Below are 56,256 nucleotides of genomic sequence, written 5' to 3' on the forward strand. Positions count from 1 at the left end.
AAAACGTGGCCCATACCCGGTTGACCGTGTAGGGAATTGGTGGATACGTGGGAGCATGAGCCTCTGGACTCCGGACCCCACGTTCTATCCTTCGCCCAGGGACGCGGCAGGCGCACCCGCCGAGAAACTGGCCTACGTCGCCGCCTTCGACAGGTCGGCGACCAGGCCGGACGCGCTGGCCGTCCTCGACACCGATGCCACCTCGCCGACCTACGGCGAGGTGGTGGGCTGGACCGACCTGCCCAACACCGGCGACGAGCTGCACCACTTCGGATGGAACGCCTGCAGCAGCGCGCTGTGCCCCTACGCCCCGCATCCGCACGTCGAACGCCGCTACCTCATCGTGCCGGGGCTGCGGTCCTCGCGGATCCACATCTTCGACACCAAGGACCGGATCAGCCCCGAACTGGTCAAGGTCATCGAGGCCGAGGACCTGGCCAAGCGGGCCGGCTACTCGCGGCCCCACACCGTGCACTGCGGGCCGGAAGGGCTCTACCTGTCCGCGCTCGGCGGCGCCGACGGCAACGAGGGGCCCGGCGGGATCGCGATCCTCGACCACACCTCCTTCGAGGTGCTCGGGCGCTGGGAGGTCGACCGGGGGCCGCAGTATCTCGCCTACGACTTCTGGTGGCACCTCAACCATGACGTGCTGATCAGCTCCGAGTGGGGCACACCGTCGATGATCGAGGACGGGGTGGTGGGGGAACTGCTGCTCGGCCGCGCGTACGGGCACAAGCTGCACTTCTGGGACCTGCGCAAGCGCAGGCACGTCCAGGAGATCGACCTCGGCGACGAACACCAGATGACCCTGGAGCTCCGCCCGGCGCACGACCCCACCCATGCCTACGGGTTCGCGGGGGTCGTCACCAGCGTCGCGGACCTGTCGGCCTCCGTCTGGCTCTGGTTCCGCGAGGACGGCCGCTGGAAGGCGGACAAGGTGATCTCCATTCCCGCCGAGCCCGCCGACGCCGCCTTGCTGCCGCCCGTGCTACAGCCCTTCGGCGCGGTGCCGCCGCTGGTCACCGACATCGACCTGTCGGTCGACGATCAGCGGCTGTACGTCTCGTGCTGGGGCACCGGCGAGATCAAGCAGTACGACGTGTCGGACCCGGCCAAGCCCGTGGAGCTGGGCTCGCTCAAGATCGGCGGCATCGTCCGGCAGGCGCCCCACCCGGCCCAGCCGTCGCTGCCCCTGCGGGGCGGCCCCCAGATGGTGGAGGTCAGCCGCGACGGCCGCCGCGTCTACGTCACCAACTCCCTGTACGGCGCCTGGGACGACCAGTTCTACCCCGAGGGCGTCGGCGCCTGGATGGCCAAGATCGACGCCGACTCCTTCACCTTCGACACCCGTTTCTTCCCCCATGGTGAGGCCTTTCGCGGTCTGCGCCCCCACCAGGTGCGGCTTCAGGGCGGCGATGCCTCCTCCGATTCCTACTGCTACCCGTGACGATCGCCACCGTGCTCCTGCTGGGCGCCTTCCACGGCCTGAACCCGGCCATGGGCTGGCTGTTCGCCGTGGCCCGCGGCCTGCAGGAGCGCAGCAGGGACCTGTTGCTGCAGTCGCTGCCGGTCATCGCGCTCGGCCACCTGGCCTCGGTCGCCCTGGTCGCGCTCGTCGTCGGCGCCACCGGCTCGCTGGTCACCGGCAGGGTGCTGTCGATCGGCGGCGGGGTGGTGCTGGTCGGGTTCGGCCTGTGGCGGCTGCTGTCCACCCGGCACTTCCGCTGGGTGGGGATGCGGCTGTCGCTGTGGCAACTGGCCTGCTGGTCGTTCCTGATGTCCTCGGCCCACGGCGCGGGGCTGATGCTGCTGCCGGTCTTCACCAGCCTGCACGCTCCCGGCCACCCGGGCCACGCCCTCACGGGCGGCCTGGCGGTGGCCGCTCTGCACACACTGGCGATGTTCGTGGTGGCGGGCGTCATCGCCCTGGTCGTGTACGAGGTGGTGGGCCTGACGGTGCTGCGGCGCGCCTGGTTCAACCTGGATCGCATGTGGGCGATCGCCCTGGTGAGCGCGGGCGTCATCACCCTGGTCCAGGCGTGAAGGCCATCCGCAGTGCCGTACCGGCGAGCTGGAGCAACTCCTGCCTGCTCGAACCCCCGGCGGCCGCGACCGCGATGCCGTCGGTGAGGGCGGTGACCAGCCGCGCCAGGTCGGCGGGGTCGCAGTCGCCCGGCAGGTCGCCCTCATCGCGCGCCCGTTCCAGGCGCGTGCGCAGGGCCGCCTCGCCGGCCTTCCGGCGGGCCGCCACCTCCTGCCGCACCGGCTCGGCCTCCGGCCCGCAGGCCTGTACGCAGCCGACGCTGAGGCATCCGCGAGGCGTGCCGGGGCCGGCGGTCAGCTCGACCGCTCCATACAGCAGCCCTTCGACGACGTCCCTGGCCCGCGGCGCCTCCAGGGCGCGGGAGGTGAAGCCCCCCGGGCCCTGCATGTAGCGGTCCAGCACCTTGTGGAAGAGCTCCTCCTTGTTGCCGAAGGCGGCATAAAGGCTGGGCCGGTTGACGCCCATGGCCGCGGTGAGATCGGAGATCGCCGTGCCCTCGTAGCCCTGACTCCAGAAGACCTCGAGCGCGCTGTCCAGCGCGGCGTCGGGGTCGAACGCGCGCGGGCGTCCTCCTGGCATGCGCACCTCCTCCACGTTTCTTACCAATCGGTACGTTACTCGTTGACGGGCACCCCGGCTCCCCCCTAGTTTCTTACCGATCGGTATGTAACTTGTTGAGGAGTCATCGTGATCCGTATCGGCCTCATCGGCGCCAGCCCCGACCGCGGCTGGGCGACGGCCGCTCACCTGCCCGCGCTTGCCGCCCTGGAGGAGTACGAGGTGACCGCCGTGGCGACCACCCGGCTGGACAGCGCCCGCCGCAGCGCCGCCGCGTTCGGCATCCCGCACGCCTTCGCCGACGCCGGCGAGCTGGCCGCCCATCCGGACGTCGACCTGGTGGCCGTGGTGGTCAAGGCCCCCGGCCACGCCAAGGCGATCGAGGCGGCGCTCGCGGCGGGCAAGCATGTCGTCTCGGAGTGGCCGCTGGGGGTGAACCTGGCCGAGGCCGTCCACCTGGCCGAGGCGGCCGGCGCCGCCGGGGTCGCCAACGCGGTCGTCCTGCAGGGCTTCCACTCTCCCTCGGCCGCCTTCGTCAAGGACCTGATCGCCGAGGGGCGGATCGGCTCCCTGGAGTCGATCACCATCGTTGCCGCGGGCGACTGCCTCGGCGGGGCCCGCATCCCGCAAGATCTCGCCTGGAGCACCGACCCGGCCGCGGGGATGAACCTGCTGACCGTCATGGCCGGCCACGTCCTGGCCATGGTCGAGCACCTGGCCGGGGCGGTGAGCGAGCTGTCGGCCTCGCTCGCCCACCGCCATCGCGAGGTCAAGGTGATCGAGACCGGCCGGATGGTGCCCAGCGGGGTGCCCAGCCACGTGGCCGTCCACGGGCGGCTGGAGGGCGGCGCCGTGGCCGTGGTGAGCGTGCACGGAGGCAGCGCGCCGGGACCCGACGGCTTCCACATCAAGATCACCGGAACCGAGGGCACGCTCGCCATCGCCCCCACCCGGCCGGGACTGTACCCGCACTGGGCCGACTGGAGCGTGACCCACGCCGCCGCCGACGGCACCCGCACCGAGTTCGTCGTCGCGAACGACTCGCCCCTGCCGGCCGGACCGGCCGCCAACATCGCCGCCTTCTACCGGGAACTGGCCCGGGCGCTGGCCGACGGCCGACCGGCGCACCCGTCCTTCGATACGGCCGTGCGCCAGCACCGCGTGCTGGCCGCCATCGAGAACTCCTCGCGGACCGGCGCCACCTCCGTCGTCGCCGACGCAGGCGCCTGACCCGTTGGCACGCCCAACGATTCTTGCTATGGTTGGCCCGGCCAACGTTGGCCAGACCAACCATTATTCGACAGGGAGCCCGACCGTGAACCTTCCCTACGACACCCAGATCAAGACGCTGGACCCGATCTTCGCGGAGATGACCGCCGCCACCGACCAGAAAGCCTGGGCCGGAAACCCGGAGCTGACCACCCGGGAGAAGGTCCTGCTCAGCGTGGTCGCCGACGTCTGCCAGCAGACCCTCGGGCTGCCTTTCGAAGCGCACGTGACGATGGGCCTGCAACACGGCGTCGACGCCGACGATCTCCGGGAGCTGCTGCGCTTCATCGCCTACGACAGCGGCTACCCGGCGGCGCTGGCGGCCCTGGCCCGCCTGACCGACATCGAACGCGAGCAAGGTCTTGCCGGCCCCACGGGGCAGGGTCATCCGGTGAACGGGGACGGCGCGGGAAGCCCGATCCCCGCGCCGACCCGGCGGGCCGTGCACAACCTCGACGCCGGCTTCGCCGACTACATGGACCTGCAGTCGCGCATGCGCTCCGGCATGCGGCGGCTGAGCGTCCGCGAGCGGGCGTTCGCCACGATGACCGTCGACGTCCTGTACCAGACGCTGGAGGAGAGTTTCCGCGTCCATGTGACGCGTGCCATCAGCACTGGTGCCACCCCTGAGGAGGTCCGCGCGGTCGTGCGGTTCTCGGCCCAGTTCGGCATGACGAAGGCGTGGAGCGGTCTGCGGGCGCTCAACGCCCTGTTCACCGAGACCGGCACCGTCTTCGCCTGAGCTCCCCGGCATGTCGCCGGGCGAAGCGAATCTGCTCCACCTGGTGATCGCACGTGCCGAGGCGCCGCCGGTCTGCTCGTGGCGGCCGGCGGGCGCGGATAACGTGGGCGTGATGCTCCGATCCCACCTGCCGGACCCCGGCGGCACACCGTACGAGGCGCCCGGCATCAAGGCGTTCCTGCCCTTCGTCCTGCTGGCCACGGGCGCGATCTGGGAGACCGTCGACGGTTCGCTGCGGCCCGCCTGGCTGTCGTGGACGGGCCTGGCCGTCATGTCCGCCCTGTACGCACTGACGGTGATCATGGCTTTCCGGCGCCGGACCGTGCCCGCCCGGGTCACGCTGGCGGCGCTGGCCGTGGTCGTCTTCGCCCTGGCGATCGTGCTGGGCGAGGGCTGGTACTACCTGTTCCCGCTGCTGGGCATCGCGTGCGGCATCACCCTGCACCGCCGAGCGGTGCGCATCGCCACGGCGGCGGTGCCCTTGGGCGCGGCGCTGGTGGTGTGGGCCGGTGGCGGCACCCTGGAGTCGATCCTGGCGTTCTTGTGGGGGACGTTCAGCGCGGGCCTGGTCGTGGCCGTCATCCTGCACCTGCACGCGATCATCGGCGAGCTGAACGAGACCCGGCAGCGGCTGGCCGAGGCGGCCGTCGCGCAGGAGCGGCTGCGCTTCTCCCGCGACCTGCACGACCTGCTCGGGCACACCCTGTCGGTCATCGTCGTCAAGGCCGAGGCGGTACGCCGGCTGACCCGCCGCGACCCCGGCCAGGCCGAACGCCAGGCCGCCGACATCGAGGCCGTCGGCCGGCAGGCGCTGACCGAGGTACGCGAGGCGGTCACCGGCTACCGGGCGGGCAGCCTGGCCGACGAGCTCGCCCGCGCTCGCGACGCCCTGGCGGCGGCCGGGGTGCGGGTACGCCTGCACCGCACCGGGCCGCCGCCGGCCGCCCAGGCCGAGGCGCTGCTGGGCTGGGTGGTACGCGAGGGCGTCACCAACATCATCAGGCACAGCGGCGCCACCGAGGCGGAGATCGGCCTGACGGGCCTGACCCTGACGATCCGCGACAACGGCACCAACGGCCCGCAGCCCGCCGACACCGCTACCGGCAGCGGGCTGCGTGGCCTGGCCGAACGGCTCGGCCAGGCGGGCGGCAGCATCGAGGCGGGCCCCCACCCGCAGGGCGGCTTCCACCTCACCGCCACCCTCCCGCCCGGCCAGTAGGCGGGAACCTCCGGCCGCCCGCCGGTGTACCGAAGACGTGACCCCCATCACCAGACGCCAAGCTTTGTCGCTCGGCGCAGCGGCCGCCGTATCGGCCTGCGCCACCACCGCCCAGCCGCCCCGCAAGGCGGCGCCCCCCGCCCCGCGCGGCTGGCTGCTCGCCGAGACCGCCGCCGGGCTGTCCCTGGTCGAGCTGTCCACCGGCGCGGTGACGGCCACCTACCCCGGGGCCGTGCCCGGCGCCCGCTGGCTGCGCCTGTACCAGCTCGACCACGGCCACCTGCGCACCTACGACGCCACCACCGGCCACCTCCTCGAGCAGACCGACGCTCCCGGCGAACGGATCAAGGCCGTCTCCGGCCGGGTCGTCGCCCTCGGCCCCGAACCCGGCCCGCGCAGCCGCACCACGATCACCCTGACCGGAGCCGACGGCACCCGCACGCTCCAGCTCGACGGCAACATCGAACCGGAGGCGTTCTCCGGCGACGGCCAGGTCATGTACGTCCTGGACCACCTGCCGCCCGAACACCCCGACCGCTACCGCGTCCGCATGTACGACCTGGCCGTCGGCCGGATGACGCCGCTGCTGACCCGCGCCAAGCAGCCCGTGCCGCTGTCGAAGGAGGAGGAGATGCGCGGCAAGGGTCGCCAGGCCGTCCACGACCCGGACCTGGCCACCCTCTACACGCTCTACACCCACCAGGACGAGCACCTGCACACCCGCGACCTGATCGCCGGCCACGACCTGAGCCCCGGCGTGCACGCCTTCGTGCACGTGCTCAGCCTGGACCAGCGCTGGGCCTACTGCCTGGACCTGCCCGAGCCGTTCGGTCTCGGCCCGCCCCTGTCGCACGCGATGGCGCTGGACTCCCAGGCCAGGCGGCTGTACGTCTTCGACGCCTCCACCGGCCGGGCCGTGGTCGCCTCCACCGACGACCTGCGGATCAAGCGCGGCAGCCTGCTGGGCGAGCGGCCCGGCGGCGAGGCGTACGCGGTGGCCGCGAACGGCCGCGCCTACCTGGCGGCGGGCAAGCGGCTGCTGTCGGCCGACGGCGAGACACTGGCCGGCGCCGGCGCCTGGGACCTGCCGGGCCAGGCGCGCGGGCTGGCCTGGCTGAACGGCGAACTGCTGGCCGGCGCGGGCGAGCAGGTGCTGCGGCTGGAGCCGCGCACCGGCGCGCGGCTGGGCGCCATCACCCTGCCCGGCCTGCGGGAACTGCGGCACGCCGAGCCGTCCTACGGCTGACCGCGGCGGCGAAGGCGGAGATGACCGGGTGCGGGCGGCTACCGTCGCCGGACAGCTCCGGCTGGAACAACGTGGCCAGGTAGAACGGGTGTCCGGGCAGCTCGGCCACCCGCACCATGCCGTCGTCGGCGTGCCCGGAGAAGACCAGACCGTGCTCGACGAGCTTGTGCTCGTAGGCGTCGTTGAGGCCGTAAGAGCAGCTGTAGGCCTCCATCGTGGTGGACGAGCCAATGATCTGCTCGATCAGCGTGCCGGGCGCCAGCCGTACCAGCCCCTCGTGGCCGGCCAGCGAGCACTCCAGCGGCAGCAGCAGGAAATCGCGCGCTCCCGGATCGTTCTCGGCGTGCGCCACGTCGAGCCCGCACACGCCGCGCGCGTACTCCAGCAGCAGATGCTGAAAGCCGCCGCAGGTGCCCAGGACGGGGATGCCGTGCTCCCGCGCGGTCCGCGCGGCGCTGATCACGCCCTCCTCGCTGAGGTACGGGCTGCCGGGCACGATCCAGATGCCGTCGAAGCGTGCGAGGGCCTCGTCGTGGGCGTCGGTGGAGGGGATCCAGTACGGGTCGAGCGCGATGCCGTCACGCTCGCGCAGCGCCTGGATGATCAGCGGGATGCGGGCGTGCGCGCGCACGCTGGGCGAGCGGTCTCCGACCAGGGCGATTCTCATGCCTCCATGGTGCGGCGCACCCCTCCTTAAGCGCCAACGATGATGTCTGTACGTGCTATAAGAAACACTGATGGACCCTCATCTGCTGCGTACCTTCGTCACCGTCGCCGAGACGGGCTCGTTCTCGGCGGCGGCCGAACACCTCGGCTACACCCAGTCGGCCATCTCCCAGCAGGTCGCCACGCTGGAGGCCGACCTGGGCCTGCCGCTGCTGCACCGCCGCCCGGTCACGCCCACCGAGGCGGGCCTGCGCCTGCTGGAGCACGCCGGGCCGCTGCTGCTGCGCATCCGCGCCGCGCGGGCCGACGTGCTGCGCACCGCCGCACTCCCCGCCCACCGCCTGACCCTGGCCGCCACACCCCTGGCGCTCAACTCGGTCCTGGCCGTACGACTGGCGGCGGCGCGAGCGGCGCAGCCGCGGCTACGAGTGACGGTACGCACCTGCGGCAGGGACGAGGTGGCCAGGCTGGTGGCCGACGGCACGGCCGAGGCGGGCCTGGCCGACGGGATCACCGCACCGAACGACCCGCTGCGCCTGCCCGAGGTCGGCCCGCTGACCACGGTCGGCGTGGCCGAGGAGGGCCTGGTCGTGGCGCTGCCCGGCGACCACCCTCTGGCCGGCCGGGCGGGGCTGCGGCTGGCCGACCTGGTCGACGCGCACTGGCTGCAGACGACCCTGTGCCCGCTGGAGCGGCTGCGCGACCTGCTCGGCGACGGCTTCCGGCCCGCGCTCGACTACACCGGCGACGACGTGCACACCGTGCTCAACCTGGTCGCCGCCGGCCACGGCCTGACACTGCTGCCCGCCTCCGCCGCCTGCGGCGTGCCGCTGGTGGCGCCCCGGCTGGTACACCGCGTCGAACTGCTGCACGGCAGCCTCCCACCCGGCCCCGCCGCCGACCTGGCAGCGCGCCTGTCACCATGACAGCGATCTGTGCGCAACCTGCGCTCTTGAGTGGCTCCGGGAGATCATTCCGGAGCGGAGTCCCCCGCAGGAGGCTTGATCGAACATCGCTCAAAGCTGAGAGTCACATAAGAGTGCCCAGCCACCAACAAGGCGACCGGGCATTCTTTTGATATGGCTATCCCAACATGGAAACGGCCTAGTCAGAGTCCTTATGGCAAGTCGAACTCTTTCTTGCTCACGCCATCGAGGAACGCTTCCCACTCCGACGGCGAAGGGCAGTACTTGCAGCGTCACGTTCCGCAGGTCCGCCACATCAAGCAACCGCTGAAGCTGAGCGTGCATCACCTCGGAGCCGCCAACAACGCGGCGAATCACTGCTTCGTTCATGACCATGGACACGTTCGGGGCACCCTCGCTCGTTAGGAGCTTCGCGTGCACGTCTTGTTCTCCCGGGCAGGGAAACAAGGCGTGCACGGAGGGTAGTGGATCTATGACTGTGGGTAGTTGACTCTCGGATCGTTCAACTTCCCCTGGAGGCGTACATGCGTCCCACCCGCCGATCCCTAGCCCTGGCCCTGAGCACCGCCGCCGCAGGCGCCCTGCTCGTCCTCACCCCCACAGCCGCCTACGCCGACGGGTACCAGCCCACCAGCTGGACACACCAATACTGGGCGACCTGCCAGGCATGGGGTCAGTCCCACATGCTCAGCGGCCAGTACATCGACTACCAGTGCAGACTGGACTCGGGCACCCCAGGATGGGACGCCGTATACCGCTTGTGGCTCTGGCCGAGATACTAATTACGCAAGTGATCCAGCGCCGCTCTTCGAGCCATTCGCCAACAGTGTCTCCTCGGGCGAAGGTCCAGCGGGGCAGTCAAACCGGGTGATCAAGTGTGTGCCGTGAAGAGCGCAGCCAGACGCTCGGCTGGGGTTTCCCAGTCGAGCGTCTTTCTCGGTTTGGAGTTCAGTTCAGCAGCGGCTTGAGGGGACCGGATGCTGCCCGCGATCATGGTGCAGACGGTGATGTTCGGCGGGATGGCCACCGGCGTCAACCTCAACACCGACATCAAGAAGGGCGACCGGTTCCGAAGCCTGCCGATCGCCCGCTCGGCGCCGCTGATCGGATCGGTGCTGGGCGATCTGATCCGCTATGTGGTGGCGATCGTGGTGTTGATGGGGGCGGGGGCCGCGCTGGGCTTCAGGGTCCGGACCGGGCTGGTGCCCACGCCGGCCGCCTGCCTGTTGACGATATGGACGGTCGTGTCGGGACTGGTGCTTCTGGCGATCTTCGCGCCGCTGGCCGTCGCCGCCTATCGGCGCCGCGCCTGAGACGTTGGCGCGGCCGGGGCGCGAACCAGTTTCAGCGCGGCGGCCCGGTCCAGGCCCCGGCCCGCCGCGTAGGCGGCGTCGTAGGCGTCGCCGAGCTCGGCGCGCAGCCACGCGGACAGGCGGGCCACATCGGGGTTGAACGCGTCGGGCGCGCCGCGCAACTGCTCGGCCGCGCCCAGCGTCCGGGCCGCGGCCGCCGGTTCGCCGCCCAGCGCCCGCGACTCCGCCACCGCCACACCCACCCGGGCCAGCACCGGCATGTCCCTGGCCGACACGCTCAGCTCGGCGGCCTGGCCGATGTGCCGCTCGGCCGCCGCCTGATCACCCACCGCCAGCGCCAGATGCGCCCTGCCGATCGACACCAGCGCCCGGAACTGCGGCACGATCGAGGGCGACTGCTCCATCGTCGCCGCCGACAGCTCGTACTCGCGCTCGGCCGTGTCAAGATCGCCTTCCAGCCGAGCCAGATCGCCGAGCCCGGCGTGGGCGAAGGCGGCGTTGCGCGCCGACTGTTCGCGGTGCGGCTGCTCGGTCATGGCGCGCAACTCGGCGCGCGCCTGCTCCACCTCGCCGCTGCGGATGCGGATCGTGGCCTGCCACACCTGGTGACCGGGGTCGAGGTCGGGGTTGAGCTGCAGCATCAACGCCGTGGCCTCCTGGATCGAGGCGAGCGCGTCATCGAAGTCGCCGAACATCGCGTGCGCCTCGGCCAGCGACATCAGCGTCATCGCCAGCCCCCACCGCTCACCCACCGCCCGCAGCTCGGCGGCGGAGGCGATCAGGTCCTGGCGCGAGCCGCCCATGTCACCGTCGTTCTCCTTGATGGCGGCCCGGACCATCAGGAGCATCCCGCGAGCCCACTGGTCGGGATGGTACAGCCGCCGCTCGACCTCCCTCAGCCCCAGCGCCTTGTCGTCGGTGAACAGCGCCAGCGCCGGCCCGAGCATCGCCAGCACCGGATGGGCCGGCTCCCGCTCCGCCAGCGCGGCGATGCGGCGCAGCTCCTGCACATCCGCCTCCACCATGGTGTCATCACCGCCCAGCGCGCCGTTGATGAGCAACGTCGCCGAGGCGATCAGCCGGGCCTGCCACGGCGCCGGCCCCGGCACGTCCAGCGCCAGGTTCATCCAGCCCACCGATTCCTGCCGGTTGCCGCGGATCGTCCAGAACACGCCCATCGCCGCCGCCAGCCGCACCGCGGTGTCGGCGTCGCCCCGGTCGACGGCGAAGTGCAGCGCGGCCAGCAGATTGTCATGCTCGGCCAGCAGCCGCGCGATCCAGGTGAGCTGCTCCCGCCCGCGCAGGTACGGCTCGGCCAGCTCGGCCAGCCGCAGGAAATAGGCCGCGTGCCCGGCACGGGCCGGACCGATCTGCCCGGTCTCGGCCAGGCGTTCCAGGCCGTACTCCCTGATCGTCTCCAGCATGCGGAAACGGCAACCGCCGGCCGCCTGCAGCAGCGACTTGTCCAGCAAGGCCGCGACCAGATCAAGGGTCCCGCCCAGATGCTCGACGGCGGCCAGATCGAACCCGCCCGCGAACACCGCCAGCCGCTCGGCCAGCCGCCGCTCCGGCTCCTCCAGCAGATCCCAGCTCCACGCCACGACCGCACGCAGCGTCTGGTGCCGGGGCAGCGCCGTACGACTGCCTCCGGTCAGCAACAGGAACCTGTCATCCAGCCGTACGACCAACTCCTCCAAACTCAACGCACGCAACCGCGCCGCGGCCAGCTCGATGGCCAGCGGCAACCCGTCAAGCCGACGGCAGACCTCCCGCACCAACCCCTGATCCAGCACCAACCCCGGACAGGCCGCCGCGACCCGATCGGCGAACAACTCCACGGCCGGCTCGACCGGCAACGGCGGGACCGGGCTGACGATCTCACCCACGATGCCCAGGGGCTCACGGCTGGTGGCCAACACCCGCAACCGCGGGCACCGGCCGAGCAGCTCTTCGGCCAGACGTGCGGCGGCGTCGACGAGGTGCTCACAGTTGTCGAGCACCAGCAGCACCCGGCCCGCCGACAGGGCCTCGACGACACGGTCGAGGGTGTCGGTCGGCGCGGCGGGGCCGGCCGGCATCGGCGCACGCCCAAGCGCGGCCAACGCCGCCTGCGGCACGTCGGCCGGATCACTGACGGGTGCCAACTCCACCAACCACACCGCACCCGGCCCCTCGTACGCCGGCTGTCCGCCTGAGCTGGCAGGTCCGCTGTTGTACGCCGGCCGCGCATACCCTTCGCCGTGGGCCGGGCCCGCATGTCTCTCTTCGTACGCCCGGTGGCCGGTCTCGTTCAGGAGGGCGGTGGCGATCGTGGTGGCGAGCCTGGTCTTGCCGGCGCCGCCCGGGCCGACGAGCGTCACCAGGCGGCTCTGTCCTAGGTGGGCGCGTACCTGGGCGATCTCGGCAGCGCGGCCGACGAAGCTGGTGAGCGGGGCACGCAGGTTGGTACGCGGACGGCGGACGGGGTCGGCTCGTAACAGCTTCAGGTGGATCTCACGCAGCTCCGGACCTGGGTCGGCACCCAGCTCGTCGGCCAGACCCCGCCGGAAGTCCTCGTACGCGACCAGCGCCTCGGCCCGGCGTCCGGCGACGTACAGCGCCTTGAGACGGGTGGCGTGCAGCCGCTCACGCAGAGGATGACGCGCCGCCAGCTCACCGAGCTCCGCCAACAGCCCACCCAACTCGCCATCCGCCCACCCGCCTCCGTCCGCCCACCCGCCTCCGTCCGCCCACCCGCCTTTGGCCACGCCCCCGGCTCCGGCCGCGCCCCCGGCTCCGGCCGCGCCTTCTGCTGTGCCTCCATGTCCTGCCGTCGTGCCATCTTCTGTCGCGCTCTCGCCACCTCTGGCGGCCGCGGCACCTCCCAAGCTCGCGGGGGTCGCGCCGAGTGTAGGGCCGCTTGGGCGTGTCGTGCCGTCCGTCGAGGCGCCGGTCCGTACGGTCGGTGTGCCTCGAGCGGTGTGGTCCCGGCCGGTCCGGCCATAGGTTGTGCTGCCGCTGGTAGCGCGGTCCCGCGTGCTGCCGTCGTGGGTGGTATAGGCGGTGCGGCGGTCATGGTCGGTCCCGTCCTGGTCAGGGCGCTCCCGGGTTGCGTGGGCCGGGTGTGTGGGGCCTGGGCCTTCCTTCGTGAAGCGGGTCAGGTCGGCTTCCGCGCGGTCCTCGATGGCCGTCAGCCGGGCCTCCTCGAGGCGTACCGCGTATCCGGTCGCGAAGGGGGCCGTCGCGATCTCGCCCAGTGCTGGGCCGCGCCACAGGGCCAGCGCCTCGCTCAGCAGTCTGGCCGTGGCCGCTGGGTCGCTTTCGCGTCGTGCCTGCGCCGTCAGCCGGTCGAACTCCTGTACGTCCGTGACGGCGTCGAGCTGGTAGCCGCCGGGTACCAGGGCCAGCGCCGACGGGTCGGGCAGGGCTCGCCGCAGTCGGGAGACCAGCGACTGCAGCGCGTTGGCCGGGTCGGCGGGCCGCTCGTCCGGCCACAACGCCTCGGCCAGTTCCTCGACGGTGACGATGCGCCCGGCCGACAGCGCCAGTCGTACCAGCAGCAAACGCAGCCGGGCGCCGCTGATGGCGGCGGACTCGACCTCCAGCGGCCCCAGGATTGCCACACGCACACGACCATGCTGCCACCTCGACGCCCTTCCCTCGCCGACACGACTGCCGCACAGGCACCCGCCCGCACAGGCACCCGCCCGCACAGGCACCCGCCCGCACAGGCACCCGCCCGCACAGGCACCCGCCCGCATAGGCGCCGTCCCAAGCGGGCGAGCCGTCCGGGCGGGGCCAGGGAGAGCGCGCCCTCCGAGAGCGAGCCCAAACGCACGAGCCCAACCAAAAACCAGCCCAACCAGACAAGCCCAAACGCACGGGCTCAAAACGGACGGGCTCAAACGGACAAGCTCGTGCGCTCAGGCGAGGTCGGCTGAGCGCGAGCGCGGAATGCCGTCAGGCGTGCCAGTCCGTCACGCCGCCCGGGACGGGCGCCTCCGGGTCGTACGGGTCGCGGGTGAAGATGAACGTGTTGAGGTCGAGGTGATCGGCCGCCACCCGCAGCGTCTCGCCGGCGTAGTAGCCATCGAGCCCCAGCCAGCTGCCGTCGTCCTGCGGCGCGAACCGGGACGCCCGGCCCGCGCCGCCCACCGGCGTCAGTGCCAGGCCGCCGTCGGGCAGCAGCCGCAGCGAGTACGGCTTGGGCCCCCAGTGCCACAGCCCGGTCAGCGCCAGCAGGGCGGGATCGGCGGGGGAGGGGCGCCACTGCTGGGGCAGGCGGGGCTCGTGTTCGTCGAGGATGTCCAGCAGGTCGGTGGTCAGGGTGTAGGTGAGGCCGCTGGTGGTGTTGGCCATGAACAGCACCCCCACCTGGTCGGCCGGGTCGGCCCAGACGGTGGCCAGGAAGCCGGGCATGGACCCGGTGTGACCGGCCAGACGGCGTCCGGCGTGCCGGGTCAGTTGCAGGCCGAGCCCGTACCCGGAGGTCCAGGCGTCGCCGTCGTCGACGGTGGCGGGCTCGCGCATCTCGGCGAGGGTGGCGGGGGACAGGACGCCGCCGGTGTCGCCGGCCACGAACGCCGCCCAGCGGGCCAGGTCGGTGGTCGTGGACCACAGCTGCCCGGCGGGCGCCATGGCGGCGGCGTCGTGTTCGGGCTCGGGCAGCAGCACCTCGGCCCACGGGTGGACGGCGTACCCGGTGGCGTGCGGGGCGCGCGGCCGCTCGGTGGTGGCCGACATGCCGAGCGGATCGAGAACCTCTTGCTGTACGGCCCGCAACCAGGGCACGCCGCGCAGCCGGGTGATCAGCTCGCCGAGCAGGGCGTAGCCGAGGTTGGAGTAGTGGAAGCGGCGGCCGGGCCGGTGTTTGGCGTGCTCCGGCCCGAGCAGGGCGAGCAGTTCGTCCGGCGGCAGGCCGGCCGTGCGTTCCCACCAGCCGGTGGGCGGCTCGGCGGTCAGCCCGCCGGTGTGGGACAGCAGCTGGGCGATGGTCACCTCGCCGAAGGGGGTGTCCGGCAGGTGTTTGGCCAGGGGGTCGAGCAGGTCGAGGCGGCCTTCGTCGCGCAGCCGCATGACGACGGTGGCGACCAGGCTCTTGGTGATCGAGCCGAGCCGGTACTGGGTGTCCTCAGTGGGCGCCCCACCGTCACCAGCGCCGCCTTCACCGGCGGAGCCGTGGAAGCCACGAGCGCCGAACCAGGCCAGCCTCCCCTCCCGTACGATCGCGGCCGTCAGCGACGGCACCCTGCACTCGGCCTGTTCGACGGCCAGCCTGCGCAGCAGCGCCCGCCCCGTCGTCTCGCCCACCTGATTCATGGACGCCAAGCCTAGCCGTCAGATCGGCACCAGTTCCGGCCCGATCAGCTCGCCCTGGTGCGGCTGCGGGTGGGCCTGGTCGTGGTAGTAGTGGCCGGCGTACCAGACGACGACGTTGGCGCCGTCGATGCTCTCGCTGTTGAGGAAACGTCCGAGGGCGGCCCGGTCACGCGGGCCGGGGTTGCCGTCTTCCAGTTCGGCCGGGTGGTGGCGCAGGAACCACAGGTCGGACACCCCGTAGGCGTCGGCGCTGTCGTCGAAGGGGCCGGGGTGGATCTGGTAGCCGCGGCCGGAGGACTTGTCGCGTACCTGCCAGTAGCGGCCGGGGGCGCGGCGGCGGGTGGTCTCGCGGATGATGGGCACCGGGTCGGGGATGATCGGCCCCTGGTCGATCTGCTCGATGACGTCGTTGGCGGCGCCTTCGATGTCGAAGTCGAAGCGCCAGTAGGCGTGGTGGCGGTGCACCATGCAGGTCATCGGGTTGGCCGTGGCGGCGAAGCCGAAGCGGGGCCGGATGGTGCCGTCGTCGCCGAGCCGCCAGTCGCTGGCGTAGCGGTACCAGCCGGCCTGGATCTCGCTGACGATGCGCAGTTCGTCGCCGTCGTGGTGGAAGGCGACGCCCTGGAAGCCGCCGGAGTCGCTGTCGGGCCGTTCGAGGATGGTACGCGGCGGACTGTCGCACAGCCGCCAGCCCCAGCCGACCGGGTCAGTGCCGCCGGCCGAGAAGCGGGTCTCGGAGGAGGCGTCGTCGCGGAAGGTGGTGCCCTGCTCGTACTCGACGTTCAGGATGGGTACGTGCGCCTGGCGCAGTACCAGCCGGCCCCGGTAGCGGACCTCGCGCAGCTCCACGCCCGATCCGACGCCGGGGTTCTGCGGGGCGGAGGCGCGCGGCCGTACGACCAGCAGGTTCCACAGCTCGCTGGTGCCGCGCAGGAGGCGTACCCGCACCTGGTCGGGGCCGCCGCGGTCGGCCAGGGGGTCGATGCCTTCGGGGACGGTGTGCTCGCAGTCGTGGTGCATGCGCACGTCGATGCTCGCCGGAGCCCAGTCGACGGCCTGGGCGGCGGTGTCGACCGCGACGATGCGGTGGCGTACCCCGGTGGGCTCGTGCGGGGTGTAGATGCCGAGGGTGGGACGGCGCACGGTGGTGCCGTCGGGGTTTTCCAGATCGGCCAGCGGCGGCATGGGCCGGTAGACGATCACGTCGCCGCCGGCCGGGAAGTGGGGGTCGGCGCGCAGGATGGCGGCTGCCTCGATCAGTTCGTCGTGGCTGGGCGGCGGCCGGTGGGCGCTGGGCCGGATCTCGGCGCGTTCGGGCCGGTCGAGGGTGCCGCGCAGTTCGATGGCGCGGTTGCCGGCCGGGTCGAAGACGGTGGCGCGGAAGGGGGCGTTCTCGCCCGGGTCGTGGCCGAGCGCGGCGGCGGGGCCGATGGTCAGCCGGTCGGGATCGGCGACCTCCAGTGCGGACAGCACGCCGGGGTGGCGGGCCACGGCTTGGCGCAGTTGCTCGGCGCTCAGCCCGGCGCGGGGGACGGCCTCGATGATGACGCGTACGTCGTCGCTCATGCATGGGTCATACAGGGTGGCAGGCGCGGCCGGAAGACCCAGAAGCCCAGCGGGACGGGCGCGGCCGGACGGTCCAGCGGCTCAGCGGGACGGCGTGCGGTCGAAGGCGTCCAGGATGACGTCGGTGGCGTCGAGGTCGCGGGCGGTGGCGCCCAGCCGCGGCACGCGCAGGGGTCCCGGCCAGGTGTGGCCGCCGCCCTTGACCGTGTACAGGCCCACCGACACGCCGTCGCGGCAGGATTTCCAGCCGCGCAGCCGTACCTGGGAGGACAGGGCGGAGGTGGTGCGGCCGGTGCAGCCCAGGACGCGCGCCCAGGCGTCGACGACCTGCTCGACGGGCTTGAGGACGACCATGCCGGCCAGGACGCGCAGCCGGCCGGAGGAGTTCTGCAGGGGGTGGCCGCCCTGGTAGGGGACGATGTCGTCGGCGGTGCCGTGGAAGGCGATGATCGTGGTCGGCGCGGCTTCGGCGCAGGGCTGGACGATGTTGATCCCGGCCACGGGCGCGATCCCGGCCAGGCGGCCGTTCATGGCGCAGATCAGGCCGGTGGACATGCCGGCGCCATAAGACATGCCGGCGGCGAACTCACGCCCGCGCTCGGCGCACAGTCCTTGTTCGAGGTGGTCGAGCAGCGCGGTGAGGAAGCCGGTGTCGTCGGGGCCGTAGGTGTGCGGCAGCGTCCAGCCGAGCCGGCCCTCGGCTGCCTGCGGGGTGGCCACGATGTAGCCGCGCCGGGACCCGGCCTCGGGCAGGCGGCTGTAGGCGGCCTGCTGGGCGGCGCTGGAGCCGAGGCCGTGCAGGTTGAGCAGGACCGGATGCGGTCCGTGGCCCTGGGGCACCGACAGCAGGTAGCGGCGCTTGAGGCCGCCGAACGTCAAGGTGTGCCTGCCCGGTCCGAGCCGGGCGCTCTTCTTGGAGCAGCCGCCGGCGGAGGACGGCGACGACGGCGAGGAGACGGGAGCCGAGGAGAGGGGGGCGGCGGTGCAGCCGGCCAGCAGCAGCACCAGCATGATCACGCGTTTGAGCATCGCGCCTCCCGGGTCGGCGGCAGAAAGTCCCCCTCGTAGTGTCCCTGCTCCTTTCCTTCGTGCGGACGGCCCCGGTCGGCGAGCGACCGGGGCCGGAGACTGCGGAAGGTCAGTCGGCGCAGATGGCGAAGACGCTGATGCCGACGTCGTTGTAGCCGATCTGGCGGCCGAGGGCGATCCAGCCGCGGCCGTCATCGGTGGGGAACGAGCCGACGAGGATGGCGCCGTTGCCGCGGGCTTCGGCGCCGCCGCCCAGGACCTTCTTGGCGCCGGGGCAGTAGAGGGTCCGGCGCTGGAAGTTGGGCACGTTCGCGTTGGGCAGCGTGACGAGCTGGTAGCCGGGCGGCAGCGCGTGGGCCGCGGCCGCGGGCGCGGGAGCGGAGGTGGCGTTGGCCGCGGTGACGGCGGTGGCCGTCGTTAGGCACGCGCCGGTGAGGAGGACGGCCAGGGCGAGGGACTTCTTGTGCATCGCTCTCCTTACGTTGTTCCCCGGCTCACCGCCGTCCGCGGGCGTGAAACCACTCGCGGGGTGGAAGTGATCGGGGAGACAGAGGGCTTACACGAAGAGTATCCATACCACTACGCTGAGTGTCGATGGGGAATCATGTTCGAGATGTGGACGTCTCGAGAGCGGCAACGCACCCAAGCCGCGATCTGACCATGATCATCTAAAAAGGAACATAATTCAGGTTATGTTTCCTTCTCGTGTTAGGCTCGAAAGTGATCACCACCCTGGCGAAAGAAGATCACCCATGAGTGAGACACACTTCCCGCTGACCCTGCGCGTCACGGTCAGCGGAGCGACACCAGACGAGATCAGAGAGAAGGCCAGAACGCAGGCGCTGAGCTTCTTCGGTCCCAACTCCGAGCTGGACGTCCTCAGCGCCGAAGCCGAGGCCGACGGAGAGCACCACAACCGCTACTGCGCCACCGTCGTCTTCCGCCGGGTGGCCTGATGACCTCGCACACCGTGGCAGCCGGTGGGCATGGTGAGCGCTGAGCTGCTCGAGCAGCCGAGCGGCGCCCTGACGCTGCCGCTCGACCTGCCGCCGCTCGTCCTCGACCTGACCAGGGCCTGGCTGTGGTCCTACGGCAAGAACACGCGCGAGGCCTACGAGAGGGCGATCCGCCGCTGGCTGGCCTTCTGCGCCGAGACCGGCCTGGACCCGCTGCAGGCCCGCAAGGCCCACGGCGACGTGTTCGCCCGCTGGTTCGTCGAGACAGCCGGCAAGCCACCGAAACCGAAGTCGATCGCGCAGCTCATCTCGGCCGTGTCATCCTGGTACGACTACCTCGCCGGTGAAGAGGTGCTCGACGCCAACCGGTTCAAGAACACGCGGCGACCGAAGATCCCCCGCAAGCACTCCGAGACGATGGCCCTCACCAAGACCGAGGCCCACGCCGTGCTCCAGGCCGCCGACGTCTACCGGGTGGCCGACCGTGGCGGCAACGCCGAACTGCTACGGCTGCGCGCCGCCGCGCTCATCCGGCTGTTGTTCCAGGTCGGGGTACGCGTCTCGGAGGCGATCGACGCCGACGTCGCCGACCTCGGCTCGGCCCGCGGCTACCGCACGCTCCGCATCACCCTCAAGGGCGGCACGAAAATGCTGGTCCGCAAGCTGCCGGTGGAGACGACGTACGCCCTGGACACCTACCTGGCATACCGGGCTCACCGGGACGGCGTCGAACCGCGCGAGCTGCGGGGCCCCCTGTTCGCCACCAGCACGGGGCGGCGCTGGTCACGGTCGAAGGCGTACGAACTGGTGCGGCGGGCCGCGAAGCTGGCCGGCGTCGAGTCGAAGGTCACCCCGCACACGGCCCGCCACACCTACGCCTCGCTCGCCGAAGAGGCGGGCGTACCCATGCGGACGATCCAGCTCGACCTGGGCCACCAGGACGTGTCCACGACGGAGATCTACACGGCGGGCCGGGATCGGCTGGAAAAGGACGCCTCGCAGATTGTCGCCTCAGCCATCGAGTAGAAACCGTTGGCCGAGATCCTCGGGTCCCTGTCTGTGCGTTAGCTGCAGGAGCGCAGCTTCTGCGAGTTTGATGGCGTGACCGACAGGTGCGGCATCCGCACTCTGGGTGAGGCCGAATGGGCCGGGTCGCAACTCCGCCGGGGTGGGCCTCAATGCGGCGGTCGTAGTGCCGTTAGTCGTCGTGGCCATGCCGGGATTGCCCTTTGGGTTTCGATCGAGTAAAACCTGCGTATCTTCTGCCGCCGGCCCAGACTTCCCGTCCTGGGAAATGGCGCTCCGCGCAACGATGCCGCGATGGTGGGACCGGCCTTCCGGGGCTAAGGTAATCCGCAGGATGATCGGGGTGCCGAGGCCGGGACAATTCACGAGGGCCCGCGGGTGTGCGGGGGTCCTGGCCGGTGGCCCGTCGCCTGGTCCACCGAAGGACCCGGCAGATCCGACCGCTCGAGCGCGCCGGATTGATCTTCATCCCTGACCTGGAGAAAGGCTTCGCACGTGAGTCCAATGCCGTCCGGAAAAGCGCTCCCGGTGGGAGGATTCCTCCTCTCCGCCGCGGGCATGACTGCGATCGTCTGGCAGATGCTGGCGGTCACATTTCCTGACGGGGATCCGGAAAAGGCACGCCAGGCGGCGCAATTGTTACGACAGTTGGCGACGCGGGTGGATACCAGCGAGGAAACGGCCGTAGGAGCCGCGACCAGCCTGGGGCAGCATAATTTGGGCGCCGGTGTAGCTGCCTTCGAAAAATATTTCTGGACCGAGATCGCCCCTTACCCGGTGCGATTGTCGGCGTATTTGCGCGGACTGGCCGACGCGGTGGACGACTACGCCGACATGCTGGCCCAAGTCCAGCACGCACTCCATTCGATGGCGATCACCCAATGGCTGGAACTGCTGATGTTCTTCTGTTGGCCGGGGGTCGAAAGGAAGATCAAGTTTTTCCTCGACTGGGCGCAGCGCAAGGCGCAGGCGCGGCTGCTGAAGAAGCTACTCGAGCATGCGGTGGCAAGGCGCCTCCTGCACGCCACCGTGGGCACGAGCGTCTACACGGTTCTCGACCAGTTGATCGTCGACGGGGTCAAGGGGGCGAGGGGCGAGGACATGGGGTCGTGGGGCGACCGCGGCGAGTACATGCTGAAGAACTTCGCGGCGTGCATGGTCTTCTACAACGTGGACCCGGCCCATTTCGGGAAAAACGCCTTCAAGATCCTGCCGAAGAACGAGGCGGCACGGAACGCCGTCGTGTTCACGACCGGATCCACCGTCTTCACCATGACGGCAAACGCGCTCAACAACCCCGGCGCCGTGGTCGATGACCCCTGGAGTCTCACGCCCACGTGGGAGCAGATGCTCGCCAAACTGACGGTGGCAGGAGGCCAGGACCAGTTCAAGCGCTGGCGGGGCTACTAGCAGTCGCCACCGGCCAAGTAGCCGGTGCCGACTTCGCCGACATCACCAAGAGCCAGGAGATCGGCTGCTCAGCGCTGTTCCCGGCTGAAGCGCCGGGCCTCCTCCGCGAACGGAGTCAGGCCGCCGACCATCATCTCGCTCATCTGCCTGGCCGCGTCCGTCGCGGCGTTGTTCGCGGCGGCGAGAACGGCTTCGGCCAAGGCCTCCGAGCCGAGCCTGAGCGCACGAGGATTGATTTTCAAACCGCTCAACGCCCCGCTCGGCAGCACCTCGACCTCCACTTCGCCGTTGGCCGCCTCGCCTCTGCCGCGAAGAGCGTTGAGGTTCTCCTGCAATGCCTCCAGGGGCCGCGTTTCTGCCTGAAACTCGGCCAGAAGCCGGTTGATCTCGGGGTCGACAATGGGAATGCCGTCATAGGGTGTGGCCATCAGATCTCCAATAGGTGTGCGTTACGTCAGGAACTGATCGTGCCGTCCGGCGGCGAGAACTTGGGCGGATCGGACACCTTCGGCAGGGCTTGGACAGTGGCCCAGTTCGCGATGTCGACGGCGGTTTTCATGCTGGCCAACCGGTCGGCGATCTCCGAATATACGGCACCGAGCTTTCCGGTGTAGTTGCCGGCTTTCTCGAGCCCTTTGGAGTAACCCTCTCTGAACCTTTTTCCCGCCTCGTCGGTGCCGGCGAAGTCGCCCAGGCCGGCGATGTCGTCGAGAATCTTGCGGGCGTCCCGCAGGAGATCGGTGTGCTCGTCGTTGAACGCGCCGACCACGTTCTTGAAGTTGGTCTTGTCGGTGAGCGACTCCGAACCAGCACTGCCGCTGCCCGGCCCTTCCGGCGATGGGACAGGATAGCGCGGCGCCGATGGCCCAGCCGTGGGAGACGCCTCCGGCCCAGGCGCGCTGGGGGACGTCGAGGGCGACGGACTCCCCGGCTGAGTGGGCGTGTCCGAAGGCGAGGGACTCGCCGACGAAGAGGGAGACCCGGAAGGCGACGGACTCTCCGACGGAGAAGGCGTTCCGGAAGGCGAGGGACTCTCCGACGGAGAAGGCGAGTCAGACGGAGAAGGCGAGTCGGAGGGCGACGGACTGGCCGACGAGGTGGGCGACTCGGAAGGCGAGGGACTCGCCGACGAAGGACCAGGAGATGGGCTGGGCGAAGAAGTGACCGTGGGCGACGGGGATGGAGCGGTGGAATCCGCCGGAGGCATGACGTTCTCCTTATTCGGTACTGCCTGTCACATTGTCGCAAGCGCAGGACAGCGGCCACTCTACGCAATTGATCACATCTCGGGCGGGTCGTCGAAGTGTCCCAGGTCCGACAAGCCCGTGCGCAGATGATCCGGGACACCACGAAGAACGGCCCCGCACCGCGTGGTCGAGAACCGGTATCAGCCCTTGTAGTTGAAGACCTGACGCAGCGTGTGCTGAACGGTGACGAGGTCCTTCTGGTCTTCCATGACCTGGTCGATCGACTTGTACGCTTCCGGATGCTCATCCACCAGAGCCCCGGCGCGGTCGGCGTTCCAGGTGCGATCTCCCATCGCCTCGGTGAGCGAGGCGGCGGTGAGCTTCTTGCGCGCCTCGGTACGGGACATGCGCCGTCCCGCGCCGTGGGAGCAGGAGTTGTAGGAGGCGGTGCTGCCCAGGCCGGTCACGATGTAGGAGCGGGTGCCCATGGAGCCGGGGATGATGCCCTCGTCCCCGCTGGCGGCCTTGATCGCTCCCTTGCGGGTGATCCACATGTCGCGGCCGTGGTAGCGCTCCATCTGGGTGAAGTTGTGGTGGGCGTTGATCGTGCGCAGCGCGCAACCGTGTCCGACGATCTGGAACAGGGAGGCGACCAGCACCTCGGCCATGCGGGCGCGTGAGGCCATGGCGTAGCGCTGGGCCCACAGCATGTCCTCGATGTAGGCGGTGAACTGCGGCGTGCCCTGCACGAGGTAGGCCAGGTCCGGGTCCTCCAGCTCGATGAACCACTGCTTCATCAGCTGCTTGGCCTGGCTGATGTGCTTGGTGGCGAGCTGGTTGCCGATGCCGCGCGAGCCGGAGTGCAGCACCGTCCACACGTGATCGCGCTCATCCAGGCAGACCTCGACGAAGTGGTTGCCGGAGCCGAGCGTCCCGAACTGCGCGATGACCGTGTGTTCCTGCTTGCCCGTCAGTGAGGTGCTGGGCGTGCCGATCGCGTTGAGCGAGGCGTCGGTGGACGGGTCGTCATGGCCCTGGCCGACGCCGGCCGGAATGCGCTGCTCGATGAGCGGCATGAGCGCGGCCAGGGTGTCGGGCAGGTCCGCGGCGGTCAGGTCGGTTTCGGTGGCGACCATGCCGCAGCCGATGTCCACGCCCACGGCCGAGGGGATGATGGCGCCCTGGGTGGGGATGACCGAGCCGACGGTGGCGCCCATGCCGACGTGAGCATCAGGCATCAGCGCGACGTGGCTGGGGACGAAGGGCAGGCGGGCGGCGCGGGCGGCTTGTTCGATGGTGCCCGCCTCGATGTCGCTGGCCCAGGAGAGCAGGCCCGGTGCTACTCGCTGCGGCATGAGGGACCGCCCTTCTGCTTGATGATCTCGTAGCAGCGTATGCGACTGGAGCGCGGTGATCGCCACTGGTTTGTCAGCGGCGTCCGCCACGAGCCAGCCGACACGGACGATCTCGTGCATCACCTGAACCCGGCCCAGGTTCTCCTACTTACCCTCCGTGATATTGAGATCACGCCAAAATGGCGGATGAGGTTGCCGTCATGGGGGAGCCGTCCGTGAAACGTTTACGTGAATGGGTGCACAGGGACGCCGGTTGGGCGGCCGTGTGCCTAGCGCTGTGGGGGCTCCTGGTCGCCATTGTGGGGGTCGTCGTGGGTGGAGCCGCGCTGGGACGCGACTACTTCAACATCACAGCCACGCCGTCTCCTTCGGCATCCCCGACACCCTCGATATCGATCACACAACCGCGGCCCACGCCGGCCAAGACAGCAGATGGGCGAAAGCCGAAGCCAAAAACCGAACCGACTTCCCACCCGGTTTCGCCCACGTCGGCAACGGATTCACAGACAGAGCCGGAAACCGTACCGACTTCCGAAGGATCGGTGCCGAAAGGGCTGGTGGGCCGGTGGATCGGCAGGGGCAACCAGTACGCCTATGACGACTTCACCCACGAGGTGGATGTGACTCTGACAGCCGATGCGGAGTTCAGACTGAGTTTTGGCGGCGGCGCCACCAATGACGAGGGCGTTTTCGAGGCGGACAGCCGCACCATCATCTTCCAAGGCCAGACCGGTTCCTATGAATGGCAATGGCGAATGTCGACGTATGCCGGAAGGAAGAAGCTGACCATCATCAATAGCGGAGGCGGGCAATACGTGCTGTACAAGCGGTGATGTACAGCACGGCTCGCCGTAGCCGATGCATCGCCGCGCAAGCGTACGACTCGCCCGTGAGGTGCCTCACGCGGTGGCCGGGGCCAAGCCGATCATACGGCGGCCCACCGATGCTGCTCTACGCTGGCTCGGGAATGGTCGGAAGTGAGGTTTGTGTGAAGCCTGGCGCGGATGGTCAACTCGCTGCTCATATCGATGCGGTCTTGGAACGCATCACGTATGCCAACGAGGAGAGCGGCTACACGATCGCGCGCGTGGCCACCGACCGGTCGGGCGCCGAGCTGCTGACCGTGGTAGGACCGCTGCTGGGCGCGCAGGTCGGCGAGTCGCTGCGGCTGAGCGGCCGCTGGACCTCCCATCCCAAGTACGGCAAGCAGTTCGAGGTGTGGTCGTATGCCACCGTGCTGCCGGCCACCGTCCAGGGCATCCGCCGCTACCTGGGCTCCGGCCTGATCAAGGGCATCGGGCCGAAGATGGCCGAGCGGATCGTCGACCACTTCGGCACCGCCACGCTGGAGGTCATCGAGCAGGCGCCCGAGCGGCTGGTGGAGGTGCCGGGCCTGGGCCCCAAGCGGACCAAGCTGATCGCCGCCGCCTGGGAGGAGCAGAAGATCATCAAAGAGGTGATGATCTTCCTGCAGGGGGTGGGCGTGTCCACCTCGATCGCGGTGCGCATTTTCAAGGAGTACGGCGAGGGCTCCATCTCCGTCGTCAAGAGCCGGCCGTACCAGCTGGCCGACGACGTGTGGGGCATCGGCTTCAAGACCGCCGACACCATCGCCCAGGCGGTCGGCATTCCCCATGACAGCCCTGAGCGCGTCAAGGCCGGGCTGCGCTACACCCTGTCGCAGGCCGCCGACGACGGCCACTGCTACCTGCCCGCGCCCAACCTCATCGGCGACGCCGTCAAGATCCTCGAGGTGCCCGCCGCCCTGGTCGCCGACTGCCTGGAGGAGCTGGTCGGCGAGGAGGGCGTGGTACGCGAGGAGATCCCGGCCGGCGACAACGTCGTGCCGGCGGTCTACCTGGTGCCCTTCCACCGCGCCGAGCTGTCGCTGGCCTCGTCGCTGCTGTCGCTGCTGCGCGGCGGCCACGACCGGCTGGCCGCCTTCGCCGAGGTCGACTGGGAGCGGGCCGAGCAGTGGCTGCGCGGCCAGACCGGCGCCGACCTGGCCACCGAGCAGCGCCAGGCCGTACGGCTGGCGCTGACGGAGAAGGTCGCGGTGCTGACCGGCGGGCCGGGCTGCGGCAAGAGTTTCACCGTGCGCTCCATCGTGACGCTGGCCCGCGCCAAACGGGCCAAGGTGATCCTGGCCGCGCCCACCGGCCGGGCCGCCAAGAGGCTCGCCGAGCTGACCGGCCACGAGGCGACCACCGTGCACCGGCTCCTGCAGCTGCGGCCCGGAGGGGATGCCACCTTCGACCGCGACAATCCCCTGGACGCCGACCTGGTGGTGGTGGACGAGGCGTCCATGCTGGACCTGCTGCTGGCCAACAAGCTCGTCAAGGCGGTCGCGCCCGGCGCCCACCTGCTGTTCGTGGGGGACGTGGACCAGCTGCCCTCGGTCGGCGCGGGCGAGGTGCTGAAGGACCTGCTGGCCGCCGAGGACATCCCCCGCGTACGGCTGACGCAGATCTTCCGCCAGGCCCAGGAGTCGGGCGTGGTGGTCAACGCCCACCGCGTCAACACCGGCCTGCACCCGAAACTGGAGGGAATGACGGACTTCTTCCTGTTCCCGTGCGAGGAGCCGGAGGAGATCGCGGCGCTGACCGTCGACGTGGTGGCCCGGCGCATCCCCCGCAAGTTCGGCCTCAACCCGCGCCGCGACGTACAGGTGCTGGCCCCCATGCACCGCGGCGCCGCCGGGGCCGGCGCGCTCAACATCGCGCTGCAGGAGGCCCTGACCCCCTCCCGCGAGGACCTGCCCGAACGCCGCTACGGCGGCCGGGTCTTCCGCGTCGGCGACAAGGTCACCCAGCTGCGCAACAACTACGAAAAAGGCGCGGCGGGGGTGTTCAACGGCACCGTCGGCATCGTCGTCGACATCCGTCCCGACGAGCAGAAGCTGAGCGTCTTGACCGATGAGGACGAGCAGGTCGAGTACGCCTTCGACGAGCTCGACGAGCTCGCCCACGCCTACGCCGTCTCCATCCACCGCTCCCAGGGCAGCGAGTACCCGGCCGTGGTCATCCCCCTGGCCACCAGCTCCTGGATGATGCTGCAGCGCAACCTGCTCTACACCGCGATCACCCGGGCCAAGCGGCTGGTCGTCATCGTCGGGTCGCGGCGCGCGCTGGCGCAGGCCGTACGGACCAAGGGCGCCGGGCGGCGGCACACCAGCCTGACCCACCGCCTGGCCCAGCACTGAGGATTTTTCCTCTTTACCCCTGTGGCGCGCGGTTGACCTGGTGTTCTCAGCAACAAGTAATTCAAACGTTACCGAACTATCCCAAACTCATCCGCGTCTTACATGCAGGAGCATTAAGGTCTTTGACATTGACTTTGCTGTTATGGGGGAGAGGACTGACTTGAACGTCATGCCCGGTTGGAGGACGCCCGTCGCGGGCATGGCCCTGCTCGCGGCCGCGGTATTGACCGCATCCTGCTCGAGCGCTCCCACCGCCGCGCGCAACGCCGAGGCGGCCAAGGCGACCACCTCAGCGACCCCCGAGGCGCCGACGATCAAGATCACGCCCGCGGAAGGCAGCTCGAAGGTCAGCCCCGAGAAGAAGATCGTCGTGACCGCCGCCGGCGGCACCCTGGACGAGGTCGTGGCCGAAGGCGGCGGCAAAACCGTCGAGGGCACCTTCAACGCAGACAAGACCAAATGGGTCTCCAAGGGCGCCCTGCGCCCCTCCAGCTCCTACACCATCAGCGCCAAGTCCGGCGTGACCAGCGCCGCCAGCACGTTCAAGACGCTCACGCCCGAGCGCGAACTCCAGGTCGCCGACGTCACGCCGAACGCCAAGGGGGAGACGGTCGGCGTGGGGGCACCGATCATCGTCACCTTCAACCAGCCCGTCAGCGAGAAGGCCACCGTCGAACGCGCCCTGGAGGTCGAGGCGCAAAAGCCCGTCGACGGCGCCTGGCGGTGGATCAACGACACCACCGTCATCTACCGCACCGCCAAGTACTGGCCCGCCCACCAGAAGGTCACCTTCAACGCCCGCCTGGCCGGCGTCAAGGGCGGCAAGGGCCTGTACGGGGTCAAGGACTACGACACCTCCTTGAAGATCGGCGCCAGGGTGATCAGCAAGGTGAACACCAAGAAGCACATGATGTACGTCTACCGCGACGGCAAGCGCGTGCAGACGATGCGCATCAGCGCCGGCATGGCCACCACCCGCGAGTACACCACCACCTCCGGCGTCCACCTGACCATGGAGCGCGGCAACCCGGTCCGCATGATCTCACCCGGCCGTAAGAAGGGCGACCCCGGCTACTACGACGTCATGATCAACCACGCCGTGCGGATCTCCAACTCCGGCGAGTACGTCCACGCCAAGGACAACGTCTGGGCCCAGGGCCGCTCCAACGTCAGCCACGGCTGCATCAACTCCCGCCCTGACCAGGCCCTGTGGTTCTACAACCACTTCCAGCGCGGCGACGTCGTCGACATCGTCGGCACCACCCGCGAACTGGAGTGGAACAACGGCTGGGGCTTCTGGCAGTTGCCCTTCTCCAAGTGGAAGAAGGGCAGCGCCCTCTAAAGCGGCCTCACGATCGGGCGAGCCGGGCCGCCAGGCCGTCCAGGACGCGCTCGACGCCGTAGGCGAAGTTCTCCTCGCGCAGGTGCCGCGGGTCCTGGCCTTGGCGCGCGGCGTAGCCCTCGCGCAGCAGCGGGTGCTCGCGCACGGCCTGCTCGGCGGCCGGACGCAGGCTCTCCAGCAGGTCCTGCTCGCTCTGGCCGCTGCGGGCGAGCAGGGCGAGGTAGGCCGCCTCGCTGAGGGTCATCCCGATGACGTAGGCGATGATCGTGTTCATGGCCTGGTCGGCCTCGCCGGGATCGAAACCCGCCGCCTGGAACAGGGCCAGCAGCCGCTCGGACTGCCCGGTCAGGTTCGGCCCGAGGCCGGCGAGCCCGACCTGGCCGAGTACCGACACCAGCCAGGGGTGGCGCAGGATCATCGAGCGCAGGCTGTGGGCGCCGGCGGCGATGGCCGCCCGCCAGCCGGCCGCATCGCCGGCGCCGGGCACCCGCATCTCGCCGTAGACCTCGTCCACGACCAGTTCGATCAGCTCGTCCTTGTTGGCCACGTGCCGGTAGAGCGAGGTGGCCCCGGCGCCCAGCCGGGTCCCGAGGCTGCGCATGCTCAGGGCGTCGATGCCCTCGGCGTCCAGCAGCGCGACGGCCTCGGCCACGATCCGCTCGCGGCTGAGCGCCGGCTGCTCCCGCTTGGCGCGCGGGCGGGCCCACACCGAGGGGATGGGGTGCTGGTCGGCTGGCATGCGGGCTCTCCTCTGCTTCCCGGGCCACCATAGCGTACATCGTGCGCTCCTGCGAACAACCGACCTCATGCGTCAGACGGCTATGGCGGGAGCCGCGCGGGCCGAACCGATGCCCCGATCGGCCTTGCCCAGCCGGAACCGCACCTTGCCCTTCAGCACGGTCCCCGACTCCGCCAGCCCCTCGGTGAGGCCCTCACCCGGAAACAACGTGAACGTCCAGCGCTCATTCGCCTCGCAGTCAGGCAGCTCCCGGCCCCCCTGCAGCACCCGGGCACCCCACACCTGACGGATCATCAACCCCCTGGTGTCGACGCCGCCCACCGTGAACGCCCGCGCGGCCTCGTTCACGATCTGCTCGTAACTGCCCAGCGACGGCCCGTACGCGCCGGTGACCGTGACGACCATGGCCCACGGCCCGCCGGACACCACCCCGACCCGGCCAATCTCGCGATCTGCTCGGCCTTGAACGACATCTGGCTCCCCGGCTCCGAAAACGCTCCGACTCTACCGGCGGCCCGACCCGTGGGCGCTCAGCCCGGCTGGCTCACCCGCCGTACCTTGAGCGCGTTGTCCGTCCGTACGACCTGCTGCCCGTCGGGACCGACCTGGGTGCGCTCGTGCTCCCCGCTGAGCAGCACCTCCCACTGCCCCTCTTCCAGTTCCAGAGCCTCCAGCACCTCATCAGGGGTAGGAAAGCGCAGGTCGTGATGGTGATCGTGCTCCCACGGCGGGAACCCCGCGTGGCCCACCACGAGCAACACCCCGCCCGGCGCGACCGCGGCGGCGGCGGTCCGCAGGACCTCCTCCCGCGGCAGATCCCCGTGAGAGTGCAGGAACTGCGCGGAAACCAGGTCGAAGACGCCGTCGGGGAACGAGGTCGCCAGGTCGTGCCGCTGCCAGTCGATCCGCTCGGCGACCCCCTCCCGCACCGCGTGCCGGGCCGCCCGCTCCAGGGCGACGCCGGAGATGTCGACGGCGGTGACCCGCCACCCGCGCCGCGCCAGCCACACGGCGTCGGCCCCTTCGCCGCAGCCCAGATCCAGCGCCCTGCCCGGCTCCAGGTCGGCGGCCTCACGTACCAGGATGACGTTGGGGTCCCCGCTCCAGATCTGATCGCCTTCACGGTAGCGAGCGTCCCAGAGCTCTGTGTCATCGGCCATCTGCGCGTCCTCCTCGGTTGCCGGGTGGAGTACCCGCATCGGATGCTCCACCCACGCCCTGCGGCCAGGCAAACCTCTTTGCCGAACCCGCAAACACCTGCTTTCCGCCGTGCGCGATCAAGGGGTGCCACGCCCGAGCGAGACAGGCAAGGTGAGTGGGAGCCGGGAAAGGGTGGTGGCGTGATGGTGGCCGTGCACGTGCTGGGGCCAGGCCAGTGGCTGGGAGCCGAGATCCGAGACAGTGACGCCTGGAAGGTCCCGCTCACCGCCGAGCACCGGCAAGAACTGCTCGACGCCGTACGGGCGGCCGGGCCGCGGTTGGACGCGATCACCCCCGCCGACTTCCCGCTGCCGACGCTCGAGCCCGTCCTGCGGCAGGTCCGTGACGAGCTCGCCGACGGCCGCGGGTTCGTCCTGGTCCAAGGGGTGCCCGTCGAGGCGATGAACCAGCGGCAGTGCGAGATCGCCGCGCTCGGCCTCGGCTGCCACATCGGCCAGATCGTCACGCAGGGGCCCGGATCGGCGCCGCTGAGACACGTACGCGACACCGGCGCCGACCCCTCCCAGCCGCGAACCCGCAGCTACCAGCACAGCGGACGGCTCGGCTACCACAGCGACCCCACCGACGTCGTCGCCCTGCTGTGCCTGCGCCCGGCGATGTCAGGCGGCCTCAGCACCGTCGTCAGCTCCGTGGCGGTGCACAACGAGGTCGTCCGCACCCGCCCGGACCTGGCCGAGGTGCTCTACCAGCCGTGGTGGCACGACCGGCGCACCGGGGAAGGCCCCGACAGCTTCTTCACCAAGCCGCTGTGCACGCCACGCGGCGACGGCAGGGTGTCGATCTCCTACGGGCCCGACTACATCCGCTCGGCCCAGCGCGGCGCCCACGTGCCGCCGCTGACCCCGGCGCAGCGCGAGGCGATGGACCTGCTCGACCGGCTGACCGGCGACCCCCGCTTCGCCCTCACCATGGACCTGCGGGAGGGCGACCTGCAGTTCCTCAACAACCACCTCGTCCTGCACGGCCGCACCGCCTATGAGGACCACCCGGAGCCGCAGCGCCGCCGCCACCTGCTGCGCCTGTGGTTCACAGGAGTGATGACGCCCCCGGCCAAGCCCTGATCACCCGGCCGGCTTGTGGCGGGCCGGGGCGCAGTCCTTTTCGCAGCCGCCGAAGCGGGCCAGGTTCACCGGCGTGAACCGGGCCGGCGCCACGCCCCGCAGCGCGGAGGTCATCGTGTCCTTCCAGATCGGGCCGGGCAGCGAGGCACCCTGAACCGCGCCGTAGGAACGGCCGCCGATGGTGAGGCCGGTGAGCTTGTGCCGCTGCGAGCCGCGCGGGTCACCCACACTGACCGCCCCGGCCAGGTCAGGGGTGAACCCGGCGAACCAGGCGCTGGCGTACCCGTCGGTGGTGCCCGTCTTGCCGGCCGCCGGCCGGCCGATCCCGCCGACGCCGCGCATCGTGCCGCGGGTGAACACCCCGGACAGGATGTGCGCGGTCGCGTCGGCGACCTGCGGATCCAGTACCCGCTCGCACCGCGGCCCGTAGGCGGTGCTCCTGCCGTCCGGGCCCGTGACGGAGGTGATGGCCATGGGCGGGCAGTAGGTTCCCCGCGCGGCGATGGCGGCGTAGGCGGTGGCCACCGTCACCGGGTCACTCTCGTTGACGCCAAGGGTGAACGTCTCGACCTCGCGCAGCCTGGCCCCATCAGCCCGCTTGACACCCAGCGACTGGGCGGTCTGGACGGTCGCGCACAGGCCGACACGCTCCTGCAGCGCCATGAAGAAGGTGTTGACCGAACCCCAGGTGCCGGTGGCCAGCGTCTTGAAGCCGGGCGAGCCCTCGTCGTTGGTGACCGTCCAGGACGGATCGCCGACGTTGCGGCCGGCGCAGTCGGTGAAGGTGGCATAGCCGGGCGCGGTGTAGCCGGCACCGGCGGTGATGCCGTCGTCGATCCTCATGCCCCGCTTGAGCGCGGTGATCAGGGTGAACGTCTTGAACGTCGAGCCCGGCTGGAAGCCGATCAACCCGCCGTGCTCCCGGTCGGCCACCGCGTTGTAGGAGATCTCGTCGCGGCGGGCCGAGCCGCCGAACGGACGGCTGGCCGCCATCGCCTTGATCCGGCCCGTACCCGGCTCCACCAGCGCCTCGGCCGCCAGCACACGATCAGAGGCGAAGACCCGCTTCTTGATCGCCGCCTCGGCCGCCCGCTGGGCCTGGGGATCCAGCGTCGTGCGGACCCTGAGCCCGCCCCGGCTGAAGGCCTCCTCGCGCAGCCGCCGCGTCCTGCCGAAGGCGGGATCGGACAGCAGCTCGTGGCGGACGTACTCGCAGAAGTACGGATAGCGGCTGTCCTGGCAGCCGTTGGACTGCTTGACGCCCTGGTAGCCGAGCTTGCCGGCCTTGGCGGCCTCAGCCTGCGCCCGGGTGATCCGGCCCAGCTGCGCCATCCGGTCGAGCACCACGTTGCGCCGCCGCAGCAACAGCTCACGCGCCGGGGCCCCGCGGTCGGGCGCGGTCGCGTTGGGGTCCTGCACGGCACCGGCCAAGGTGGCGGCCTGCGCCAGGTTCAGGCGGGCCGCCGGCACACCGAAGAAGCGCCTGGCCGCCGCCTCCACGCCGTTGGCCCCGGCACCGAAGTAGGCGATGTTCAGGTACTTCTCCAGGATCTCGTCCTTGGTGTACTTCTGCTCGACGGCCATGGCATAGCGCAGCTCCTTCAGCTTGCGCGCGTAGCTGGCGTCCAGGGCCGCGTTCTTGCCCTTGTCGGTGTCGGCCGCATTCAGCAGAACCTGCTTGACGTACTGCTGCGTGATCGACGAGCCGCCCTGGCTGATGCCGCCCGAGGTCAGGTTCTTGGCCAGGGCGCGGGCCGTGCCCTCGACGTCGATGGCGCCGTGCTGGTAGAAGCGGTCGTCCTCGATCGCGACGATGGCCGTCTTCATCACCGCCGCGATGCGCTCCAGCGGCACAACCTTGCGGTCCTGAGCATAGAACTGGGCGATCTGGTGGCCCTCGGCGTCGTACACCGTCGTCTTCTGCGCCAGCGGCGGCTCGGCCAGCTCCTGCGGCCGCAGGTTCAGCGCCTCGGCCGAGGCGACGACCACCGCCCCCGACCCGCCCACGGCGGGCAGCACGAGCGCCGCCGCCACCACCCCGGCGGCGGTGGCGGCCACGGACAACCGGGCCAGGCTGGAGAGGCGGGTACGAGGCGGCGAGCTGGACATGGCGGCCATGACAGCACAGCCGCCCCCATGACGTCCAAGACCGATATGAACCGCCCACTGATATCCGCTCCGATATCAGCCCAGGTCAACAGCCCGGCTCGTCACCAGGTGACCCACACGTCCTGCAGCCCCCCGGACAGCAGCCCCGTACGCAGCCGCAGATCGCCCGGAGCATCACGCAGCTCCAGCCCCGGCAGCCGCCGCACCAACGTGCCCAGCACGACCTGAAGCTCCATCCGCGCCAGCGGCTGGCCCAGGCAGAAGTGCGGCCCCGCACCGAAGGCCAGATGCTGGCCGGCGTTGTCCCGACGCGCGTCGAACCGGTCGGGATCGGGGAACTTGCGCGGATCGCGGTTGGCCGCGGGCCGGCACGGGATCAGCGTCGTGCCCGCGCTGACCGCCACCCCGTCGAAGTCGACCTCCTCGGTGGCCACCCGGGGCATCCCGATCACGCTGAGCGTGCTGTCCAGCCGCAGGACCTCCTCGACCGTGCCCGCGATCAGGTCCGGATCCTCGACCACGGCCGCATACCGCTCACGCTCCGACAGCAGCATCGCCACCATGATCGCGATCATGTTCGAGGTGGTCTCGTGCCCCGCCAGCAGCAGCGCCTGCACGGTCGCGATCAGCTCCTCATGACTGAGCCGGCCGTCCTGGCTGTCGGAGATCTGCGTCAGCTCGCTGAGCATGTCGTCGCCCGGCGCCGCACGCTTCTCCTCAACCAGATTCGAGACATACGCCCCGAACTCCGCATACGCCCGCTCCACCTCGGCCTGCTCATAGCGGGTCAGCGTCAGCATGACCTGAGACCAGTACGCGAACTTGTCCTGATCCTCACTCGGCGCCCCCACCAGAGCGCAGATGACCCGCACCGGCAACGGCAGGCCCAGCTCACGCGACAAATTGCCCGGAGAAGCGCCGGCCAGCATGCCGTCCACCAGCTCATCGGCCATCCGCTGCACCCGCGGCCGCCACGCCTCGATCTTGCGGATCGTGAACGACGGACTGAGCAGCCGCCGCCACCGCCGATGCCCCTCACCCGCGATCGAGGTCCCGCTGGCCATGCGGCGAGCGAAGATCCCGCCGTCGGCCGTCGTGGACACCCGCGCGGCACCGGCCCCGCCGCGACTGAAGCGCGGATCGGTCAGCAGCAGCCGCACATCGTCGTAGCGGGTCATCAGGCCAGCCGTGTCGCCGCTGGGCAGCTGTACGTGCGCCACGGGACACCGCGCTTGCAACTGCGCCCACTCCTCGGGCGGCTGCAGAGCCTCGGCCCGGTCGAAGGGGTAACGGGAGACGGATTCGGCGGTCATGACGGCGCCCTCCTGCTTGGCTGACGGGACACCCAAGATCCTAAGGCAACAGCCTTAAACCTCGGGCGGTCAAACCAACGCCAGTTGCGGGAACCTCGGCTCCCGCTCCGGCGGCTCCGGCGGCCCCGACCGCATACCGTACATCCGGCACAACTGCCCGATCTGCCCCGTGATCCGCTCCTCATAACCGGCCGCGGGCAGCCCCGCCCGGTCATACAGCTCCTCATAGCGCTCCACCAGATGCGGATGCGCCTCACCCAACCACTCCACATACCACTGCCGCGTCCCCGGCGGCAGCCGCAACACCACCGGCTCCACCACACCGGCCCCCGCGGCCGCGATCCGGCGCACCGTCGCCGCCAGCTGATCGGCCCCGTCACTCAGCAACGGCAGCACCGGAGCCATCAGCACCCGGCACGACACCCCCGCCTCCACCAACGCCGACACCAGCTCCAACCGCGCCTGCGCACCCACCGCGCCCGGCTCCACCGCCCGCCGGATCCGCTCATCGACGAACGCGATCGACACCGCCACCTGCGCCCCCGCCCGCGCCAGCAACGCCGCATCACGCAGCACCAGCGGACTCTTGGTGTAAACAGTGAACGGCACCGCCGCCTCACCGAGCGCCTCCACGAGGCCCGGCATCAACCGATACGTCGCCTCGGCCTGCTGATAACAGTCACCACTGACCCCGACCGCCAGCGCCTCACCACCCCAGCGGCCCAGCTCGGCCCGCAGCCGCGACACCGCGTTGGCCTTCACCACGATCCGCGTGTCGAAATCACGCCCCGCGTCCAGCCCCAGCCGACGATGACCCGCGCGGGCACCGCAGCCACGGCAAGCATGGGCGCAGCCACGATAGGGGGAGACGGCCCACCGCTGGGCGATGCCCGCGGTCTGCGGCACCCGCTCGATCATCGTACGGGCCTGCGTCTCGTAGAAGCCGCCACGCAGCACCGCCCGCCGCTCGATCACCGGACGGTCGTCTGTGGCCTCCACCAACGAAAGCGCATCCCAACCCACACCCCACAGTGGAACACGTATTCGACTCCCTTTTCAAGCGCTTCCCCCCACCGGGGGAGCGGCCCCCTCCCTAAAGTGGGCAGCAGACGTACCACCACATCGGGGGAGGGCCTCACCATGGCCTGGCTGCTGCTCGCATTCGCCATCGCGGCCGAGGTCATCGCGACCACCGCGCTCAAACTCAGCGACGGCCTGGCCCACCTCGGCTGGAGCGCCGTCGTGGCCATCGGCTACCTCATCTCCTTCATCCTGCTGGCCCGCGCCCTGAAAATGCAGCTCGAAGTCGGCACCGCCTACGCCGTCTGGTCCGGCGCCGGCACCGCCGCCATCGCCCTCATCGGCGCCGCCTTCCTGGGCGAGACCCTCACCCCCCTCAAGATCGGCGGCATCCTGCTCATCATCGGCGGCGTCATCGTCCTCAACCTCGCCGGCGCCCACTGACCACCGCCTTCACGTCCAGCAAGCAGATCATCGCTGCACGCATAAGCGCAGACCCAGATGCAGCCCGCACGCTCAAACGCCTTGATCACGCGTCCCGACCAAGCCCATGACCCGGCACAATCGGTTACGTGTGGATCGCGATGCTGGGACCGCTGGAAGTCCAGGACGACGACGGCAGCCCCGTAGAGGTGACCGGCGCCCGCCTGCGAACCCTCCTGATCGTCCTGGCGCTCGAACCCGACCGCGTCGTCCCCATGACCCGCCTGATCGACGGCATCTGGGGCCCCCGCCCACCGGCAGGAGCCGTCAACGCCGTACAAGCACTCGTCTCACGCCTGCGCCGCGTCCTGCCACAAGCCCACATCGAACCCTATCCAGCCGGCTACCGGCTGGCACTCAACCCCGACGCGGTGGACGTGACCCGCTTCGAACGCCTCGCCGCCGCCGGACGCTCCGCCCTGGCCCACGACCCCGCCACAGCCGCCCGGACCCTGCGCGAGGCCCTGAACCTATGGCGCGGCCCAGCCCTGCTGGACGTAGCCGACACCGACTTCTTCCAAGCACCACTGACCCACCTGTCACACCTACGGCTGAGCGCCACGGAAGACCGCATCGAAGCCGATCTCCACCTGGGCCGCGCCGGCGAACTCACCACCGAACTGACCTCACTGACCGCCGAACACCCCCTGCGCGAACGACTGGCAGCCGCCTTGATGCGAGCACTGTGCGCGGCCGGCCGCCCCGCCGAGGCACTGACGACCTATGAACGAACACGGCAGGCACTCGCCGAGACACTCGGCGCCGACCCCTCACCCCAGCTGTCCGCCCTGCACACCGCGGTCCTACGCGGACAGGTCAGCGTCACCCCACCGCGAAAACGCGACACCGGGGGAGCGCCACCCACGAACCTGCGCGCCCCACTGACCAGCTTCGTCGGCCGCGACCACGAGGTCACCCAGATCGGCGAGCTGATCGGCCGACACCGGCTCACCACCCTCATCGGCCCCGGCGGATCCGGAAAGACCCGGCTGGCCACCGAAACCGCCCGCACCCTGCTCCACCAGCTGACCGGCGGCGTCTGGCTGGCCGACCTCGCCCCGATCAGCGACGACACCGACCTGCCACAGACGATCATGACCGCGCTGGGCATCCGCGGCCACGCCTCAGCGGGCGAGCCGATCGACCGGCTCACGGCCGCACTGCGCACCCGCGACGCACTCCTCGTCCTGGACAACTGCGAGCACCTGATCGGCCCGGCCGCCACCCTGGCCGACCAACTCCTCGGCACCTGCCCCCACCTGCGCATCCTGGCCACCAGCCGGGAACCACTCGCCATCACCGGCGAGGCCCTGTGGCCGGTCGAACCCCTCACCCTGCCCCCCGAGGACGCCGACCTCACCACAGCCATGTCCTGCGCCGCGGTCCAACTCCTCAGCGACCGAGCCGGCACCGCCCGCCCCGGCTTCGCCGTCACCGAACACACCACCTCAGACGTCGTACGCATCTGCCGCGCACTGGACGGCATCCCCCTGGCCATCGAACTGGCCGCCGCCCGGCTGCGCACCATGACCCCCCAACACCTGGCCGGCCAACTCCACGACCGCTTCCACCTCCTGACCGGCGGCAGCCGCACCGCACCACCCCGGCACCAGACCCTGCGGGCCGTGATCGACTGGAGCTGGAACCTGCTGTCCGAACAGGAACGCGCACTGCTGCGCCGCCTCACGACGTTCTCCGGCGGCGCGACCACCGAGGCCGCCGAACACGTATGCGCCGACAGCCCCGCCACAGCGCAACCATCCGAACCAGCCCATACCACCACCATCCCCGCCGATCACGTGCTCGACCTGCTCACCGCACTGACCGACAAATCCCTCCTGCTCCCTCCCGACGACACCACACCGCACTACCGGATGCTCGAGACCATCAAGGCCTACAGCCAAGAACGCCTCGACGAAGCCGGAGAACGCGACCGCATCCGCCACGCCCACGCCACCTACTTCGCCGAACTCGCCGAAACCGCCGACCCACACCTACGCCGCGCCGGACAACTCCACTGGCTCAACCGCCTCGCCGCCGACCACGACAACCTCAACGCCGCCACCCGCGCCGCCATCGCCACCGGCGACGCACAGACCGCCGTACGACTGGTCGCGGCGACCGGCTGGTACTGGTGGCTGCACTGGGCCCTCAGCGGCCACAAAGCCGAAGGCGCCCACCTGGCCGCCCAAGCACTGGCCCTGCCGGGCCCGGTCGACGACACCGTACGGGCGACCGCCTGCGCGATCGCCGCACAGTTCGAATTCAACGGCCTCGGCGACGAACACCGAGCCAAGGACTGGATCGCCACCGCACAACACCTCACCGAAAACACCAAGCACCCCCACCCCGTGGTACGACTCATCGGACCACTCGACCGGATGCTGACCAACGCCCGCGCCTCCACCGACCCACCGGCAGAGACGAAAGAACTGTTCGCCGACGAAGACCCCTGGGTACGAGCGATGGCCCGGCTCAACCGCGCCCTCACCCTGATCAACGTCGGCCGCCTGCACACCGAAGCGCACAACGACCTCCAGGCCGCCCTCACCGAGTTCCGCGCCATCGGCGAGCGATGGGGCATCACCTCCTCCCTCACCGCACTGGCCGGCCTGGCCACCTGGCGCGGCGACCTGACCACCGCCATCGCCTGCTACGAGCAGGCCATCGCCGTCATCACCGAAGCCGTCGACGGCCCAGACGCATGGCTGATGCGACTCCGACTGGCCCAGCTACGCTGGCTGCACGGCGACACCGAAGGCAGCGCCGCCGCCATCGCCGAAGTCGAACGCGACACCGAACGGATCGCCCTGCCCGACACACTGGTCGCGATGGCCTACCTCAAAGCCGACCTCGCCCGCTGGAACGGCGACCCCGCCGCGGCCCACACCCACCTGGCCCGCGCCGAGACACTGGCGCAGCACATCACCGTCAACTGGTCATTTCGCGCGATGCTCCTGGACTCGCACGGATACCTGGACGTCCTGCAAGGCGACCTCGACGCCGCCCGCACCCACCACGCCGACGCCCTGGCCTGGGCCCTGCGCTCCATGAACGCATCGACGATCAGCCAGACCCTGGTCGGCATCGCGAACCTCGCCCTGCACCAAGACCAGCCCCAGCAGGCCGCCCGCCTGCTCGCGGCCGGCGACGCGGTACGCGGCACACCCGACCTGTCCCACCCCGACGCCATCCGCGTCAAGGCAGCCACCAGAGCCGCCCTCAGCGACCGCGAACACGCCGAAGCGGCCCAGCGCGGCCGGGACGCGACCATCGCCACGGTCGACAAAATCGCCGCCCTCACCCTCGACCCCTGACCACCGCCCAGTCAGCCGTCCGTCCGAGCGACCGACAGCCTGGTCCGCCGACCAGCCGGTCCGCCGGTCGGCCGGTCCGGCAGGCCGCCGCGAGTACGCAGCGGGCCCGCGAGCCAGCCGACCGGCATCGGCTCACCACCGAGCCCGGCCAGTCGGCGCCCCGCCCAGCTCACGCATCCCCAGCACCGATGGGAACCCTGGACAGGCGATACCCCTCCGGCGGCTCCACCCCCAACAGATGACGCACCAGGAAATCCCACTTACGACGATTGACGTAATACTCGAACCCGACATACACATGCTCGGCCCGCGGCACCACCAGCAACTCGAAGTCCTTGTCGGCCGCGATAAGACGATCGACCAGCCGCAACGTCAGATCGGGCGACACCTGAGTGTCCAACCCGCCATGAACCAGCAGCAACCGGCCCACCAGCCGATCGGCGAGATCCACATTCGACGCACGGGCATACCTCTGCGCATCGAACGGCCCGTGATAGGCCTCAGCGCTCCCCGGATCGCCGTAGCGCAGATCATGCATCCCCGACTCGACCACGCCGACCTTGAACACCTCAGGAAAGTCCAGCATCGCCCGCACGGCCGCGAACCCGCCGGCCGAAAGGCCGAAGACCCCCACCCGATCCAGATCCATCCACGGCCGCCCCGCCGCCAACTGCTCCAGCGCCGCGACATGATCGGCCAGCCCCGCCTCGTCCAGCCGCCCATAGGAGGCGTCATGGAAGGCCTTGTCACGCCCCGGAGTGCCCCGCCCGTCCACGGCGACCACGACGAACCCGAGCGCGGCCACCACCTCGGCGTCATAACCGTGCCACCCGGCATCGAAGGACGGGCTCACCCGGTTGACCGCAGGAAAGGGATAGACATGATCCACAACCGGATAGCTCCGGCCCGGATCGAACCCATGCGGCCGGTACAGCACCCCATAGACGTCGCTGTGGCCGTCGGCCGCCTTGACGCAGAAGCGTTCCGGGGGAGTCCAGCCCGCCGCCGTGAGCCGGGTGACATCGGCGCGCTCCAGTTCCACCAGCACCCGCCCGTCCCAGCCGCGCACCGTGACCGACGGCGGCGTGTCGGTCGTGGACGCCGAGTCGAGGAAGTAGCCCTTGTTGTCCGCCACGATGACGACATGGTCCAGATCATCGTCGGTGATCCGCTCGAACCCCGAGCCGTCCAGCCCGGCCCGGCACACCGACCGGCGATACGGATCGGCCGCCACCAGCCCGCAGGCGACGAAGTACACCACCCGCGCCACCTCATCGACGTGCAAGATCTCCTGCACCGCCCACGACCCCGACGTCACCTGCCCGCGCGGCTCACCACTGCGCGCGTCGTACAGGTAGAGATGACCCCACCCGTCACGCTGGGAGTACCACAGCACCTCCTGCCCGCCCGGCAAGACCCTGACCATGGGAGCCTGCGACATCTGCTGGGCCGGCTCCACCCGGGTCTCGCCGCTCTCGCTCAGCACGGTCACCACCTCGCCGCTGACCGGATCGAGCCGGTGCAGCCGCAGCGTGCGCCCATCACGCGAGCGACGCAGGTAGTAGACCGCCGAGCCGTCCTGCGCCCACCAGGCCCACTTCATGAAGATCGGCGATATCGTCGGCATCTCCACCGGCTCCGCCCGCGCCGCCACCGCCGTGCCGCGCGCGACGTCCAGCACCACGAACGCGGCCAGCGGCAGCCGGTCATCGCCGGGAAACGGCTGCCGCAACGTCACCAGCGCGGGCGCGCCGCCGTCGTCCGGCATGGACTCCACCAGATGCGTCCGCCGCACCCCTTGCTGATCGGTGCGGTGCGTCAGCACCCGCCGGGAATCGGGCGACCAGGACACGGCAGGCGGCGCGTGGGGGAGCCCCATCTTCTTCAACAACGTTGAATACATGAAAAAATCAGGACTCGCCCCGTAGTCGTGGTCCGCGTCCCCATCAGCCGTCAGAGCCCACTCCCGGCCATCCTCCAGCGAACGCACCCACACATCGTGCCCCCGCCGGAACGCCACCAGCCGGCCATCCGGCGAAGCCACCTCCACCGGACCGACCGGCGCGACACCCGCGACCCGCTCACACGCGGAACCGTCCACCCGGCAGCGCCAGCGCCCGCCGAACGCGTCGAACTCCACCCCATCACCGCTCAACTCCACCCCACTCAACGGCAGCGCCGACGCATCCGCCTCCCGCCCCGAGGCCGCCGCCAGCGCGGCCGCCACCTTCTCCTGATCGAAGGCCGGCCCGCGGCTACCCGCCACCGGATCGACCAGCACGAACCTGCGGCCCTCAGCGGTGTCCACCGCGTACCAGAACCGGGCACCCCCCTCGATCCACCGCGGACTGACCTTGTCCCCGAGCACCAGATTGCCGCGGTTGTCCCGCAGCAACCGCTCAGCCGCCCGATAAGCCCCGGCATCGAGTCGCGTTGTCGTCATCTGTCGCCTCCCGTGGAAGAACTGGATCGCCGCGACCATCCCGCACCACGCTGACACCCCTTTGAGCCCCCGCTGACAGATCGTTGACACGCCCAAAAACCACCACCAGCAAGGACCCGGACGAAAACACCTCGCGCCCCAAAGACGGGTTATCTACACTGCCCACGTGCTCAAACCCCACTACCCGATCATCACCGACCGCCTCCTGCTGCGCGCCTTCACCCCCAACGACCTCCACGCGCTGCACGCCTACGAATCCCGGCCCGAAGTCGCCCGCTACCTCTACTGGGAACCCCGCGACCTCGACACCGTGCACACCTTCCTCGACAAGAAGATCACCCGCGTCGCCCTCCTCGACGAAGGAGACGCCCTCGACATCGCCATCACCCTGCGCCACAGCGGCGAACTCATCGGCAACGGCGTCCTGATCTGGACCAGCAAGCAACACCGCCAAGGCGAGATCGGCTACATCCTGCACCCCGACCACCACCGCCACGGCTACGCCCCCGAAGCCGCCCGCGAACTGCTGCGCCTCGGCTTCGAAGGACTCGGCCTGCACCGCATGACCGGCCGCATCGACGCCCGCAACACCGCCTCCGGCCGCGTCCTGGAAAAACTCGGCATGCGCCGCGAAGCCCACCTCATCGACAACGAACAGGTCAAGGGCGAATGGACCTCCGAGGTCATCTACGCCATGCTCGAATCAGAATGGACACCATAAACATCCTGCATCTCGCCCTGTCCGCCGACTGGGCCGACGCCCAGCCGGCAGGGGAGTACCGCATCTCCACCCTCGGCTGCACCCTCGAGGAAGAAGGCTTCATCCACTGCAGCCGCGACCTCGACCAACTCCACGGCGTACACGCCGCCTTCTACAGCCACCTCACCGAACCACTGCTCATCCTCGAGATCGACCCCACCGGACTCGACATCCGCCTCGAAAACGGCTTCCCCCACCTGTACGGCCCGCTCCCGGCCACCTCGGTCACCGCCACGCGCCCCTACGCCTGACACACCCGCGCTACGCGCACAACACCCGCTCAATCCGGCGCGCCGCGAACCACAACCCCGCCACCGCCATCACCACCAGATAACCCGCATGCCCCAGCAACCCCCACTGCGGCACACCTGAGGCCAGACCCCGCACCAACTCCACCGAGTGATACAGCGGCGTCACCCGCACCACCACCGCCAACACCCCCGGATAATCCGCCACAGGGGAGAAGGTGCCGGAAAACAGGAACAACGAGAACTGCGCCGCCGTCATCAAGTCGAAATCCTGCCAGCCACGCAGCAGCGTCGACACCGCCATCCCCAGCGCCCCGAACGACAACCCCACCAGCATCGTCGCCGGAAACGCCGCCAGCGCCCACACCGGATCGGCCAGCCGCAACACCACCATCACCACCAAGAACAACGCCGTGTACACAGAGCTGCGCACCATCGCCCAGCTCAACTCACCCAGCGCGATCTCGATCGGCCGCACCGGCGTCGCCAAAATCGCCTCGAACGTCTTGGCGTAGCGCATCTTGAAAAAGAAGTTGAACGTCGTCTCCGACAACGCCCCGTTCATCGCCGAAACCGCCAGCATCGCCGGCGCCACGAACACCGCGTACGACACCACCCGGCCATCACCCACCGGGATCCGCCCCACCAGCGCACCCACACCCACACCGATCGACAGCAGATACAGCAACGGCTCGAAGAACCCCGACACCAGCACCAGCCAGTACGAAGCACCCGAACGCAACGCACCCACATTGCGGCCCACGACCGCACCCACCCGGCCCACCGAAACCCGGCCCGACACCAGCCGGGCCACCGTCAACGTCACCATCATCAGTCCTGAAGTCGCCTACGGAACGCCCAACCCGCCCACCACACCCCGCCCACCGCGAACACCAGCAAACACCCCGCATGCGCCCACACCGGCCACAGGGGAGCGGCCCCCGACGTCGCCGCCCGCGAAAGCTCCACCCCATGCCACAACGGCGAGAGGTAAGCCAGCGACCGCACCACCGGCGGCAACTGCTCCACCGGGAAGAACACCCCCGCGAACAACGTCGAAGGCAGCATCACGAACCGAAACAGCAACGCGAAATAACTGTCGTGATCGATCGTCGCCGAAAACGCCGTCACCGGCGCCGCGACCGCCACCGCCAGCAACGCCGCCACCAGCGGCGTCAGCACCACCCACGGCGAGGACAACACCCCGAACGCCCCCACCACCAGCAGGAACACCACCACCGCGATCTCGACCCTGAACACGATGTACAGCAGCCAGCCGCCGATCATGTCCCACACCGACACCCGCGTCGCGAACATCGCATGCGCCCCGCGATTCCACCGGAACTCCCCGAACACCGCGTACGTGCACTCGCCGACCGCCATCTGAAACGCCGTCGAAGCCAGCACACCCGGGACGATCCACTCAACGTACGGCACGCCGCCCACCTCGCCGACGTAACCACCCACCCCCAGCCCGATGCTGGCCAGGAACAGCACCGGCAACACGAACGACGAGAACAACGACGCCCGCCACAACCGCTTGTACAACGTCAGGTGCCGCTCCAGCACCGCCACCGCCGGATGCGCCATCACTCCACCAACGTCCGGCCCGTCAGATGAAGGAACACATCCTCCAGCGACGACCTGCGCACCAGCACACTGGAGGGCACCAGCTCACGCCGATGCACCTCCGACACCGCCGCGTCACCGTCCTTGGCATACAGCAAGATCCGATCCGGCAGCACATCCACCCGATCACCGACCCCGTCCAGCGGCGCCACGAAACCCGCCAGCTCCTGCCCGCCGAAGCGCAGCTCCACCACCTCAGGCGAGGAGTAGGACTCGATCAGCGAACGCGGCGACCCCTCGGCCACGATCCGCCCACCATCCATCACCACCAGCCGATCGCACAACTGCTCGGCCTCATCCATGTAGTGCGTGGTCAGCACCAGCGTCACACCCTGCTGCTTCAACCGGAACAACCGCTCCCACAGCAGATGACGCGCCTGCGGATCCAGCCCCGTCGTCGGCTCGTCCAGCAGCACCAGATCCGGCTCGTTCACCATCGCCCGCGCGATCGTCAGCCGCCGCTTCATCCCGCCCGACAGCGGCTCCACCCGGCTCGAGGCCCTGTCACGCAGCTGCGCGAACTCCAGCAGCTCCTCGGCCCGGGCCCGCGCCTGCGCCCGCGACAACCCGAAATAGCGGGCGTACGTCGTCAAATTCTCGCGAACCGTCAGATCGGGATCCAAGTTATCCAACTGCGGGCAGACACCCAGCCGCCCCCGGATCCGCGGCCCCTCCCGCACCGGATCCATCCCGAAGATCCGCAACTCACCCGCGGACGGCATCGACACGCAACTGATCATCCGCATCGTCGACGACTTACCCGCGCCATTGGGCCCCAAGAACCCAAACGCCTCACCAGGCGCCACATCAATATCGATCCCGTCGACCGCGACGAAATCCCCGAACCGTTTCACCAGCCCACGCGCGTGAACCAGCGGCTGCACATCAGACACGAGCCCAGACCATAACCAACGCCACCGACAGAATCGACCGGTTAAACGCCGCCACACTGGAGCCCATGGACACCCGAACAGCCGCCCAGAACTTCGCCGACACCTGGCAACACGGCTGGACCCACCACGACGCCGACCGCATCGCCGCCCTCTACAGCCACGACGCCGTCCACACCTCCATGCCCTTCCGGCCACCACACCGGGGGAGAGGCGCCATCACCGACTACATCCGCTGGTCCTTCAGCACCGAGACCGCACCCCAGGTCACCTTCGCCACACCCATCGTGGACGGCGACCAGGCGGTCATCGAATTCCGCGTCCACGCCACCGACGACGGCACACCCATCACCCTGGCGGGCTGCGTCATCGCCCGCTTCGACACCGACGGCCTGGCCGTACAGACCCGCGACTACTGGCACACCACAAACGGCCACGTATGACCGGCGGCCCGGCCACCGCATCGCGCCCCACCCCGGCGTGACACGGCACCCGTCAACCCACAACCCGCACGAAAACCGGCACGGCGATCAACGCCGCGCCGGCCCGGAAACCCGGCACAGAAACGGTCAGCCCGCCACCCGCGCCCGAACCGGGCCGACGGCGGAGACCATGGAGTACGCATCAGACGAAGTGACCTCAGGAGCCACCGGGGGAGCGGCCTGCGCAACCGGAGCCGAAGGACGCGACAGCTGCTGCGTCTGCTCCATCGAGGCCCGCCGCTCGGCGCAACCACCTGCGCAGTAACCGTTCGTCACGATCAGACGTCCCCGCAGTGTCGTATAGGACTCTCGTCCCGAAGCGGGTAGAACTCCCTGACACACTGGACATAACACTGACTGGTTCCCCACGTGCTGCTCCTCTCGCGGCGCGATAGCAGATTTCCCACCCTAAGCCGCTCAGGCCAGCAAGGACAGTGAATCAACCCAAGGTCAACCCGCTGGTCAGAACATTCCGGCCGCGCACACCGTAATGATCAAGAGCCGCGGCGGGTAACCGGGGCGGCCGTCACCTCCCGTAACACCACCGGACCAGGACGTGTCCGCCGCCGGGCACCCGAGCGGCACTCAAGGTGACCAACGTCACCACACGCGCACACCGATCCACCCCGAGTCAGGACCCCTCTCGGACGAAAACCGCACTACTTGACATAATGTCCATTATCAAGCAACCGGACATGTCCGCTGACGCCCAGAAATATGGCGAACTGACGCGAGAGATTCTCCGCGTCGCGGCCCTGATCATCGCACCCATCGCCGCCGGCAAAGCCGATTGCCGCCGCTGATCACCGTCGCGCCGCGTTACGATCGAGACATGCACAGCCTGGCGATCTCCACAGGGGGCCTCGTCGCGCTCACCGTCGTCGTCACCGCCCTGATCATCTATCTGATCATCCTGGCCGCCCGGCTGACCAGGAACCCCCGCAACCGCCCCAGCCCCAGCCCCCACCTGGTCGACCAGGCGCGCGAGATGAAGGCGCTCGGCCAGCTCCAAGAAGCCGTCTTCCTCGTACGCGGCGAGACCGGCATGAGCCAGCGCGCAGCCGCCCGCTTCGTCAACCGCCTCTAACCAACCCCAATCACCCAAAAGACCCGATACCGGACAGAAGGTGGATTCTGTTCGGTATCACCTATTGTTCGCGGTCCCGGCCTACAAGGGCTTGGCCGCTGATGAACGGCGTCGTCGACGCGCGAACCTACGTGGCCGCGCGCTCATCATTGAGCTTTCCCTTCCACGACGGCGCTCGGCATGCCGGTCGACCGCCACGCGAGCCTTCTCGATCCAGGCGGCGGATTGGTCTCCGGGACCGATCTTCCTGAGACCGTTGCCGACAGTGCGGCCTGTCCAGCGTCCAGGGCCTATGTACGGGCGTCCCACGCATCCGACGGGACTCCTTGGCCGCGCAGCTCCCCCTTGATCACCTTTGTGGCGGCATTCCTGGGCAGATCGTCGAGCACACGTATGTATCGGGGAACGGCGTGGCGTGGGAGCCGGTTGAGGCACCAGGCGTGTACCTGTGGTGCGGTGAGGGTGGTTCCGGGTGCCGCGCTCACGGCCACGAGTACTTCTTCCTCGGTCAGCTCCGAGGGCACGCCCACTGCGGCCGCGTCCTGGACGCCGGGCATCGCGGCCAACACCTGCTCCACGTCCCAGGTCGCGATGTTCTCACCACGTCGCCTGATGACATCGGCGCGGCGGCCGGCGAAATAGAGGAAGCCGTCCTCATCGAGCAAGCCCCGGTCCCCCGTCCTGAACCACCCGTCGCGCAGGACCTTTCCGGTGGCGGCGTCATCGCTGGCGTAGCCGGTGAAGGTGATCGATTGTGCTCGGGGTCTGGCGGTGATCTGTCCGATCTGTCCTGCTGGCAGGGGGTGGCCGTCGTCGTCTGTGATCACTACTTCGTATTCCGGGACGGGTCGTCCGGCTGAGCCGGGCCGGCGGGTGGTGGGTGTGCTGGCGGCCACGTCGCCGAGTTCGGTGCAGGCGTAGGCCTCCAGCAGGAGGACACCGAATCGGTCCTGGAATCGCGTGGTCAGGGCTTCGGGGGCAGGTCCTCCGTAGGCGCGGCGTACCTGGTGGCGATTGTCGGATTCGGTGGCGGGGGCGCGTTCGAGGATGGCGGCGACGGCGCCCATGAAGTTGAAGGCGGTGATGCGTTCGCGCCGGCAGGTGTCCCAGAAGCGGGAGGCGAGTTCGGCCGCGAGCAGGCCGTCTCCGCATCCGACGTCCAGGGCGTGCTCGCAGCCGTCGGGGATGGCGTCCAGGACGAGGCGTTGGTAGTGGACGTTGTGGTTCCAGGCTGGGTTTCGGTCTCGTGGTGGCGGGGGTGGTTGGGGTGAGATGGGGTTCGACGGGGCGTCTCCCCTAGATTCGATCCCGACAAAGTGGGTCATTTGGGGCTAGTCCGGGCGGATTTTTGCGGTGATTTGTCATCAGCACTTGCTGGTTCGTGTCAGCATCGATGACATGCATGGGCTATATGGGACTGCCGTAAACGTCCGGGACCGGTGGGGGCACCCGCGCCCCGGTGCTTCCGGCTGAAGCCGACCCCGCTCCCCCGGCCCCCCACTCGGCGGCCCCCGTCACCCTCGAACGATCGCCTGAAAGAAGTTCTCCGTTGCGCATCCTGCTGCTCTGCTCCTCCTTCAACGGCCTGACCCAGCGTGCCTGGCTGGAACTGCGCCGGGCCGGTCACGACGTCACCGTCGAGCTGGCCATCTCGGAGCAGGTGATGCTCAAGGCGGCCCAGCTGGCCAAACCCGACCTGATCATCTGCCCGTTCCTGAAGGAGAAGGTGCCGGCGCTTCTGTGGCAGAACCACCGCACGATCATCATTCACCCGGGGCCGCCCGGCGACCGGGGTCCCTCGTCGCTGGACTGGGCGATCGCCGACGCCGAGCCGGAGTGGGGCGTGACGGCGCTGCAGGCGGTGGAGGAGATGGACGCCGGGCCGATCTGGGGGTATCGGACGTTCGCGATGCCGGCCGAGCCGCCGCGCAAGTCCGCCCTGTACAACGGGCCGGTGGCCGATGCGGCGGTGGAGCTGGTGGTGGAGGTGGCGGCCAAGGCGATGGACGCGGGGTTCGTACCGGCGCCGCTGGATTACCGTTCACCGCAGGTACGCGGGCGGTTGCGGCCGGCGATGCGGCATGGCGACCGGGAGTTCTCCTGGTCGCAGAGCACCGATGAGGTGCTGCGGCGGGTCCGTTCGGCCGATGGGGCGCCGGGCGGGCGGGTGATGCTGGACGGGCGGATGATGCGGGTGTTCGACGTGTACCGGGGTCCGGTGGTGGCCGGGACGCCGGGGACGGTGGTGGCGCGGCGTGAGGGCGCGGTGCTGGTGCACACCGGCGACGGAACGGTGTGGGTGGGGCATCTGCGGGTGGAGGAGCCGGGCGCGATCAAGCTGCCGGCGGCGACGGTGCTGGGTGCGCGGGCGGCCGGGCTGGAGGAGCGGCCGGGCTACAGCGAGGTGACCTATGACCGCAGTGACACGGTGGGGGTGGTGAGTTTCGACTTCTACAACGGCGCGATGTCCAGCGAGCAGTGCCGGCGGCTGGCTTCGGCGTTGCGGTACGCCGTCGCCCAGGACACCCGGGTGCTGGTGGTGCGGGGCGGCGAGGTGTTCTCCAACGGCATCCACCTGAACGTGATCGAGGCGGCGCGCCATCCCGAGCTGGAGGCGTGGACGAACATCAACGCGATCAACCAGGTCTGCCGTGAGGTGATCACGTGCACGGGGCAGCTGGTGGTGACGTCGGTGGGCGGCAACGCGGGCGCCGGTGGCGTGATGATGGGGCTGGGCGCCGATCGGGTCCTGGTGCGAGAGGGCGTGGTGCTCAACCCGCACTATCGGACGATGGGGTTGTTCGGGTCGGAGTTCTGGACGTATGTGCTGCCCCGGCGGGTGGGGGCGATGGTGGCGCGGCGGTTGACCAGCGAGGCGTTGCCGATCGGCGCGGCCCAGGCGGTGGAGCTGGGGCTGGCCGATCGGATGCTGGCCGGCTCACGGCTGGAGTTCGAGCGGACGGTGCTGGAGTACGCCGAGCGGCTGGCGGCCGGTGACGACTACGGGCGGCTGCTGGAGATCAAGCGGGAGGCGCAGGAGGCCGATGAACGGCGCAAGCCGCTGGAGGCCTACCGCGTGGAGGAGCTGGCCGAGATGAGCCGGGACATGTTCGATGACCGCAACGGGTTCCGGCAGGCGCGTAAGGCGTTCGTGCACAAGCGTAAGGTGGTGACGACGCCGGAGCATCTGGCCATTCACCGGGAGTTGTCCGGCGCGTCGGCGGGGCCGGTCGCGGTCGCATCTCATATGTGAGATATGTTGTCGTGTTATGACTGATGACTATCTCGTGCGGATCGGCCGGCTCATTCGCGACGCCCGCCAGCACCGTGGTTGGACGCAGCTGCAGTTGGCGGACGCTCTGGCGACCAGCCAGAGCGCGGTGAACCGGATCGAGCGCGGCAACCAGAACATCAGTCTTGAGATGATCGCGCGCATCGGCGAGGCGCTCGACAGCGAGATCGTGTCGCTGGGCTACTCCGGGCCGATGCATCTGCGGGTGGTGGGCGGACGCCGGCTGTCGGGCAGCATCGATGTGAAGACCTCCAAGAACGCGTGCGTGGCGCTGCTGTGCGCGTCGCTGCTGACCTCGGGGCGGACGATCTTGCGCAAGGTGGCGCGGATCGAGGAGGTGTACCGGATCCTGGAGGTGCTGGCCTCCATCGGAGTGCGGGCGCGGTGGATCAACGAGGGCAGCGATCTGGAGATCGTCCCTCCGGCCCGGTTGGAGCTGGAGGCGATGGACACCGAGGCGGCCCGCCGTACCAGGAGTGTGATCATGTTCCTGGGGCCGCTGATGCACCGCGCGGAGGAGTTCCAGATCCCGTACGCGGGGGGCTGCGACCTGGGGACGCGCACCGTGCAGCCGCACATGTCGGCGCTGCGGCACTTCGGGCTGGACATCACGGCGACGGGCGGCTTCTACCACGCGCGGGTGGATCGGGGCGTGTCACCGTCGCGGGCGATCGTCTTGACCGAGCGGGGCGACACGGTGACGGAGAACGCGCTGCTGGCCGCGGCGCGCCATGACGGTGTGACGGTGATCCGCAACGCCTCCTCCAACTACATGGTGCAGGACCTGTGCTTCTTCCTGGAGGAGCTGGGCGTGCGGGTGGAGGGCGTCGGGACGACGACGCTGACCGTGCACGGGGTGCCCTCGATCGAGTGCGACGTCGACTACTCCCCCTCAGAAGACCCGGTGGAGGCGATGAGCCTGCTGGCGGCGGCGGTGGTGACCTCCTCGGAGCTGACGATCTGCCGGGTCCCGGTGGAGTTCCTGGAGATCGAGCTGGCGGTGCTGGAGGAGATGGGCCTCGACCACGATCGGGGCGGCGAGTACGCGGCGGCCAACGGCCGCACCCGGCTGGTGGACCTGACGGTGCGGCCCTCCAAGCTGATCTCCCCCATCGACAAGATCCATCCGATGCCGTTCCCGGGACTGAACATCGACAACGTGCCGTTCTTCGCCGCGATCGCGGCCACGGCGCAGGGCTCGACGCTCATCCACGACTGGGTCTACGACAACCGGGCCATCTACCTGACGGAGCTGACCCGGCTGGGCGCCTCGGTGAAACTGCTGGATCCGCACCGGGTCCTGGTGGAAGGACCGACGCGCTGGCGCAGCGCGGAGATGATGTGCCCGCCGGCACTGCGCCCGGCGGTGGTGGTGCTGCTGGCGATGATGGCCGGCGAGGGCACCTCGGTGCTGCGCAACGTGTACGTCATCAACCGCGGATATGAGGATCTGGCCGAGCGGCTCAACGCGCTGGGGGCGCGGATCGAGACCTTCCGCGACATCTGAATTTCTGTCAGTGGGGCCCGCTACCGTCTGCCTTGATGTGGATCTTCCAATGTGAGGGGGGACGGTGCGGCCTGCTGAGCTTGATCGGCTGACCGTGGTCGAGGCGGCCGATCGCTATGTGGAGCTGGTGCGGGCCAAAACGCTGACGGGGGCGCTGTCACAGGCCACAGCGGAGCTTTACGCGCGCGACGTGGCGACGCTGGTGAGGTTGGCCGGGGAGTCGACGGTGCTGGACGACCTGTCGGGCGAGGACGTCGACGCGATCTTGCTGGCGTTCGCCCGCAAACCGGACGGTCGGCGCTCAGCGGGCGGCGGCGGGCAGAGCCCGTCGTCACAGGCGCGGTTTCGGCGCTCGATCTCGGCGCTGTTCAAGCACGCCTCGCTGGCGGGCTGGGTGCAGATCAACCCGATGACGCACTCGACGGTGACGGCCAGAGAGCGGGGCGGGCTGCGGCCGGAGCGGCGCGCGTTGACGCGAGAGCAGGCGCAAGGACTGATCGGCGCGGCGCGCTCCCTGAGCGAGACTCCGGCACGAGGGCGGCGTGATCAGCGCACGGAGCTGAGGGACGCGCTGATCGTGTTGCTGCTGTCGACGATGGGGCCACGGGTCTCGGAGCTGGTACGAGCCAATGTCGAGGACTTCTACACCAATGACGGCATGCGTTATTGGCGGATCTTCGGCAAAGGGGGCCGCACCCGCGATGTGCCGCTCCCCCGCGATGTGGCGCTGGCCCTGGAGGCCTATCTGACGCGGGAACGGGCGCCGCTGCCGGACAAGGCGTTGCTCCTGTCATGGCGAGGGCACCGGTTGGCGCGAGGTGACGTGCAGGCGGTGATCGATCGGGTGCAGCGGCAGGTGGAGGCCGGGCAGCGCCGGTCGGTGACCCCGCATGGGCTGCGCCATACGACGGCCACCCATCTGCTGGCCGACGCGGTGGACATGGACGCGGTCCGCCGGGTGCTCGGGCACAGCGACCTGTCGACGCTGGGACGCTACCGCGACGAGCTACCGGGCGAGCTGGAAGGGGCGATGCGGGCGCACCCGCTGCTCAAGCGGGCCGACCCGGAGCAGTGAACCGGCCGGACGGGGTCAGGCACGCGCCACGGCCGGCCCCCGCGCCGATGGGCGGCGTCGATCGGCGCAGGGGTCGCGGCAGGCGTGCCATGGTGGCGTGCCATGGAGTCGTCGTCGGCTGTCGTCTCAGGCGGGAATGGCGGGGGTCAGCCGCAGGGCGAGATGGTCCAGGGAGACCCCGAGAACATCGGCCAGTGCGGCGATGGTGAAGAAAGCCGGAGTGGGAATGCGGCCAGTTTCGATCTTGCGGAGGGTTTCGGCGGACATGCCGGCGGCGGCGGCGACATCGACGATGCTACGGTCGCCGCGCGCGTCGCGCAGCAGCATGCCGAGCTGCTCGCCGCGCCGTCGCTCTTGGGGGGTCAGCGAAGGTCGAACCATGAACCCGAGTCTACAACCAGGATACAAATACCGGTATAGTTATCGACATGGTGGAGATCAAGACGCCGTCGGAGATCGACGCGATGCGCGAGGCGGGCCGCGTGGTGGCGCAGGCGCTGCAGGAGATCGTCAAGCACGCCGCGGTGGGCGTTCGGGTCAGCGAGCTGGACGAGGTGGCGGCCACCGTCATCGCCGAGGCGGGCGCCACCTCGGCGTTCCTGGACTATCACCCGCAGTTCGCGCCCACGCCGTATCCGGCGGTCATCTGCGCGTCGGTCAACGACGTGATCGTGCACGGCATCCCGGACCGATACCGGCTCAAGGACGGCGACCTGCTCAGCGTCGACTGCGGCGCCTACCTCGACGGATGGGCGGGCGACTCGGCGGTCAGCTTCGTGGTGGGCCTGCCGCGCGCCCGTGACCTGGCGCTCATCGAGGCGACGCAGGAGGCGCTGCGGGCGGGCATCGCCGCGGCCAGGCCGGGCAACCGGATCGGCGACATCGGGCACGCCATCGCCTCGGTCGCGGTGGCCGGCGGTTACGGCGTGCCGGTCGACTTCGGCGGGCACGGGATCGGGCGGCGGATGCACGAGGATCCGCACGTGGCCAACCACGGACGGCCGGGCCGCGGGCTGGTGCTGCGGGCGGGTCTGGTGCTGGCGATCGAGCCGATGTTCACCGGCGGCGGAGACGGCCGCTACCGTACGGCCTCCGACGGGTGGGCGTTGCGCACCGTCGACGGCTCGCGCGCCTCCCACTCCGAGCACACGGTGGCCATCACCGACGAGGGTCCCGTCGTGCTCACCGCCGTGTAGCAAGCACCTCGCGCTCCACGGCCTGTGCGGCGGGCCCGGGTGATGCGCTGTGCGACGGGCCCGCAGCCGCGTTCTCTTCTGCGCCGCGGGCCCACGCCTTCCCGGAGGGTTACCCCGGCTTCAGGGCGTCAGGGAGTACAGGCGGACACGGATAGCGGCCGAGGCGGCCGGCCCGGCCTCCCAGCTGCCGTCCAGCGGGGTGACGGTGACGTCACCGGCCGCCAGCAAGGTGCGGTCGGCGTCGGTCACCGGGTCGGCGGCGGCCGCCGGCAGCGGCAGGATGCGGTAGCAGGTGGCGCACGCGTCGGCAGCCAGGGCGTAGTCGGTGGAGAACGGCAGCGAGGTACCGAGCCTGGCCAGGGTGACCTTGCCGTTCGGGGTGACGGGGTAGTTGACGTTCAGCGCGGTACGGGCCGGCAGGACGGCGCCGCGTGAGGTCGCCGCCAGCCGGTCGACGAGCTTGACGGCGAAGGCGATCGACCCCTCGGCGCTGGGGAAGGAGCCACCGCTGCGGGCGACGCTGAGCGCCACGGCGGGGATGCCGCCGGTGATGGCGGTGATCGTCGCCGCGACGGTGCCGGAGTAGTTGGCGGTCGCGGCGACGTTCTCCCCCGGGTTCGGTCCCGACAGCACCAGGTCCGGCGGGTCGCCCGCGAACACGACCCGCGTCCCGAACGCCACCGCGTCGCTGGGACTGCCCGCCACCGCCCACAGGCCGGGCTCCTTTTGCGTCGCCTGCAACGTGGTGCCGAACCTGGCGTTGATCGCGGTGCCGGTGATGCTGACATCGCTTTCGGGGGCCACGACCGTCACCTGGTGGCCGGCGTCGATCAGCTTCTGGCGCAGCTCTTGCAGGTAGACGGAGGTGTAGCCGTCGTCGTTGGTGAGCAGGATGCGCAGGTGGCGCGGCTCGTGCGCCCGCGCTTGGGCCTGGGCGGGCGCGGGGCCGGCCACGGTCAGGAAGGTGAGTAACACCAGGGGAATGAGGGCGATGCGCTGGAACACGGTCGGTCTCCTTGCCGGCTCTTGCCTTCGCGCCCGAGCGTGTTCACGCCGGCGCTCTGGAAGGGGTGACGCTTCGGAATGTAAGAGCCGAGGCGGTGGCGGCGAAAGATCGTGCGACCCCAGATGAACCCCTGATGAACGCCTCCCGCGCCTCAGGCCGGGCGCACCGGCTGGCGCAGCACCGTGCGCGGGTCGGGATCGTCGAAGGCCGTCAGGTACACCTCGTGGTGCGGCCCGTTGGGCACCAGCGCGTGTTCGTCCATGAACTCCTCCATGACCTTCAGCGAAAGGTGTTCCTCGCTGAAGGGGCCGTGGTGCAGGATCTGCACGCACTGTCCTTCGGTGAAGACGGTCACGCGTACCCGGTCCACCGCCGCGCCGGATGCGCGCACGGCCTCGCGGGCCTGCTCCAGCCGTCCCGGCTCGGGTGCGGCGGGCAGGGGCAGCAGCAGGTGCCAGCGCCACTGCTCGCGCGGCACCTCAAGCCCGGGCCGCTCGTCCTCCACCCACCACAAGCCCTCCAGCGGCCCGCCGGGGCCGCCCATCGCGCCGGCGACGGTGTACAGGGCGCGGATGGCCGAGACGTGCTCGCCGCCGCCGGGTTCGCCGAGGCCGGTGACGTTCAGGCAGGTGACCGGGCCGTGGGTGGTCAGTTCGGCGTTCATGTCTCTTCCTCCAAAGGGATCATCAGGTGGGTGATCAACTCATCGGGCGGGGTGCGGGCCGGGTCGGACACGTACACCTCGCGAATGGGGCCGCGCATGGGGTGTCGGCGTTCGGCGCACCAGGCCAGGACGGCGTGGACGGTCAGGGAGATCTGGTCGTAGGGGCCGACGTGGGTGGCGGCGGCGAACGTGCCACCGGGCAGCACGTCCACCCGCGCTCCCCCGCCACCGTCCCAGCCGGCCTCCCAGCCGTCGTGCAGGACGAGCGCGACGGACACGTCGAAGGCCTCGCTCAGGTCGACAGGGAACAGCCCGATCAACCGCGGCCCGCCCGCCGCCGCTTCCCCGCCGGGATGCGTG

Annotated in this window: 55 protein-coding genes (1 of these 55 running past the window's edge); 28 read left to right on the forward strand and 27 right to left on the reverse strand. The window is 69.9% G+C overall.

The annotated features are described in order from the left end of the window. The first annotated feature begins 55 nt into the window (after positions 1-55). The gene (locus KLK06_RS05715) at positions 56-1,447 is read left to right on the forward strand and encodes a selenium-binding family protein (protein ID WP_214634235.1); all 1,392 of its coding nucleotides are present in this window, start codon (positions 56-58) and stop codon (positions 1,445-1,447) included. Next, entirely contained in the window at positions 1,444-2,043 is a 600-nt protein-coding gene (locus tag KLK06_RS05720) for a hypothetical protein (RefSeq protein WP_214634236.1), read from the forward strand. The genes KLK06_RS05715 and KLK06_RS05720 overlap by 4 nt, the downstream gene beginning before the upstream one ends. Here KLK06_RS05720 and KLK06_RS05725 read toward each other — a convergent pair. Next, on the reverse strand, positions 2,024-2,623 hold the full coding sequence (locus KLK06_RS05725; RefSeq protein ID WP_214634237.1) for a TetR/AcrR family transcriptional regulator: 600 nt from the start codon (positions 2,621-2,623) through the stop codon (positions 2,024-2,026). The two genes, KLK06_RS05720 and KLK06_RS05725, sit on opposite strands and share 20 nt — an antisense overlap. A 108-nt stretch (positions 2,624-2,731) precedes the next feature. Here KLK06_RS05725 and KLK06_RS62225 point away from each other — a divergent pair, with 108 nt between their 5' ends. The 4 genes from KLK06_RS62225 to KLK06_RS05745 all read left to right on the forward strand — a co-directional run bounded on the left by KLK06_RS62225 (position 2,732) and on the right by KLK06_RS05745 (position 7,078). Further along, a complete protein-coding gene (locus KLK06_RS62225) occupies positions 2,732-3,832 on the forward strand; it encodes a Gfo/Idh/MocA family protein (protein WP_214634238.1) in 1,101 nt (366 codons plus the stop codon). A gap of 85 nt (positions 3,833-3,917) precedes the next feature. Continuing rightward, on the forward strand, positions 3,918-4,613 hold the full coding sequence (locus KLK06_RS05735; RefSeq protein ID WP_308168113.1) for a carboxymuconolactone decarboxylase family protein: 696 nt from the start codon (positions 3,918-3,920) through the stop codon (positions 4,611-4,613). Between the two features lie 43 nt (positions 4,614-4,656). Next, complete coding sequence (locus KLK06_RS05740) at positions 4,657-5,832, forward strand: sensor histidine kinase (RefSeq protein WP_214634240.1); 1,176 nt, start codon at positions 4,657-4,659, stop codon at positions 5,830-5,832. A 37-nt stretch (positions 5,833-5,869) separates the two neighbouring features. Then, entirely contained in the window at positions 5,870-7,078 is a 1,209-nt protein-coding gene (locus KLK06_RS05745; protein WP_214634241.1) for a hypothetical protein, read from the forward strand. On the opposite strand, the gene KLK06_RS05750 is transcribed toward KLK06_RS05745, so the two are convergent. Continuing rightward, complete coding sequence (locus KLK06_RS05750; protein WP_214634242.1) at positions 7,026-7,745, reverse strand: gamma-glutamyl-gamma-aminobutyrate hydrolase family protein; 720 nt, start codon at positions 7,743-7,745, stop codon at positions 7,026-7,028. The two genes, KLK06_RS05745 and KLK06_RS05750, sit on opposite strands and share 53 nt — an antisense overlap. 70 nt (positions 7,746-7,815) lie before the next feature. Between KLK06_RS05750 and KLK06_RS05755 the strand changes: the two genes are divergently transcribed. Further along, positions 7,816-8,670 carry a LysR family transcriptional regulator gene (locus KLK06_RS05755; protein WP_214634243.1) on the forward strand — a complete coding sequence of 285 codons (855 nt, stop codon included), beginning with the start codon at positions 7,816-7,818 and terminating at the stop codon, positions 8,668-8,670. Between the two features lie 90 nt (positions 8,671-8,760). On the opposite strand, the gene KLK06_RS59595 is transcribed toward KLK06_RS05755, so the two are convergent. Continuing rightward, complete coding sequence (locus KLK06_RS59595) at positions 8,761-9,126, reverse strand: Scr1 family TA system antitoxin-like transcriptional regulator (protein WP_308168114.1); 366 nt, start codon at positions 9,124-9,126, stop codon at positions 8,761-8,763. A 68-nt stretch (positions 9,127-9,194) separates the two neighbouring features. Here KLK06_RS59595 and KLK06_RS05760 point away from each other — a divergent pair, with 68 nt between their 5' ends. Both KLK06_RS05760 and KLK06_RS05765 read left to right on the forward strand, forming a co-directional pair. Beyond that, positions 9,195-9,452 (forward strand): hypothetical protein, encoded by a 258-nt coding sequence (locus KLK06_RS05760; protein ID WP_214634244.1) that lies wholly within the window; start codon positions 9,195-9,197, stop codon positions 9,450-9,452. Between the two features lie 195 nt (positions 9,453-9,647). Then, positions 9,648-9,983, forward strand: a complete 336-nt coding sequence (locus KLK06_RS05765) for a hypothetical protein (RefSeq protein ID WP_214634245.1) — start codon at positions 9,648-9,650, stop codon at positions 9,981-9,983. Here KLK06_RS05765 and KLK06_RS05770 read toward each other — a convergent pair. The 5 genes from KLK06_RS05770 to KLK06_RS05790 all read right to left on the reverse strand — a co-directional run bounded on the left by KLK06_RS05770 (position 9,965) and on the right by KLK06_RS05790 (position 18,345). Next, positions 9,965-13,591: a BTAD domain-containing putative transcriptional regulator gene (locus KLK06_RS05770; RefSeq protein ID WP_214634246.1), complete on the reverse strand. Its 3,627-nt coding sequence runs from the start codon at positions 13,589-13,591 to the stop codon at positions 9,965-9,967. The two genes, KLK06_RS05765 and KLK06_RS05770, sit on opposite strands and share 19 nt — an antisense overlap. Positions 13,592-13,922: 331 nt before the next feature. Next, complete coding sequence (locus KLK06_RS05775; RefSeq protein ID WP_214634247.1) at positions 13,923-15,281, reverse strand: serine hydrolase; 1,359 nt, start codon at positions 15,279-15,281, stop codon at positions 13,923-13,925. 18 nt (positions 15,282-15,299) lie between these two features. Beyond that, complete coding sequence (locus KLK06_RS05780) at positions 15,300-16,847, reverse strand: hypothetical protein (RefSeq protein ID WP_214634248.1); 1,548 nt, start codon at positions 16,845-16,847, stop codon at positions 15,300-15,302. 81 nt (positions 16,848-16,928) lie between these two features. Further along, positions 16,929-17,876 (reverse strand): PHB depolymerase family esterase, encoded by a 948-nt coding sequence (locus KLK06_RS05785; protein WP_214634249.1) that lies wholly within the window; start codon positions 17,874-17,876, stop codon positions 16,929-16,931. 109 nt (positions 17,877-17,985) lie between these two features. Then, positions 17,986-18,345, reverse strand: a complete 360-nt coding sequence (locus tag KLK06_RS05790; RefSeq protein ID WP_214634250.1) for a hypothetical protein — start codon at positions 18,343-18,345, stop codon at positions 17,986-17,988. 283 nt (positions 18,346-18,628) lie between these two features. Here KLK06_RS05790 and KLK06_RS05795 point away from each other — a divergent pair, with 283 nt between their 5' ends. From KLK06_RS05795 to KLK06_RS05805, 3 genes are all read left to right on the forward strand, one after another. Next, positions 18,629-18,832: a hypothetical protein gene (locus KLK06_RS05795; RefSeq protein WP_214634251.1), complete on the forward strand. Its 204-nt coding sequence runs from the start codon at positions 18,629-18,631 to the stop codon at positions 18,830-18,832. A 30-nt stretch (positions 18,833-18,862) separates the two neighbouring features. After that, the gene (locus KLK06_RS05800) at positions 18,863-19,858 is read left to right on the forward strand and encodes a tyrosine-type recombinase/integrase (protein ID WP_214634252.1); all 996 of its coding nucleotides are present in this window, start codon (positions 18,863-18,865) and stop codon (positions 19,856-19,858) included. A gap of 558 nt (positions 19,859-20,416) precedes the next feature. Continuing rightward, positions 20,417-21,268 carry a hypothetical protein gene (locus KLK06_RS05805; RefSeq protein ID WP_214634253.1) on the forward strand — a complete coding sequence of 284 codons (852 nt, stop codon included), beginning with the start codon at positions 20,417-20,419 and terminating at the stop codon, positions 21,266-21,268. 68 nt (positions 21,269-21,336) lie between these two features. Here the strand turns inward: KLK06_RS05805 and KLK06_RS05810 are convergent, their stop codons facing one another. Further along, positions 21,337-21,696, reverse strand: a complete 360-nt coding sequence (locus tag KLK06_RS05810; RefSeq protein WP_214634254.1) for a YbaB/EbfC family nucleoid-associated protein — start codon at positions 21,694-21,696, stop codon at positions 21,337-21,339. 26 nt (positions 21,697-21,722) lie between these two features. Next, positions 21,723-22,037, reverse strand: coding sequence for a hypothetical protein (locus KLK06_RS05815; protein ID WP_214634255.1), 315 nt, complete (start codon positions 22,035-22,037; stop codon positions 21,723-21,725). 172 nt (positions 22,038-22,209) lie between these two features. Here KLK06_RS05815 and KLK06_RS05820 point away from each other — a divergent pair, with 172 nt between their 5' ends. Next, positions 22,210-22,605, forward strand: coding sequence for a hypothetical protein (locus KLK06_RS05820; protein ID WP_214634256.1), 396 nt, complete (start codon positions 22,210-22,212; stop codon positions 22,603-22,605). 50 nt (positions 22,606-22,655) lie between these two features. Here the strand turns inward: KLK06_RS05820 and KLK06_RS05825 are convergent, their stop codons facing one another. Continuing rightward, a complete protein-coding gene (locus KLK06_RS05825) occupies positions 22,656-23,810 on the reverse strand; it encodes an RtcB family protein (protein ID WP_214634257.1) in 1,155 nt (384 codons plus the stop codon). 215 nt (positions 23,811-24,025) lie between these two features. Between KLK06_RS05825 and KLK06_RS05830 the strand changes: the two genes are divergently transcribed. The 3 genes from KLK06_RS05830 to KLK06_RS05840 all read left to right on the forward strand — a co-directional run bounded on the left by KLK06_RS05830 (position 24,026) and on the right by KLK06_RS05840 (position 28,354). Further along, positions 24,026-24,643 (forward strand): hypothetical protein, encoded by a 618-nt coding sequence (locus tag KLK06_RS05830; RefSeq protein ID WP_214634258.1) that lies wholly within the window; start codon positions 24,026-24,028, stop codon positions 24,641-24,643. A 134-nt stretch (positions 24,644-24,777) separates the two neighbouring features. Beyond that, the gene (locus tag KLK06_RS05835) at positions 24,778-27,012 is read left to right on the forward strand and encodes an ATP-dependent RecD-like DNA helicase (protein WP_214634709.1); all 2,235 of its coding nucleotides are present in this window, start codon (positions 24,778-24,780) and stop codon (positions 27,010-27,012) included. A gap of 169 nt (positions 27,013-27,181) precedes the next feature. After that, positions 27,182-28,354, forward strand: coding sequence for an Ig-like domain-containing protein (locus KLK06_RS05840; RefSeq protein WP_250904937.1), 1,173 nt, complete (start codon positions 27,182-27,184; stop codon positions 28,352-28,354). Between the two features lie 7 nt (positions 28,355-28,361). Here the strand turns inward: KLK06_RS05840 and KLK06_RS05845 are convergent, their stop codons facing one another. The 3 genes from KLK06_RS05845 to KLK06_RS05855 all read right to left on the reverse strand — a co-directional run bounded on the left by KLK06_RS05845 (position 28,362) and on the right by KLK06_RS05855 (position 30,253). Beyond that, positions 28,362-29,093 (reverse strand): TetR/AcrR family transcriptional regulator, encoded by a 732-nt coding sequence (locus tag KLK06_RS05845; protein ID WP_214634260.1) that lies wholly within the window; start codon positions 29,091-29,093, stop codon positions 28,362-28,364. A gap of 72 nt (positions 29,094-29,165) precedes the next feature. Beyond that, positions 29,166-29,519 (reverse strand): hypothetical protein, encoded by a 354-nt coding sequence (locus KLK06_RS05850; protein ID WP_214634261.1) that lies wholly within the window; start codon positions 29,517-29,519, stop codon positions 29,166-29,168. A gap of 104 nt (positions 29,520-29,623) precedes the next feature. Next, complete coding sequence (locus tag KLK06_RS05855) at positions 29,624-30,253, reverse strand: cyclopropane-fatty-acyl-phospholipid synthase family protein (RefSeq protein WP_250904938.1); 630 nt, start codon at positions 30,251-30,253, stop codon at positions 29,624-29,626. A gap of 183 nt (positions 30,254-30,436) precedes the next feature. On the opposite strand from KLK06_RS05855, the gene KLK06_RS05860 reads away from it, so the two are divergent. Next, positions 30,437-31,375 carry a TauD/TfdA family dioxygenase gene (locus KLK06_RS05860; protein ID WP_250905055.1) on the forward strand — a complete coding sequence of 313 codons (939 nt, stop codon included), beginning with the start codon at positions 30,437-30,439 and terminating at the stop codon, positions 31,373-31,375. Here KLK06_RS05860 and KLK06_RS05865 read toward each other — a convergent pair whose 3' ends face one another. The 3 genes from KLK06_RS05865 to KLK06_RS05875 form a co-directional block, all read right to left on the reverse strand. Beyond that, positions 31,376-33,484, reverse strand: coding sequence for a transglycosylase domain-containing protein (locus KLK06_RS05865; protein ID WP_214634264.1), 2,109 nt, complete (start codon positions 33,482-33,484; stop codon positions 31,376-31,378). Positions 33,485-33,585: 101 nt separating this feature from the next. Further along, complete coding sequence (locus KLK06_RS05870; RefSeq protein ID WP_214634265.1) at positions 33,586-34,797, reverse strand: cytochrome P450; 1,212 nt, start codon at positions 34,795-34,797, stop codon at positions 33,586-33,588. 69 nt (positions 34,798-34,866) lie between these two features. Beyond that, positions 34,867-35,796: a radical SAM protein gene (locus KLK06_RS05875; RefSeq protein ID WP_308168115.1), complete on the reverse strand. Its 930-nt coding sequence runs from the start codon at positions 35,794-35,796 to the stop codon at positions 34,867-34,869. A 99-nt stretch (positions 35,797-35,895) separates the two neighbouring features. On the opposite strand from KLK06_RS05875, the gene KLK06_RS05880 reads away from it, so the two are divergent. Beyond that, positions 35,896-36,261, forward strand: coding sequence for a multidrug efflux SMR transporter (locus KLK06_RS05880; RefSeq protein WP_308168116.1), 366 nt, complete (start codon positions 35,896-35,898; stop codon positions 36,259-36,261). Positions 36,262-36,389: 128 nt separating this feature from the next. Continuing rightward, positions 36,390-39,617 (forward strand): BTAD domain-containing putative transcriptional regulator, encoded by a 3,228-nt coding sequence (locus tag KLK06_RS05885; protein ID WP_308168117.1) that lies wholly within the window; start codon positions 36,390-36,392, stop codon positions 39,615-39,617. Positions 39,618-39,628: 11 nt separating this feature from the next. Here the strand turns inward: KLK06_RS05885 and KLK06_RS05890 are convergent, their stop codons facing one another. Continuing rightward, positions 39,629-39,790 carry a hypothetical protein gene (locus KLK06_RS05890; RefSeq protein ID WP_214634266.1) on the reverse strand — a complete coding sequence of 54 codons (162 nt, stop codon included), beginning with the start codon at positions 39,788-39,790 and terminating at the stop codon, positions 39,629-39,631. Next, positions 39,787-42,060, reverse strand: a complete 2,274-nt coding sequence (locus KLK06_RS05895) for a DPP IV N-terminal domain-containing protein (RefSeq protein ID WP_214634267.1) — start codon at positions 42,058-42,060, stop codon at positions 39,787-39,789. Before KLK06_RS05895 ends, KLK06_RS05890 begins: the two co-directional genes overlap by 4 nt. Positions 42,061-42,226: 166 nt before the next feature. On the opposite strand from KLK06_RS05895, the gene KLK06_RS05900 reads away from it, so the two are divergent. Continuing rightward, a complete protein-coding gene (locus KLK06_RS05900) occupies positions 42,227-42,781 on the forward strand; it encodes a GNAT family N-acetyltransferase (RefSeq protein ID WP_214634268.1) in 555 nt (184 codons plus the stop codon). After that, entirely contained in the window at positions 42,769-43,071 is a 303-nt protein-coding gene (locus KLK06_RS05905; RefSeq protein ID WP_214634269.1) for a DUF952 domain-containing protein, read from the forward strand. Before KLK06_RS05900 ends, KLK06_RS05905 begins: the two co-directional genes overlap by 13 nt. A 10-nt stretch (positions 43,072-43,081) precedes the next feature. On the opposite strand, the gene KLK06_RS05910 is transcribed toward KLK06_RS05905, so the two are convergent. The 3 genes from KLK06_RS05910 to KLK06_RS05920 are packed head-to-tail and all read right to left on the reverse strand — an operon-like array spanning position 43,082 to position 45,590. Next, positions 43,082-43,900: an ABC transporter permease gene (locus KLK06_RS05910; protein WP_214634270.1), complete on the reverse strand. Its 819-nt coding sequence runs from the start codon at positions 43,898-43,900 to the stop codon at positions 43,082-43,084. Continuing rightward, a complete protein-coding gene (locus tag KLK06_RS05915) occupies positions 43,900-44,643 on the reverse strand; it encodes an ABC transporter permease (RefSeq protein ID WP_308168118.1) in 744 nt (247 codons plus the stop codon). Before KLK06_RS05915 ends, KLK06_RS05910 begins: the two co-directional genes overlap by 1 nt. 14 nt (positions 44,644-44,657) lie before the next feature. After that, the gene (locus KLK06_RS05920; protein WP_214634272.1) at positions 44,658-45,590 is read right to left on the reverse strand and encodes an ABC transporter ATP-binding protein; all 933 of its coding nucleotides are present in this window, start codon (positions 45,588-45,590) and stop codon (positions 44,658-44,660) included. A 65-nt stretch (positions 45,591-45,655) separates the two neighbouring features. Here KLK06_RS05920 and KLK06_RS05925 point away from each other — a divergent pair, with 65 nt between their 5' ends. From KLK06_RS05925 to KLK06_RS05930, 3 genes are all read left to right on the forward strand, one after another. Further along, the gene (locus KLK06_RS05925; protein WP_214634273.1) at positions 45,656-46,030 is read left to right on the forward strand and encodes a nuclear transport factor 2 family protein; all 375 of its coding nucleotides are present in this window, start codon (positions 45,656-45,658) and stop codon (positions 46,028-46,030) included. Between the two features lie 710 nt (positions 46,031-46,740). After that, entirely contained in the window at positions 46,741-46,872 is a 132-nt protein-coding gene (locus KLK06_RS61315) for a hypothetical protein (protein WP_284734897.1), read from the forward strand. 29 nt (positions 46,873-46,901) lie between these two features. Further along, entirely contained in the window at positions 46,902-47,156 is a 255-nt protein-coding gene (locus KLK06_RS05930; protein ID WP_214634274.1) for a hypothetical protein, read from the forward strand. 290 nt (positions 47,157-47,446) lie between these two features. Here the strand turns inward: KLK06_RS05930 and KLK06_RS05935 are convergent, their stop codons facing one another. After that, positions 47,447-48,481, reverse strand: a complete 1,035-nt coding sequence (locus KLK06_RS05935) for an AMP-binding protein (protein ID WP_214634275.1) — start codon at positions 48,479-48,481, stop codon at positions 47,447-47,449. A gap of 224 nt (positions 48,482-48,705) precedes the next feature. Here KLK06_RS05935 and KLK06_RS05940 point away from each other — a divergent pair, with 224 nt between their 5' ends. The 3 genes from KLK06_RS05940 (at position 48,706) to KLK06_RS05950 (ending at position 53,030) form a co-directional block, all read left to right on the forward strand. Then, the gene (locus tag KLK06_RS05940) at positions 48,706-50,409 is read left to right on the forward strand and encodes an enoyl-CoA hydratase-related protein (RefSeq protein WP_214634276.1); all 1,704 of its coding nucleotides are present in this window, start codon (positions 48,706-48,708) and stop codon (positions 50,407-50,409) included. A gap of 16 nt (positions 50,410-50,425) precedes the next feature. Continuing rightward, positions 50,426-51,955 carry a UDP-N-acetylglucosamine 1-carboxyvinyltransferase gene (locus KLK06_RS05945; RefSeq protein WP_214634277.1) on the forward strand — a complete coding sequence of 510 codons (1,530 nt, stop codon included), beginning with the start codon at positions 50,426-50,428 and terminating at the stop codon, positions 51,953-51,955. A 64-nt stretch (positions 51,956-52,019) separates the two neighbouring features. Continuing rightward, a complete protein-coding gene (locus KLK06_RS05950) occupies positions 52,020-53,030 on the forward strand; it encodes a tyrosine-type recombinase/integrase (RefSeq protein ID WP_214634278.1) in 1,011 nt (336 codons plus the stop codon). A gap of 126 nt (positions 53,031-53,156) precedes the next feature. Here KLK06_RS05950 and KLK06_RS05955 read toward each other — a convergent pair whose 3' ends face one another. Beyond that, the gene (locus KLK06_RS05955; protein ID WP_214634279.1) at positions 53,157-53,411 is read right to left on the reverse strand and encodes a helix-turn-helix domain-containing protein; all 255 of its coding nucleotides are present in this window, start codon (positions 53,409-53,411) and stop codon (positions 53,157-53,159) included. Positions 53,412-53,458: 47 nt separating this feature from the next. Between KLK06_RS05955 and map the strand changes: the two genes are divergently transcribed. Then, positions 53,459-54,226: a type I methionyl aminopeptidase gene (map, locus tag KLK06_RS05960; protein ID WP_214634280.1), complete on the forward strand. Its 768-nt coding sequence runs from the start codon at positions 53,459-53,461 to the stop codon at positions 54,224-54,226. 120 nt (positions 54,227-54,346) lie between these two features. Here the strand turns inward: map and surE are convergent, their stop codons facing one another. From surE to KLK06_RS59600, 3 genes are all read right to left on the reverse strand, one after another. Continuing rightward, positions 54,347-55,231, reverse strand: a complete 885-nt coding sequence (gene surE, locus KLK06_RS05965) for a 5'/3'-nucleotidase SurE (protein WP_214634281.1) — start codon at positions 55,229-55,231, stop codon at positions 54,347-54,349. A 152-nt stretch (positions 55,232-55,383) separates the two neighbouring features. After that, the gene (locus tag KLK06_RS05970) at positions 55,384-55,896 is read right to left on the reverse strand and encodes a GyrI-like domain-containing protein (protein WP_214634282.1); all 513 of its coding nucleotides are present in this window, start codon (positions 55,894-55,896) and stop codon (positions 55,384-55,386) included. Then, a protein-coding gene (locus KLK06_RS59600; RefSeq protein WP_250904940.1) for a MerR family transcriptional regulator crosses the window boundary here: on the reverse strand, positions 55,893-56,256 show its 3' portion. It continues 761 nt past the right edge of the window; 364 of the gene's 1,125 nt are visible here — the last part of the coding sequence; its start codon lies beyond the right edge, outside the window; its stop codon occupies positions 55,893-55,895. The genes KLK06_RS05970 and KLK06_RS59600 overlap by 4 nt, the downstream gene beginning before the upstream one ends.

The sequence above is a fragment of the Nonomuraea sp. NEAU-A123 genome (assembly GCF_018603905.1).
Lineage (GTDB): Bacteria > Actinomycetota > Actinomycetes > Streptosporangiales > Streptosporangiaceae > Nonomuraea.

Excerpts from the sequence above, each read along its gene's own strand:
- KLK06_RS05935 (WP_214634275.1), bottom strand. The coding sequence starts at position 48,481 with ATGACCCACTTTGTCGGGATCGAATCTAGGGGAGACGCCCCGTCGAAC.
- KLK06_RS05725 (WP_214634237.1), bottom strand. The coding sequence starts at position 2,623 with ATGCCAGGAGGACGCCCGCGCGCGTTCGACCCCGACGCCGCGCTGGAC.
- KLK06_RS05715 (WP_214634235.1), top strand. The coding sequence starts at position 56 with ATGAGCCTCTGGACTCCGGACCCCACGTTCTATCCTTCGCCCAGGGAC.
- KLK06_RS05790 (WP_214634250.1), bottom strand. The coding sequence starts at position 18,345 with ATGCACAAGAAGTCCCTCGCCCTGGCCGTCCTCCTCACCGGCGCGTGC.
- KLK06_RS05840 (WP_250904937.1), top strand. The coding sequence starts at position 27,182 with ATGCCCGGTTGGAGGACGCCCGTCGCGGGCATGGCCCTGCTCGCGGCC.
- KLK06_RS05765 (WP_214634245.1), top strand. The coding sequence starts at position 9,648 with ATGCTGCCCGCGATCATGGTGCAGACGGTGATGTTCGGCGGGATGGCC.
- KLK06_RS05845 (WP_214634260.1), bottom strand. The coding sequence starts at position 29,093 with ATGCCAGCCGACCAGCACCCCATCCCCTCGGTGTGGGCCCGCCCGCGC.
- map (WP_214634280.1), top strand. The coding sequence starts at position 53,459 with ATGGTGGAGATCAAGACGCCGTCGGAGATCGACGCGATGCGCGAGGCG.
- KLK06_RS05750 (WP_214634242.1), bottom strand. The coding sequence starts at position 7,745 with ATGAGAATCGCCCTGGTCGGAGACCGCTCGCCCAGCGTGCGCGCGCAC.
- KLK06_RS05800 (WP_214634252.1), top strand. The coding sequence starts at position 18,863 with ATGGTGAGCGCTGAGCTGCTCGAGCAGCCGAGCGGCGCCCTGACGCTG.
- KLK06_RS05795 (WP_214634251.1), top strand. The coding sequence starts at position 18,629 with ATGAGTGAGACACACTTCCCGCTGACCCTGCGCGTCACGGTCAGCGGA.
- KLK06_RS05970 (WP_214634282.1), bottom strand. The coding sequence starts at position 55,896 with ATGAACGCCGAACTGACCACCCACGGCCCGGTCACCTGCCTGAACGTC.
- KLK06_RS05860 (WP_250905055.1), top strand. The coding sequence starts at position 30,437 with ATGGTGGCCGTGCACGTGCTGGGGCCAGGCCAGTGGCTGGGAGCCGAG.
- KLK06_RS05755 (WP_214634243.1), top strand. The coding sequence starts at position 7,816 with ATGGACCCTCATCTGCTGCGTACCTTCGTCACCGTCGCCGAGACGGGC.
- KLK06_RS05810 (WP_214634254.1), bottom strand. The coding sequence starts at position 21,696 with ATGGCCACACCCTATGACGGCATTCCCATTGTCGACCCCGAGATCAAC.
- KLK06_RS05865 (WP_214634264.1), bottom strand. The coding sequence starts at position 33,484 with ATGTCCAGCTCGCCGCCTCGTACCCGCCTCTCCAGCCTGGCCCGGTTG.
- KLK06_RS05775 (WP_214634247.1), bottom strand. The coding sequence starts at position 15,281 with ATGAATCAGGTGGGCGAGACGACGGGGCGGGCGCTGCTGCGCAGGCTG.
- KLK06_RS05895 (WP_214634267.1), bottom strand. The coding sequence starts at position 42,060 with ATGACGACAACGCGACTCGATGCCGGGGCTTATCGGGCGGCTGAGCGG.
- KLK06_RS05955 (WP_214634279.1), bottom strand. The coding sequence starts at position 53,411 with ATGGTTCGACCTTCGCTGACCCCCCAAGAGCGACGGCGCGGCGAGCAG.
- KLK06_RS05945 (WP_214634277.1), top strand. The coding sequence starts at position 50,426 with ATGACTGATGACTATCTCGTGCGGATCGGCCGGCTCATTCGCGACGCC.
- KLK06_RS05870 (WP_214634265.1), bottom strand. The coding sequence starts at position 34,797 with ATGACCGCCGAATCCGTCTCCCGTTACCCCTTCGACCGGGCCGAGGCT.
- KLK06_RS05835 (WP_214634709.1), top strand. The coding sequence starts at position 24,778 with ATGGTCGGAAGTGAGGTTTGTGTGAAGCCTGGCGCGGATGGTCAACTC.
- KLK06_RS05910 (WP_214634270.1), bottom strand. The coding sequence starts at position 43,900 with ATGATGGTGACGTTGACGGTGGCCCGGCTGGTGTCGGGCCGGGTTTCG.
- KLK06_RS05925 (WP_214634273.1), top strand. The coding sequence starts at position 45,656 with ATGGACACCCGAACAGCCGCCCAGAACTTCGCCGACACCTGGCAACAC.
- KLK06_RS05780 (WP_214634248.1), bottom strand. The coding sequence starts at position 16,847 with ATGAGCGACGACGTACGCGTCATCATCGAGGCCGTCCCCCGCGCCGGG.
- KLK06_RS05785 (WP_214634249.1), bottom strand. The coding sequence starts at position 17,876 with ATGCTCAAACGCGTGATCATGCTGGTGCTGCTGCTGGCCGGCTGCACC.
- KLK06_RS05805 (WP_214634253.1), top strand. The coding sequence starts at position 20,417 with ATGACTGCGATCGTCTGGCAGATGCTGGCGGTCACATTTCCTGACGGG.
- KLK06_RS05825 (WP_214634257.1), bottom strand. The coding sequence starts at position 23,810 with ATGCCGCAGCGAGTAGCACCGGGCCTGCTCTCCTGGGCCAGCGACATC.
- KLK06_RS05930 (WP_214634274.1), top strand. The coding sequence starts at position 46,902 with ATGCACAGCCTGGCGATCTCCACAGGGGGCCTCGTCGCGCTCACCGTC.
- KLK06_RS05760 (WP_214634244.1), top strand. The coding sequence starts at position 9,195 with ATGCGTCCCACCCGCCGATCCCTAGCCCTGGCCCTGAGCACCGCCGCC.
- KLK06_RS05905 (WP_214634269.1), top strand. The coding sequence starts at position 42,769 with ATGGACACCATAAACATCCTGCATCTCGCCCTGTCCGCCGACTGGGCC.
- KLK06_RS61315 (WP_284734897.1), top strand. The coding sequence starts at position 46,741 with ATGTCCATTATCAAGCAACCGGACATGTCCGCTGACGCCCAGAAATAT.
- KLK06_RS05855 (WP_250904938.1), bottom strand. The coding sequence starts at position 30,253 with ATGGCCGATGACACAGAGCTCTGGGACGCTCGCTACCGTGAAGGCGAT.